General features: G+C 66.3%; 52 protein-coding genes and 2 pseudogenes (1 of these 54 cut by a window edge). 30 read left to right on the top strand and 24 right to left on the bottom strand.

Annotated features, from left to right (window positions below):
- Positions 1 to 287 carry the 3' end of a GntR family transcriptional regulator gene (locus AC1Q5S_RS14800; RefSeq protein WP_303833463.1) on the top strand. 391 nt of this gene lie to the left of the window's left edge, so the window shows 287 of its 678 coding nt (coding positions 392-678); the start codon falls outside the window, past its left edge; its stop codon occupies positions 285 to 287.
- A gap of 154 nt (positions 288 to 441) precedes the next feature.
- Here AC1Q5S_RS14800 and AC1Q5S_RS14795 read toward each other — a convergent pair whose 3' ends face one another.
- Positions 442 to 2,832, bottom strand: a complete 2,391-nt coding sequence (locus tag AC1Q5S_RS14795) for a YgiQ family radical SAM protein (protein WP_492239044.1) — start codon at positions 2,830 to 2,832, stop codon at positions 442 to 444.
- Between the two features lie 129 nt (positions 2,833 to 2,961).
- Here AC1Q5S_RS14795 and AC1Q5S_RS14790 point away from each other — a divergent pair, with 129 nt between their 5' ends.
- The 3 genes from AC1Q5S_RS14790 (at position 2,962) to AC1Q5S_RS14780 (ending at position 8,198) form a co-directional block, all read left to right on the top strand.
- On the top strand, positions 2,962 to 3,555 hold the full coding sequence (locus AC1Q5S_RS14790) for an IMPACT family protein (protein ID WP_303833461.1): 594 nt from the start codon (positions 2,962 to 2,964) through the stop codon (positions 3,553 to 3,555).
- A gap of 102 nt (positions 3,556 to 3,657) precedes the next feature.
- A complete protein-coding gene (locus AC1Q5S_RS14785; RefSeq protein WP_303833460.1) occupies positions 3,658 to 6,564 on the top strand; it encodes a bifunctional diguanylate cyclase/phosphodiesterase in 2,907 nt (968 codons plus the stop codon).
- Positions 6,565 to 6,782: 218 nt separating this feature from the next.
- On the top strand, positions 6,783 to 8,198 hold the full coding sequence (locus AC1Q5S_RS14780) for a dihydrolipoyl dehydrogenase (protein WP_422205033.1): 1,416 nt from the start codon (positions 6,783 to 6,785) through the stop codon (positions 8,196 to 8,198).
- Positions 8,199 to 8,337: 139 nt separating this feature from the next.
- On the opposite strand, the gene AC1Q5S_RS14775 is transcribed toward AC1Q5S_RS14780, so the two are convergent.
- From AC1Q5S_RS14775 to dsdA, 4 genes are all read right to left on the bottom strand, one after another.
- Positions 8,338 to 9,483, bottom strand: a complete 1,146-nt coding sequence (locus tag AC1Q5S_RS14775; RefSeq protein WP_303833458.1) for an NAD(P)/FAD-dependent oxidoreductase — start codon at positions 9,481 to 9,483, stop codon at positions 8,338 to 8,340.
- A gap of 16 nt (positions 9,484 to 9,499) precedes the next feature.
- Positions 9,500 to 11,059, bottom strand: a complete 1,560-nt coding sequence (locus tag AC1Q5S_RS14770) for an amidase (RefSeq protein ID WP_303833457.1) — start codon at positions 11,057 to 11,059, stop codon at positions 9,500 to 9,502.
- A gap of 30 nt (positions 11,060 to 11,089) precedes the next feature.
- Positions 11,090 to 12,076, bottom strand: a complete 987-nt coding sequence (locus AC1Q5S_RS14765) for a Bug family tripartite tricarboxylate transporter substrate binding protein (RefSeq protein WP_303833456.1) — start codon at positions 12,074 to 12,076, stop codon at positions 11,090 to 11,092.
- A 69-nt stretch (positions 12,077 to 12,145) separates the two neighbouring features.
- Positions 12,146 to 13,510, bottom strand: a complete 1,365-nt coding sequence (gene dsdA / locus AC1Q5S_RS14760) for a D-serine ammonia-lyase (protein ID WP_492239043.1) — start codon at positions 13,508 to 13,510, stop codon at positions 12,146 to 12,148.
- 93 nt (positions 13,511 to 13,603) lie between these two features.
- Here dsdA and AC1Q5S_RS14755 point away from each other — a divergent pair, with 93 nt between their 5' ends.
- From AC1Q5S_RS14755 to AC1Q5S_RS14735, 5 genes are all read left to right on the top strand, one after another.
- Entirely contained in the window at positions 13,604 to 14,563 is a 960-nt protein-coding gene (locus AC1Q5S_RS14755; protein WP_492239042.1) for a LysR substrate-binding domain-containing protein, read from the top strand.
- 72 nt (positions 14,564 to 14,635) lie between these two features.
- On the top strand, positions 14,636 to 14,938 hold the full coding sequence (locus tag AC1Q5S_RS14750) for a helix-turn-helix transcriptional regulator (protein WP_303833453.1): 303 nt from the start codon (positions 14,636 to 14,638) through the stop codon (positions 14,936 to 14,938).
- Between the two features lie 39 nt (positions 14,939 to 14,977).
- Positions 14,978 to 16,309, top strand: coding sequence for a type II toxin-antitoxin system HipA family toxin (locus tag AC1Q5S_RS14745; protein WP_492239041.1), 1,332 nt, complete (start codon positions 14,978 to 14,980; stop codon positions 16,307 to 16,309).
- Positions 16,310 to 16,331: 22 nt separating this feature from the next.
- On the top strand, positions 16,332 to 19,895 hold the full coding sequence (locus AC1Q5S_RS14740) for a class I SAM-dependent DNA methyltransferase (protein ID WP_492239040.1): 3,564 nt from the start codon (positions 16,332 to 16,334) through the stop codon (positions 19,893 to 19,895).
- Between the two features lie 250 nt (positions 19,896 to 20,145).
- Positions 20,146 to 21,234, top strand: coding sequence for a sensor domain-containing diguanylate cyclase (locus AC1Q5S_RS14735; RefSeq protein ID WP_492239039.1), 1,089 nt, complete (start codon positions 20,146 to 20,148; stop codon positions 21,232 to 21,234).
- Between the two features lie 36 nt (positions 21,235 to 21,270).
- Here AC1Q5S_RS14735 and AC1Q5S_RS14730 read toward each other — a convergent pair whose 3' ends face one another.
- The gene (locus AC1Q5S_RS14730) at positions 21,271 to 21,981 is read right to left on the bottom strand and encodes a VIT1/CCC1 transporter family protein (RefSeq protein ID WP_492239038.1); all 711 of its coding nucleotides are present in this window, start codon (positions 21,979 to 21,981) and stop codon (positions 21,271 to 21,273) included.
- Between the two features lie 492 nt (positions 21,982 to 22,473).
- Between AC1Q5S_RS14730 and AC1Q5S_RS14725 the strand changes: the two genes are divergently transcribed.
- Positions 22,474 to 22,758: a 7(1) septoil knot domain-containing protein gene (locus AC1Q5S_RS14725; RefSeq protein ID WP_492239037.1), complete on the top strand. Its 285-nt coding sequence runs from the start codon at positions 22,474 to 22,476 to the stop codon at positions 22,756 to 22,758.
- A 10-nt stretch (positions 22,759 to 22,768) separates the two neighbouring features.
- Here the strand turns inward: AC1Q5S_RS14725 and AC1Q5S_RS14720 are convergent, their stop codons facing one another.
- Entirely contained in the window at positions 22,769 to 23,614 is an 846-nt protein-coding gene (locus AC1Q5S_RS14720) for a fumarylacetoacetate hydrolase family protein (RefSeq protein ID WP_492239036.1), read from the bottom strand.
- A gap of 297 nt (positions 23,615 to 23,911) precedes the next feature.
- Between AC1Q5S_RS14720 and AC1Q5S_RS14715 the strand changes: the two genes are divergently transcribed.
- A complete protein-coding gene (locus AC1Q5S_RS14715) occupies positions 23,912 to 24,502 on the top strand; it encodes a chromate transporter (RefSeq protein ID WP_492239035.1) in 591 nt (196 codons plus the stop codon).
- Positions 24,499 to 25,092: a chromate transporter gene (locus tag AC1Q5S_RS14710; protein ID WP_492239034.1), complete on the top strand. Its 594-nt coding sequence runs from the start codon at positions 24,499 to 24,501 to the stop codon at positions 25,090 to 25,092. Before AC1Q5S_RS14715 ends, AC1Q5S_RS14710 begins: the two co-directional genes overlap by 4 nt.
- 39 nt (positions 25,093 to 25,131) lie before the next feature.
- On the opposite strand, the gene AC1Q5S_RS14705 is transcribed toward AC1Q5S_RS14710, so the two are convergent.
- Entirely contained in the window at positions 25,132 to 25,881 is a 750-nt protein-coding gene (locus tag AC1Q5S_RS14705; RefSeq protein WP_492239033.1) for an SIR2 family NAD-dependent protein deacylase, read from the bottom strand.
- Positions 25,882 to 26,053: 172 nt separating this feature from the next.
- Positions 26,054 to 26,713: a TetR/AcrR family transcriptional regulator gene (locus AC1Q5S_RS14700; protein WP_492239047.1), complete on the bottom strand. Its 660-nt coding sequence runs from the start codon at positions 26,711 to 26,713 to the stop codon at positions 26,054 to 26,056.
- A 150-nt stretch (positions 26,714 to 26,863) separates the two neighbouring features.
- Between AC1Q5S_RS14700 and AC1Q5S_RS14695 the strand changes: the two genes are divergently transcribed.
- The 6 genes and pseudogenes from AC1Q5S_RS14695 (at position 26,864) to AC1Q5S_RS14670 (ending at position 29,888) form a co-directional block, all read left to right on the top strand.
- The gene (locus AC1Q5S_RS14695) at positions 26,864 to 27,367 is read left to right on the top strand and encodes a VOC family protein (protein WP_303833442.1); all 504 of its coding nucleotides are present in this window, start codon (positions 26,864 to 26,866) and stop codon (positions 27,365 to 27,367) included.
- Between the two features lie 37 nt (positions 27,368 to 27,404).
- The gene (locus AC1Q5S_RS14690) at positions 27,405 to 27,842 is read left to right on the top strand and encodes a VOC family protein (RefSeq protein ID WP_422205009.1); all 438 of its coding nucleotides are present in this window, start codon (positions 27,405 to 27,407) and stop codon (positions 27,840 to 27,842) included.
- A gap of 16 nt (positions 27,843 to 27,858) precedes the next feature.
- Entirely contained in the window at positions 27,859 to 28,305 is a 447-nt protein-coding gene (locus AC1Q5S_RS14685) for an SRPBCC family protein (RefSeq protein WP_303833440.1), read from the top strand.
- 69 nt (positions 28,306 to 28,374) lie between these two features.
- Positions 28,375 to 29,025 (top strand): annotated as a pseudogene (locus AC1Q5S_RS14680) (dihydrofolate reductase family protein); the annotation flags it as partial.
- A 30-nt stretch (positions 29,026 to 29,055) separates the two neighbouring features.
- Positions 29,056 to 29,472, top strand: a complete 417-nt coding sequence (locus tag AC1Q5S_RS14675) for an SRPBCC family protein (RefSeq protein WP_369693242.1) — start codon at positions 29,056 to 29,058, stop codon at positions 29,470 to 29,472.
- 29 nt (positions 29,473 to 29,501) lie between these two features.
- Entirely contained in the window at positions 29,502 to 29,888 is a 387-nt protein-coding gene (locus tag AC1Q5S_RS14670; RefSeq protein WP_492239032.1) for a VOC family protein, read from the top strand.
- A 19-nt stretch (positions 29,889 to 29,907) separates the two neighbouring features.
- On the opposite strand, the gene rlmB is transcribed toward AC1Q5S_RS14670, so the two are convergent.
- Both rlmB and AC1Q5S_RS14660 read right to left on the bottom strand, forming a co-directional pair.
- Positions 29,908 to 30,657 (bottom strand): 23S rRNA (guanosine(2251)-2'-O)-methyltransferase RlmB, encoded by a 750-nt coding sequence (gene rlmB / locus AC1Q5S_RS14665; RefSeq protein WP_303833438.1) that lies wholly within the window; start codon positions 30,655 to 30,657, stop codon positions 29,908 to 29,910.
- Positions 30,658 to 30,684: 27 nt separating this feature from the next.
- Positions 30,685 to 30,954 carry a hypothetical protein gene (locus tag AC1Q5S_RS14660; protein ID WP_303833437.1) on the bottom strand — a complete coding sequence of 90 codons (270 nt, stop codon included), beginning with the start codon at positions 30,952 to 30,954 and terminating at the stop codon, positions 30,685 to 30,687.
- Here AC1Q5S_RS14660 and sstT point away from each other — a divergent pair.
- On the top strand, positions 30,953 to 32,179 hold the full coding sequence (sstT, locus tag AC1Q5S_RS14655; RefSeq protein ID WP_492239031.1) for a serine/threonine transporter SstT: 1,227 nt from the start codon (positions 30,953 to 30,955) through the stop codon (positions 32,177 to 32,179). The two genes, AC1Q5S_RS14660 and sstT, sit on opposite strands and share 2 nt — an antisense overlap.
- A gap of 13 nt (positions 32,180 to 32,192) precedes the next feature.
- Here sstT and AC1Q5S_RS14650 read toward each other — a convergent pair whose 3' ends face one another.
- Positions 32,193 to 32,885, bottom strand: a complete 693-nt coding sequence (locus AC1Q5S_RS14650) for an ABC transporter ATP-binding protein (RefSeq protein WP_492239030.1) — start codon at positions 32,883 to 32,885, stop codon at positions 32,193 to 32,195.
- Positions 32,886 to 32,900: 15 nt separating this feature from the next.
- Here AC1Q5S_RS14650 and AC1Q5S_RS14645 point away from each other — a divergent pair, with 15 nt between their 5' ends.
- A complete protein-coding gene (locus tag AC1Q5S_RS14645) occupies positions 32,901 to 33,581 on the top strand; it encodes an arylesterase (RefSeq protein WP_422205002.1) in 681 nt (226 codons plus the stop codon).
- A 15-nt stretch (positions 33,582 to 33,596) separates the two neighbouring features.
- Here AC1Q5S_RS14645 and AC1Q5S_RS14640 read toward each other — a convergent pair whose 3' ends face one another.
- The 4 genes from AC1Q5S_RS14640 to AC1Q5S_RS14625 form a co-directional block, all read right to left on the bottom strand.
- Positions 33,597 to 33,785: a hypothetical protein gene (locus tag AC1Q5S_RS14640; RefSeq protein ID WP_492239029.1), complete on the bottom strand. Its 189-nt coding sequence runs from the start codon at positions 33,783 to 33,785 to the stop codon at positions 33,597 to 33,599.
- A gap of 55 nt (positions 33,786 to 33,840) precedes the next feature.
- On the bottom strand, positions 33,841 to 34,638 hold the full coding sequence (locus AC1Q5S_RS14635) for a DUF2189 domain-containing protein (RefSeq protein WP_492239028.1): 798 nt from the start codon (positions 34,636 to 34,638) through the stop codon (positions 33,841 to 33,843).
- Positions 34,639 to 34,779: 141 nt separating this feature from the next.
- Positions 34,780 to 36,027, bottom strand: a complete 1,248-nt coding sequence (locus AC1Q5S_RS14630) for a PLP-dependent transferase (RefSeq protein WP_492239027.1) — start codon at positions 36,025 to 36,027, stop codon at positions 34,780 to 34,782.
- 81 nt (positions 36,028 to 36,108) lie between these two features.
- Positions 36,109 to 36,597, bottom strand: a complete 489-nt coding sequence (locus AC1Q5S_RS14625; RefSeq protein WP_492239026.1) for a BON domain-containing protein — start codon at positions 36,595 to 36,597, stop codon at positions 36,109 to 36,111.
- Positions 36,598 to 36,759: 162 nt separating this feature from the next.
- On the opposite strand from AC1Q5S_RS14625, the gene AC1Q5S_RS14620 reads away from it, so the two are divergent.
- From AC1Q5S_RS14620 to AC1Q5S_RS14605, 4 genes are read left to right on the top strand one after another with little or no spacing between them, the layout of a single operon-like run.
- Positions 36,760 to 38,484: a SulP family inorganic anion transporter gene (locus tag AC1Q5S_RS14620; protein WP_492239025.1), complete on the top strand. Its 1,725-nt coding sequence runs from the start codon at positions 36,760 to 36,762 to the stop codon at positions 38,482 to 38,484.
- A 34-nt stretch (positions 38,485 to 38,518) separates the two neighbouring features.
- The gene (locus AC1Q5S_RS14615; protein ID WP_492239024.1) at positions 38,519 to 39,283 is read left to right on the top strand and encodes a GGDEF domain-containing protein; all 765 of its coding nucleotides are present in this window, start codon (positions 38,519 to 38,521) and stop codon (positions 39,281 to 39,283) included.
- A gap of 10 nt (positions 39,284 to 39,293) precedes the next feature.
- Positions 39,294 to 40,148, top strand: coding sequence for a MinD/ParA family protein (locus tag AC1Q5S_RS14610; protein ID WP_492239023.1), 855 nt, complete (start codon positions 39,294 to 39,296; stop codon positions 40,146 to 40,148).
- Between the two features lie 57 nt (positions 40,149 to 40,205).
- Positions 40,206 to 40,973, top strand: coding sequence for a sulfurtransferase (locus tag AC1Q5S_RS14605; RefSeq protein WP_303836994.1), 768 nt, complete (start codon positions 40,206 to 40,208; stop codon positions 40,971 to 40,973).
- Between the two features lie 75 nt (positions 40,974 to 41,048).
- Here AC1Q5S_RS14605 and AC1Q5S_RS14600 read toward each other — a convergent pair whose 3' ends face one another.
- The 5 genes from AC1Q5S_RS14600 to AC1Q5S_RS14580 all read right to left on the bottom strand — a co-directional run bounded on the left by AC1Q5S_RS14600 (position 41,049) and on the right by AC1Q5S_RS14580 (position 44,200).
- Positions 41,049 to 41,978: a pirin family protein gene (locus AC1Q5S_RS14600; RefSeq protein ID WP_492239022.1), complete on the bottom strand. Its 930-nt coding sequence runs from the start codon at positions 41,976 to 41,978 to the stop codon at positions 41,049 to 41,051.
- The gene (locus AC1Q5S_RS14595; RefSeq protein WP_303836990.1) at positions 41,975 to 42,382 is read right to left on the bottom strand and encodes an OsmC family protein; all 408 of its coding nucleotides are present in this window, start codon (positions 42,380 to 42,382) and stop codon (positions 41,975 to 41,977) included. The genes AC1Q5S_RS14600 and AC1Q5S_RS14595 overlap by 4 nt, the downstream gene beginning before the upstream one ends.
- Before the next feature lie 26 nt (positions 42,383 to 42,408).
- Positions 42,409 to 42,963 (bottom strand): flavodoxin family protein, encoded by a 555-nt coding sequence (locus AC1Q5S_RS14590; protein WP_492239021.1) that lies wholly within the window; start codon positions 42,961 to 42,963, stop codon positions 42,409 to 42,411.
- 79 nt (positions 42,964 to 43,042) lie between these two features.
- Positions 43,043 to 43,456: a DoxX family protein gene (locus AC1Q5S_RS14585; RefSeq protein WP_303836986.1), complete on the bottom strand. Its 414-nt coding sequence runs from the start codon at positions 43,454 to 43,456 to the stop codon at positions 43,043 to 43,045.
- A 42-nt stretch (positions 43,457 to 43,498) separates the two neighbouring features.
- Positions 43,499 to 44,200: a pirin family protein gene (locus AC1Q5S_RS14580; protein WP_303836985.1), complete on the bottom strand. Its 702-nt coding sequence runs from the start codon at positions 44,198 to 44,200 to the stop codon at positions 43,499 to 43,501.
- A gap of 105 nt (positions 44,201 to 44,305) precedes the next feature.
- Between AC1Q5S_RS14580 and AC1Q5S_RS14575 the strand changes: the two genes are divergently transcribed.
- The 5 genes from AC1Q5S_RS14575 (at position 44,306) to AC1Q5S_RS14555 (ending at position 48,550) form a co-directional block, all read left to right on the top strand.
- Positions 44,306 to 45,244, top strand: coding sequence for a LysR family transcriptional regulator (locus AC1Q5S_RS14575; RefSeq protein WP_303836984.1), 939 nt, complete (start codon positions 44,306 to 44,308; stop codon positions 45,242 to 45,244).
- Between the two features lie 75 nt (positions 45,245 to 45,319).
- Positions 45,320 to 46,462 (top strand): NAD(P)/FAD-dependent oxidoreductase, encoded by a 1,143-nt coding sequence (locus tag AC1Q5S_RS14570; protein ID WP_303836982.1) that lies wholly within the window; start codon positions 45,320 to 45,322, stop codon positions 46,460 to 46,462.
- Positions 46,459 to 47,451, top strand: coding sequence for a tRNA glutamyl-Q(34) synthetase GluQRS (gene gluQRS, locus AC1Q5S_RS14565; RefSeq protein WP_303836980.1), 993 nt, complete (start codon positions 46,459 to 46,461; stop codon positions 47,449 to 47,451). The genes AC1Q5S_RS14570 and gluQRS overlap by 4 nt, the downstream gene beginning before the upstream one ends.
- Positions 47,448 to 48,206 (top strand): tRNA (guanosine(46)-N7)-methyltransferase TrmB, encoded by a 759-nt coding sequence (trmB, locus tag AC1Q5S_RS14560; protein WP_303836978.1) that lies wholly within the window; start codon positions 47,448 to 47,450, stop codon positions 48,204 to 48,206. Before gluQRS ends, trmB begins: the two co-directional genes overlap by 4 nt.
- A gap of 125 nt (positions 48,207 to 48,331) precedes the next feature.
- Positions 48,332 to 48,550 (top strand): hypothetical protein, encoded by a 219-nt coding sequence (locus tag AC1Q5S_RS14555; RefSeq protein ID WP_422204984.1) that lies wholly within the window; start codon positions 48,332 to 48,334, stop codon positions 48,548 to 48,550.
- Between the two features lie 107 nt (positions 48,551 to 48,657).
- On the opposite strand, the gene AC1Q5S_RS14550 is transcribed toward AC1Q5S_RS14555, so the two are convergent.
- The 3 genes from AC1Q5S_RS14550 to AC1Q5S_RS14540 all read right to left on the bottom strand — a co-directional run bounded on the left by AC1Q5S_RS14550 (position 48,658) and on the right by AC1Q5S_RS14540 (position 54,926).
- Entirely contained in the window at positions 48,658 to 51,579 is a 2,922-nt protein-coding gene (locus tag AC1Q5S_RS14550) for an HD domain-containing phosphohydrolase (RefSeq protein ID WP_492239020.1), read from the bottom strand.
- 139 nt (positions 51,580 to 51,718) lie between these two features.
- Complete coding sequence (gene alaS / locus AC1Q5S_RS14545; RefSeq protein WP_492239019.1) at positions 51,719 to 54,340, bottom strand: alanine--tRNA ligase; 2,622 nt, start codon at positions 54,338 to 54,340, stop codon at positions 51,719 to 51,721.
- A gap of 298 nt (positions 54,341 to 54,638) precedes the next feature.
- On the bottom strand, positions 54,639 to 54,926 hold the full coding sequence (locus AC1Q5S_RS14540; protein WP_492239018.1) for a PepSY domain-containing protein: 288 nt from the start codon (positions 54,924 to 54,926) through the stop codon (positions 54,639 to 54,641).
- A 152-nt stretch (positions 54,927 to 55,078) separates the two neighbouring features.
- Here AC1Q5S_RS14540 and AC1Q5S_RS14535 point away from each other — a divergent pair.
- Positions 55,079 to 55,246: pseudogene (locus AC1Q5S_RS14535) on the top strand (succinate-semialdehyde dehydrogenase (NADP(+))); the annotation flags it as partial.

Here is a 55,246-nt window from a genome sequence, read left to right as displayed (position 1 = left end):
CCAACATGGAGTTCCATATGGCGGTTGTCGAGCTGGCCGACAGCGAGCGCCTGAATGTGATGTTTTCACATGTGCTGGCAGAACTGCGGCTTGCCTTTGGCCTGCTCAACGACCCCGAATTTCTGCACATGCCCTATGTGGAGATGAACCTGGACATACTGGAATTGTTCGATGCCGGCAAGCTGCAACAAGCGGCCACGGCGCTCAACGAGTACCTGGTGCACTCAGAACGCATCGTGCTGGCGGTGTATGCGCGGCGCATTACCGACAGCGGCCTGTCCGGGTAAGCGCCGCTGCGCCATGCCGCCGACAAAGCGCAGAACCACAGCGCAGCCGGGCATGGCGGCTGGCGCACCCGCACGAAAACCCGGCCCCAACCGGCTTGGCCAGGCCTTGACCAGCGTCGGGCCTGAACGCCCCGTCAGAAACCAGGCGGCCTGATCAGGGCCGTGGCTTGCGCGCGCCGGGCTTGGCAGCGCCGGTCACACGCGGCGGCAGGCCGGTGTGCTGGGTCAGCAGCCGCCCTTTTTGCGGCATGCCTGGCGTAGCGCCGCCCCTGGCGGGGCCGGGTGTGGCCGCGGCCGCCCTGGTGGCGCCCGGCGTGGAATTGGTGCGCCGTGCGCTCTGGTAGCCCCCATCGGTGAGCGGCTGGAAGGTAGGAATCAGGTGGTGCTTGCCGTTGCCGATCAAATCGGCCCGGCCCATGGCCTTGAGCGCCTCGCGCAGCAGCGGCCAGTTGTTGGGGTCGTGGTAGCGCAAGAACGCCTTGTGCAGGCGGCGGCGCTTTTCGCCGCGCACGATGGGCACCTCCTCGCTGTCGCGCGTGACCTTGCGCAGCGGGTTCTTGCCCGTGTGGTACATCGCCGTGGCACTGGCCATGGGGCTGGGGTAGAAGGCCTGCACCTGGTCGGCACGAAAGCCGTTTTTCTTCAGCCAGATGGCGAGGTTCATCATGTCCTCGTCGCTGGTGCCGGGGTGGGCGGCAATGAAGTAGGGAATCAGGAACTGCTTCTTGCCCGCCTCGGCGGTGTACTTCTCGAACAGCGTCTTGAACTTGTCGTAGTTGCCGATGCCCGGCTTCATCATCTTGGTGAGCGGGCCGGATTCGGTGTGCTCGGGGGCGATCTTCAGGTAGCCGCCCACATGGTGCTGCACCAGCTCTTTCACATACTCGGGCGACTGGATGGCCAGGTCGTAGCGCAGGCCCGAGCCGATCAGGATCTTCTTGATGCCCTTGAGCGCGCGGCCCCGGCGGTAGATCTGGATGAGCGGATCGTGGTTGGTGGTGAGGTTCTGGCAGATGCCGGGGTAGACGCAGCTCGGCTTGCGGCAGGCGGCCTCGATCTCGGGCGTGCGGCAGCCCAGGCGGTACATGTTGGCCGTGGGGCCGCCCAGGTCGGAGATGGTGCCGGTGAAGCCCTGCACCTTGTCGCGGATGTCCTCGATCTCGCGAATCACCGAATCCTCGCTGCGGCTCTGGATGATGCGCCCCTCGTGCTCGGTGATCGAGCAGAAGGTGCAGCCGCCAAAGCAGCCGCGCATGATGTTGATCGAGAAACGGATCATCTCCCACGCCGGGATCTTGGTGGCGCCATCGTGGCGGCCACGCTCGTCGGCATAGCGCGGGTGCGGGTTGCGCGCGTAGGGCAGGTCGAAGATGTGGTCCATCTCGGCCGTGGTCAGCGGAATGGGCGGCGGGTTCAGCCACACATCGCGCGCCGTGGCGCCTTCGCCGTGCGCCTGCACCATGGCGCGGGCATTGCCGGGGTTGGTTTCGAGGTGCATCACGCGGTTGGCGTGGGCATACAGCACCGGGTCGCTCTTGACCTGTTCATAGCTGGGCAGGCGGATCACGCTGCGCTCGCGCGGCGGGCCCTTGTGCTTGCCCTGCACGGCCGGGTTGGGCACGAAGGTGAGCGCATGGGTGGTGCCAGCGGTTTTGGCATCTTTTTGGTCTGCAGCGCTTTCTGCGCCTGCGCCAGCAGCGACTGAAACCGCAGCATCTTCCTTGCTGCAGCTGCCGCCCTGCCCCGCTGCCTGTTCGCTGGTGGTCTGGTAGGGGTTGATGTGTTCGTCCACGCGGCCCGGCAGATCGACGCTGCTGGAGTCGATCTCGAACCAACCCTCGGGCGTGGTGCGGCGCACAAAGGCCGTGCCACGCACGTCGGTGATGTTTTCGACCGGCTCGCGTGCTGCAATGCGGTGCGCGACCTCGACCAGGGCGCGCTCGGCGTTGCCGTACAGCAGCAGATCGCACTTGGAATCGACCACGATGGAGCGGCGCACCTTGTCGCTCCAGTAGTCGTAGTGGGCAATGCGGCGCAGGCTGCCTTCGATGCCGCCCAGCACGATGGGCACGTCCTTGTAGGCCTCGCGGCAGCGCTGGCTGTACACGATGGCGGCGCGGTCGGGGCGCTTGCCGGCCACGTCGCCGGGGGTGTAGGCATCGTCGCTGCGGATCTTGCGATCGGCCGTATAGCGGTTGATCATCGAGTCCATGTTCCCGGCCGTGATGCCCCAGAACAGGTTGGGCTTGCCCAGCGCCTTGAAGGGCTCGGCGCTCTGCCAGTCGGGCTGGGCGATGATGCCCACGCGAAAGCCCTGCGCTTCCAGCGTGCGCCCGATCACCGCCATGCCAAAGCTCGGGTGGTCGATGTAGGCATCACCCGTCACCAGCACCACGTCGCAGCTGTCCCAGCCCAGCTGCTCCATCTCGGCGCGGCTCATCGGCAAAAACGGGGCCGTGCCAAAGCGCTTGGCCCAGTACGGCCGGTAGCTGGTCAAGGGCTTGGCGGCGCGCGCAAAAAAGGAGACGTCAACGGGGGCGTTCATGCGGGGGGTGCGGGCGCCCAGGGTCGTGGCGGGACGCGGTCTTGGTGGGTAACCCACAATTTTACGGCGCCATGCCATTTTTGTCGCCGTACGGGGGACATACCCCTGCCGGGTTTAAGCTCGCACCCTATGCCCCAGACCCTGGCTGCGCCCGCGCACAGCGACATCACCATCAAGAAAAGCCGCTTCATCGGCTGCGTGCAGCCCATGGCCGACCGTGCCAGTGCCCAGGCCCATGTCGATGCGCTCTGGAAGCAACACCCCGGTGCGGCCCACATCTGCTGGGCGCTGCTGGCGGGCGGGCAATCGGCAGCGGTGGACGACGGCGAGCCCAGCGGCACCGCCGGGCGCCCCATGCTGGACGTGCTGCGCCACCAGGACCTCGAAGGCGTGCTGGCCACGGTGGTGCGCTACTTTGGCGGCGTCAAGCTGGGCGCCGGCGGCCTGGTGCGTGCCTACACCGACTGCGTGGCCCAGGCTCTGCTCACGGCGCCCAAGGTGCAGCTTCAGCGCATGGCCACGCTGCAATGCCTGGTGCCCTATGCGCTCGAAGGCCTGCTGCGCCGCGAGATCGAGGCCGCAGGCGCCAAACTGCTGGATGTGCAACACGGCGCGCTCGTCACCCTGCAGCTGCGCCTGCCCGAAACCCAGGCCAGCGCCTTTGTGCAGCGCATGAACGACCAAGGCCAGGGACGCGTCGGCTGGCCCGGTCCAGTGGACTGACCACCTGGTCTTCAAACACGCCATTACAAACACTACACTCGCATACAAATCGACTCCACCCGGCACTCTTGCCACTCCGGGCAAGAAGCAACCCATCCGCCCATGCTGATACACACCAGCCACCAGCCCGCGGCCCGCCAGGCCATTCGCGCCGTGGGTGCCCTTTTGCTGGTGCTGGTGCTGGTCATGGCTCTGCCCTCCCTGCCCGGCATGCGGGGCGTGGCGCACTACCTGCCGCTGCACATGGCGCTGGAGACGCTGGCGATCGTGGTGGCGGCGCTCACGTTTGGCGTGGTCTGGAGCGCAAAGCATGAGCAGTTGCCACGCAACGCGCTGGTGCTGGGTTGCGCCTTCCTGGGCGTGGGCCTCCTCGACTTCGGCCACATGCTGTCGTACAGCGGCATGCCCGACTTCATCACCCCCAACTCCACCGAAAAGGGCATTCATTTCTGGCTGGCCGCACGGCTGCTGAGCGCGCTGACCTTTCTCGCCGTGGCCTGGCTGCCCTGGAGCACCAGCGCCTCGCGGTCCCGCGCATGGTCGCTGCTGGCCATGGTGCTGCTGCTGGTAGCCGCCTTTTACGGACTGTTTTTTCTGGCCCCGCACCTGTTGCCAGAAACCTTTGTCGCCGGCCAGGGGCTCACCACGTTCAAGATCGGCTTCGAATATGCATTGATGGCCCTGTACCTGGCCGCCGCCGCGCTGCTGCTCAGGCACATGCGCCGGCAGCGCAGCTTCAACACCAGCGGCCTGTTTGCCGTGGCGTGCACCATGGCGCTGAGCGAGTTTTTCTTCACGCGCTACACCGGCGTCACCGACATCTACAACACGGTGGGCCACCTCTACAAGGCGCTCGCCTACGTCTTTTTGTACCGCGCTGTGTTTGTCGAAACCGTGCAGCAGCCTTACACCCTGCTGCGCGCATCGCAGCAGCAGCTGCAGGCCACGCTCAACGCCCTGCCCGACACGATGCTGGAGCTCGACGACGAAGGGCGCTACATGGATGTGCGCACAGGCCATGCGGGCAACCTGGCCGCCTCCGCCAGCCTACTGCTGGGCAAGACCCTGCAGGAAGTGCTGCCCGCCGAAGCGGCCGGCATCACCCTGGCCGCCCTGGAAGAAGCACGCCAGCAGGGCTTCTCGCGCGGCCGGATGGTGGCCTTGCAGGTGCCCGATGGCCAACGCTGGTTTGAGCTCTCGGTGGCGCGCAAGGCCCCCCAGCCGGGCCATGGCCAGCGCTTCGTGGTCATCTCGCGCGACATCACCCAGCGCCTGCAGAGCGAAGAGGCCATGCGCAAGCTCTCTCAGGCCGTTGCGCAAAACCCTCTACCCATCGTCATCACCGACTTGCAAGGCCGCATCGAATACGTGAACGACGCCTTCACCCGCTCCAGCGAATACACTGCCGCCGAAGTGCTGGGGAAAAACCCGAGCATCCTGCAATCGGGCAAAATGCCCGCCGCCACCTACCAGGACATGTGGGCCCGGCTCCAGCAAGGCAAATCGTGGCAGGGAGACCTCATCAACCGCAGCAAAAGCGGCCGCGAATACACCGAATCGGTGCTCATCTATCCGGTGCGCAATGCAGAAGGCGAGGTCACCCACTACCTCGCCCACAAAGAAGACGTGACCGAGCGCAAACGGGCCACCGCGCGCATCCAGCAGCTCTCGCACCAAGACCAGCTCACCGGCCTGCCCAACCGCACCATGCTGGGCAAGCACTTTGATTACGCCATCCGCCAAAGCACCGCCCTGGCCGTGCTGTGGATCGACCTGGATCGTTTCAAGGACATCAACGACTCGCTGGGCCACAACGTGGGCGACCTGCTGCTGCTGGAAATCTCCCAGCGCCTGCGCTCCGATCTGCCCGACGACGCCACGCTGTCGCGCCACTCGGGCGATGATTTTGTCGTCCTGCTGCCCCACACCAGCCAGGACGAAGCCGCCAAGCTCTGCACCGGCTTGCTGGACTTGCTGGCGCAGCCGATGCAGGTGGCCGGGCAAGAGATGTTCGTGACCGCATCCATCGGCATCGCCATCTCACCCGATGACGGCCAGCAGCTCGATTCCCTGCTGAAAAACGCCGAAACAGCCATGTACCGCGTCAAGGAAGAAGGGCGCAACAGCTACCGCTTCTTCACGCCCGAGATGCAGGCACATTCCTCCCGCGCGCTGGCCCTGGGCAACGCCCTCAAGCAGGCCCTGCCGCGCGGCGAGCTGCACCTCGTCTACCAGCCGCAGGTGTCGCTGCATGACGGCTGCATCGTCGGCGCCGAAGCCCTGCTGCGCTGGAACCACCCGCAATGGGGCGTGGTGTCGCCGGCCGAATTCATTCCGCTGGCCGAGGCCAACGGTCTCATCGTGCCGATTGGCGAATGGGTGCTGCAGACCGCGCTGCGCCAGCTGCGCACCTGGCTCGACAGTGGCCTGCCGATGATGACCATGGCGGTCAACCTCTCGGCGGTGCAGTTTGGCCAACCCGGGCTGACCGACATGGTGAGCCAGCTGCTGCAGCAAACCGGCGTTCCCCCCGAAGGCCTCGAACTTGAACTGACCGAAGCCGTGGCCATGAAAACCCCCGAAGTCGCCGCCCAGAAGATGCAGGAGCTGAGCCAGCGCGGCATCCGCCTGTCGATCGACGACTTCGGCACCGGCTACTCGTCGCTCAGCTACCTCAAGCGCTTTCACATCAACCAGCTCAAGATCGACCAGTCCTTCGTGCGCGACATCGGCACCGACCCGGACGACCAGGCCATTGCCACCGCCATCGTCCAGATGGCCCACAGCCTGGGCATGACCACCATCGCCGAAGGCGTGGAAACCGCCGAGCAACTGGACTATCTGCGCGCACAGGGCTGCGACCAGGTGCAGGGCTACCACTTCAGCCGCCCGCTGCTGCCCGGGCATTTCGAGGCTTTTGTGCGCACCAACCTGCAGGCACGCCAGCAGACACCCGCGCACGCGGCGCAGGCCGAGGTTCAGGCCCGGCCGGCGGGAACCGCTGCATAAAACACAGCTGCAAGCGATTTTCCAGCCAGCGGCAAAGCCAAAAAACTCCAATCTTCATCGATGCCGGGTGGTTTCGCCCCCCGAACTTCTGTGGCTCCGGCTCGTGCCAGGCGCCGGCTTTTCGGCCCCCACCGCCAGGCGCAATGCCTGTTCGCCTACAAGCCGCCGGCAACTGCGCCCGCACACTTCAGGTTTCCTGGCCCTTTGGGAGACCTCACATGAGCCCATCGCTCGACACCCTCATCATCGGCGCAGGCACGGCGGGCCTGGCCGCCCTGCGTGAAGTGCGCAAGCACACCGACCGCTACCTCATCGTCAACGAAGGCCCCTGGGGCACCACCTGCGCACGGGTGGGCTGCATGCCGTCCAAGGCGCTGATCGAGGCAGCCAACGCCTTCCACCGCCGCCACACCTTCGAAGAATTTGGCCTGCGGGGCGCCAGCGCCTTGACCGCCGACCTGCCCGCCGTGCTGCAACGCGTACGCGCACTGCGCGACGACTTGGTGGCGGGCGCCCTCCAAGCCACCAGCGGACTGGGCAGTGCCCAAATATCGGGACGCGCCACCCTGCTGGGACCGCAGTCGGTGGACATCGACGGCACGGCCTACGCCACGCGCAGCATCATCATCGCCACCGGGTCACGTCCCCGCGTGCCAGAAGAATGGCTGGCGTTTGGCGACCGCATGCTCACCACCGACACGCTGTTCGAGCAGCCCAGCCTCGGCCCCCGCATTGCCGTGATCGGCATGGGCCCGATGGGTGTGGAGATTTCACAAGCCCTTGCCCGGCTGGGCTTGCAAGTGGCTGCATTCACCACCGGCCACACGCTGGCAGGCCTGGGCGACCCGGCACTCAACGCCGAACTGACAGCGCTGCTCAAGCAAGACATGGTGCTGCACATGGGGGCCGAAGCACAACTGCGCGAAGTGCCCGGGGGCATTGAAGTCGCCAGCGGCAGCAACCGCGTGGTGGTGGACCAGGTCATCGCTGCCCTGGGCCGGGTGCCCAATGTCGAGGACCTGGGCCTGGAGACACTGGGCGTGCCCCTGGACCGGCGTGGCTTGCCGACGGTAGACCCGCAAACCCAGCAAATTGGCGACTTGCCGGTGTTTCTGGCCGGCGACGCCAATACCCACATCCCGCTGCTGCACGAGGCTGCCGACGAAGGCCATATCGCGGGCATGAACGCCCTGGCCACGGCACCCACCCGCTTCAGGCGCCGCACCTTGCTGTCCATCGTTTTTGCCGACCCCAACGTCGCCATCGTGGGGCCGCGCATGGTGGACATGGACCCGCACCGCACCATCACCGGCACCGCCAGCTACGCAACGCAAGGCCGCGCCCGCACCGCCCAACGCAACCACGGGCGCCTGTGCATCTACGCAGACCGTGCCACCGGTCGCCTGCTGGGTGCCGAGCTCTGCGCCCCCGATGGAGAGCACCTGGCCCATCTCCTGGCCCTGGCCGTGCAGCAGCAACTGACGGTGCACGACCTGCTGGGCATGCCGTTCTACCACCCCACCCTGGAAGAAGGCCTGCGCACCGCCTTGCGCGATGCGGCCCACCAACTGCCACACACCCGCGCCTCCGACCTGGCCGCCTGCGCGGCCCTGGATGTGCCCGCGCTGGAGTAGCCGACGCCAAGGCCAGGGACCGCTGAACGTGCAACAGCGCTCAAACCGCGCGCAGGCATGCCGATAACCCACCATTGCCCCAAGGAGTCACCAGGGACCTTCGCCTGGGCATCCACGGCTGCTTGCCACGCAAACCAGGTCAGCGCAAACGCGCAGGCGACAGCCCTTCCACCACCACGCCCTCGCGCACCAGTTCTTCGGCCAGCGGCTCGCTGCGCAACAGCTGCCGCGCCAGCAACGAGGCCCCCGCAGCACTCTGGATGCCGTAACCACCCTGCCCGGCCAGCCAGAAGAAGCCGGGCACATGGTTGTCCCAGCCGATCACCATGTCGCCATCGGGCACAAACGAGCGCAGACCCGCCCAGGTGTGCGACGGGCGGCGGATCTGGAAGCGGGTCATTTCCTCGATGTGATAGATGCCGGTGGCCACGTCCAGCTCTTCGGGCACCACGTCGTGCGGATGCGTGGGATCGGCATTGGCGGGTGAACCCAGCAACTGGCCCGCATCGGGCTTGAAGTAGAAGCTCTCGTCGATGCCCACCACGGCGGGCCAGTGGGTGGCGTCCATGCCCTCGGGCACAGGAAAGGTAAACGCCGTGCGCCGGCGCGGCTCCAGTCCGATGGGTGGAACGCCCGCCAGGCCCGCCACCGCATCGACCCAGGCGCCTGCAGCGTTGACGATGGTGGGGGCTGCAAACACGCGCCCGTCGGCCAGCGTCACCTGCCACCCTTCGTCCGCGCGGTGCACGGCCGTCACCTCGGCATGCGTCAGCACCTGGCCGCCACGCTGGCGCAGCCCGCGCAGGTAGCCCTGGTGCAGGGCATTCACGTCAATATCGGCGGCCTCGGGCTCGCTCATTCCTGCAGCCACGGCTTCGGGGTTGAGGCAAGGCAGCATCGCCAGCAAATCGGCCTGCTCCACCCATTTCACATTGGGTGAGGTGGCATGTGCCTCGTCGTAAGTCTGCTTCAGCAGGTCCAGTTGGTCCGGCCCGGCGACATAGACCACGCCCCGGGGCGAGAGGATGGGGTCGGCACCGAACTCGGGTGGCGGCGCATCATAAAAAGCGCGGCTGGCCCGCGTCAGCGCCTGGATATTGGGCGTGCCATAGGTTGCCATGTACAGGGCGGCCGATCGGCCCGTGGTGTGGTAGCCGGGCTGCGATTCGCGTTCCAGCAGCAGCACACGGGCGCCCTGACCTGCGCCGCCGGGCTGCACCAATTGCCAGGCCACGGAGGCCCCGGCAATGCCCGCACCGATCACGATGGTGTCCACGGTTTGCATGGTCAGAGTCTCCTTTTCAAACCGCCGACACCTGCGCCGCCGACGCCGCCCGGTCGTCACGCGGCAGGCTGCGGGCGTCGCGGGGGTCGGGCGCGCTGGTCACGATGGAGGTCAGTGCGGGCTCGGCGCGCGTTTGCATCAGTTGGGCCAGGTCGGGCCGGGGCCGCGCCAGCCCGGCAATGCCCTTGAACGCCCGCTCCAGCGCGTGCCCCGCACCCAGCGTGTGGCGGTCGGCGCGAAAACGGCCCACGATCTGCAGGCCGAACGGCATGCCCACATCGTCCAGCCCGCAGGGCAGGCTCAGCGCCGGGTGGGTGGTGAGCGTGGTCACATAGGTCAGCGCCAGCCAGCGGTAGTAGTTGGCCTGCGGCTCGCCGTTGATGTGGCTGGCGAACAGCTCGGTCCAGGCAAACGGCGACAAGGGCGTGGTCGGCGCCAGGATGATGTCGTAGTCCTCGTACAGCTTCTGGAACCGCGCCAGGATGCGCGTCTGCTCGGCCTGCGCCCAGGCGCTGTCCAGCAGCGTCATGGCGGCGCCCATCTCGTAGTTGGCGCGGGTGTTGGGGCCCAGGCTGGCAGGGTCGCGCTCGTAGGCCTCGCGCGTGCTGGCCACAAAGGCCTCGGCGCGCAGCACGTCAAAGCAGCGGTGCACATCGCCCAGGTCGATGTCGATGGCGTCGCAACGCGCAAACAGGTGCTTCATGGCCTGCACCTTGCGGCGGAACACGGCACGGATGCCGTTGTCCACGGCGCAGGCGCCAAAGTCTTCCGTGCAGGCCACGCGCAGGCGGCTCAAATCGACGGTTTCGGGCAACAGGAAGCCCATCGGGTCCAGCGGGTAGCTCAGCGGGTCGCCGGCCGACATGCCGGCCGATGCGGCCAGCTGCAGGCAGGCTTCCTCCACCGTGCGGCCCATGGGGCCGACCACCGAAATCGGCGTCCAGCCCAGCAGCTTGCGTGAACTGGGCACCACGCCGGGCGACGGCCTGAAACCCACCACCCCGCAGATGGATGCCGGAATGCGCAGCGACCCGCCCGTGTCCGAGCCCGTGCACACCGGCAGCATGTCGCATGCCAGCGCGGCGGCCGAGCCGCCCGACGAGCCCCCGGCGTTCAGGTGGGGGTTGAACGGGTTGCCCGTGGCGCCCCACACCGTGTTGCGCGAGTTCGCGCCCGCACCCATTTCCGGGATATTGGTCTTGCCGGTGACGATGGCGCCCGCCGCGCGCAGCCGCGCCACCAGCACGTTGTCCTCGGCGGGGATGTGCTCGCGGTAGATCTGCGAACCATAGGTGGTCAGCAACCCCGCCGTGGCCTCCAGGTCCTTCACGCCCATGGGCAGGCCATGCAGCAGGCCCAGCGGCTCACCGCGCAGCACCGCCTGCTCGGCGGCCTGGGCCTCGGTGCGGGCGCGGTCGTAGCAGGTGGCGGTAACGGCATTCACATACGGGTTCACGGCCTCGATGCGCGCGATGCAGGCGTCGAGCAGTTCCACCGGAGAAATCTCGCGCGTGCCGATGCGATGGCGCAGTTCATTGGCCGTCATCTCGACCAGGGCTTGGGGGCTGGTTGTCATCTCGGTTTTGTCTCCTGGTTCACAAGACGCTCAGTCTGCGGTGATGCCGGCGCGCTGCGCGATGGCGCGCATCAGCGGCAGTTCCTTGTCGATCAGCTCGGCCAGTGCCTTGGATGGAGCATAGGACGGTTCAAACCCCACGGCGACCATCTTGCCACGCGTTTCGGGGTCTGACACCACCTGGGCCAGGGCCTGCTCCAGCCGCGCCTTCACGGCCGGTGGCAGGCCGCGCGGGGCCACCATGGCCAACCAGGTGTCCATCTCCAGGCCCGGGTAGCCGCTTTCCGCCAGCGTAGGCACCTTGGGCAGCAGGGCCGAGCGCTTGCCGGAAGTCACCGCAATGGCCTTGATCTTGCCGTCCTTGAGCTGCGGCAGCGCGGCCGACACGGTGTCCACCGTGAACGGGATCTGCCCACCGAGCAGGTCGGTCATCGCAGGTGCACTGCCCTTGTAGGGCACATGCTGGATCTTGAGGCCCGCCGCATGGAAGAACATCTCACCCGCAAACTGCGAGGTGGTGCCCGCACCGAACGAGCCATACGAATACTTGTCGGGCGCAGCCTTCACCAGGGCCGCGAACTGCTGCAGATCACTGGCCGGCACATCCTTGTTGGCCAGCAGGATCAGGCCCGTGCGGCCCGTGATGCCGATGGGCTCGAAGCTCTTGACCGGGTCGTAAGACAGCTTGGCGCGCACAGCGGGGTTCACCGTGAACGTGGTGCCAGAGCTCAGGAGCAGCGTATAGCCGTCAGGCGCCGCCCGGGCCACCGACGTGGCCCCAATCACCGTGCCCGCCCCCGCGCGGTTGTCGATCACCACGCTCTGGCCCAGCTTGTCGCCGAGCTTTTTGCCGATCAGGCGGCCCAGTACGTCCGTCGCACCGCCGGGCGGGAACGGAATCACCAGCGTGATGGGCTTGGTGGGAAAAGCCCCTTCCTGCGCCATGGCCGGAGCCCCTGCGGTGGCCCCCAGGGCGGCACAGAGGACGGCAGACAAAAGCAGTTGCTTGCGGTTCATGGCGTGGTTCCAGACAAAAATGACAAGTGGAAAGATAGGGGAAGAAAGAGGAAAGAAGGTGAGCAGCGCTCAGGCCTGCGCCGCCCGCACGGTCCGCCCGCGCTGCACAAAACCCTGGTACTGCACATCAGGCACCAACAGGCCGCCCGTGGTCCACACCAGGTGGGTCGCCTGGTGCAACACGGCGTCGATGCCCGCGCTGCGCAGCCAGGCCTGCCCGGCCGTGGTGCCCATCAGCATGGCCGGGCCACTGAAGCCTGCGGCAGCCGAGGGCTCGATGCGCTCGCCCAGCGTGTCGAGCACCTGCACGAGGTGCGCGAACAAGGTGTCGTCGGCCACAGTGCACACACCCGACAGCAGCGGCTGCATCAGCTCGGCCGCCAGCAGCGAGGCACGCGGCACGGCCAGGCCATCGGCCTCGGTGCGGTTGGTCAGGCCCCAGTCGTATACCGAGGGGTGACCGCCCCCGCCCTGCGTTGAATCGGCCAGCATCTGCACCAGGAAGCACGGCGACTGCACCGGCTCCGCAAAAAAACAGTGCACATGCGGCCCCAGCACCTGCCGCAGGCCAAAGGTGATGCCCGCTGGCGCACCGCCCACGCCACAGGGCAGGTAGACGATGAGCGGGTGCTCGGCATCCACCAACACGCCCTGCTCCACCAGCTGCTTTTGCAGATGCAGCGCCGCAGCACTGTAGCCCAGCAGCAGCGAAAACGATTGCTCGTCGTCCACAAAGTGGCACATCGGGTTGCGGGACGCCTCGGCACGGCCTGCTGCCACAGCACGCTCGTAGTCGCCCGTGTGTTCCACCACCTGCACACCGCGCTGGCGCAGGCGGTCTTTTTTCCATGCTTTCGCGTCGGCTGACATGTGCACCGTGGCCTGAAAACCCAGGGCCGAGGCCACCACGCCAATGCTCAGGCCCAGGTTGCCCGTGGAGCCCACCGCCACCTGGTAGCGGCCCAGCACCTCGCGCGCCGCCGGGGTGGCCAGCGCACGGTAGTCACCGCCGGGCTGTACCAACCCATGCTGCAGTGCCAGCCCCTCGGCCAACTCCAGCACCTCGTGCATGCCGCCCCGGGCCTTGATGGAGCCCGCCACGGGCAGGCTGTGGTCGGCCTTGATGAATAGACGGCCCTGCCCTTCGGCCCAACCCAGCGCGGGTTGCAGCGCGGCGGCAGGCAGGAGCGGTGACTCCACCACGCCCCCGGTGGCCGCCAGCTCGGGAAACACGTCCGCCAGCAGCCCGGCGAAACGGGCGAGGCGCGCAGCGGCCGCATGCGTATCATCCAGACTAATGGTTCTCCCTAATGCGGGCAGCGCGGCGGCGGGCTGCGCCTGCCGTGCCGGGTTGGTCCACAGGGCAGGCAGGGCATTGTGCAGGCGGCTGGCCAGCAGGGCATCCACAGCAATGGAGGGGTCGGCAAATGTCATGGCCAATTTATCTCGATCAGTCTTGCCCACATTCTTCTTCCGTCACGCGCCCGTCACAAACCATTTATATTGAGCGTAGCATTAGTTTTAATAATGGATATTCGCCTCACCCCCTCCCTGCTCGCCTGGCTGCGCAGTTTTGATGCAGCCGCCCGCCACGGCAGCTTTACCAAGGCGGCGGCCGAGCTGTGCATCACCCAGGGCGCCGTGAGCCAGCAGGTCAAGCAGCTCGAAGACTGGCTGCGCCGCCCCCTGTTCCTGCGCACGCCGCGCGCGCTGGTGCCTACGCCCGAGGGCAAATGGCTGGCTGTGGTGCTGCGCGAGAGCTTCGAAGCCATCGAAAGCACCCTGGCCCAGATGCGCCAGCCGCCCGAAGCCGCCACCGCCACCCTGAGCTGCTCGCCCTCGTTTGCCATGAGCTGGCTCACCCCCCGGCTGGGCGACTTCTTTCGCCAACACCCACACACCGGGCTGCGCGTGTTTGGCGAGTTCCACACGCTGGACCGCACCCGCATGGTGCAGGGTGGCATCGAAGCCGCAGTGCGGTTTGACCTGGGCGGCTACCGTGACCTGAACGCCACCGTATTCCTGGACGAATGGCTCATCCCCGTGGCCAGCCCCGAGTTCCTGGCCCGCCACCCACCCATACATGCGCCCCAAGACCTGCACGGCGACTGGCTGCTGCACGATGGCAGCGCCTGGGACGGCGCGGACACGTATGAGGAATGGCAGCACTGGTTTGCCCAGATGAACACCCCGCCGCCGCCCTGGGCCTGTGGCCAACAGTTCAACCTGTCGCAACTGGCCTTGGGCGCCGCGCTGGCCGGCCAGGGCATTGCCATGGGCCGCGCAGCGCTGGTGCTGCAGGACGTGAAGGCCGGGCGCCTGGTGCCGCTGCTGGGGCGCAGCGTGCTGTCGCGCGCGGCGTATTCATTTGTGACCACCGCCCATCCCAGCCCATCAATGGAGCTGGTAAGGGAGTGGCTGGCAGAGGAGGCTCGGCGGTTTTGCGGCGAGCGCAGCGAGGTGTTGCCTGCAGTGGTGCCACCTTGATTCAGATCTTTGTTGGCGAATGATTTGATTATTTAAATACTCTTTTATTAAAAAAAGAGTATAAACATCATCATGTCAACCGATCTCATCCCCACCCTCGCCGCCGCCCGCAAGGCCCACCAGATGACGCAGGCCCAGCTCGCCGAAAGTGCGGGCCTGAGCCGCATGACGGTGCAGCGCACCGAAGGCGGCGACCTCGACCCCCGCTATTCCACCCTGGCCGAGATGGCGCGCGTGCTGGGCATGGACATCATTGCCGTGCCCAGCAGCCTGCGGCCCAGCCTGCAAGCGTTCATCCAGTCGGGTGGCAAGTTTCTGGGCCAGCCCGAGGGCGTGGATGCCCCGCCCTCTGTCGTAGACGGCCTGCGGCGTTGACCCTGGCGGCACCCCACCCACCTGCCAGGCCACCGCCCCATGTCCACCGCCATCCGCTACCTGCGCCTGTACCTGCACCGACCCGCCCGGGCAGACGGTACGCCGGGCGGGCGCGAGGCGATTGGCTACCTCTCGCAGTACGGCGACATCCTGCGGGTCTCGTTTGATGAAAGCTACATCCGCAACCCGCAGCGGCCCACCCTGTCCCTCAGCTACCAGGGCGCGGACGAGGCGGCCACGCAGCAGATCCTGGCGTCAGCGCGCGATGCGCGGCTGGTGCGCACCGACGGGCGCTGGCCCGTGTACTTTCAAAACCTGCTGCCCGAGGGCCACAACCGAGACCGGCTGGCACGCGAGCGCGGCTGCAGCCCCGATGACGAGTTCGAGCTGCTGGCCGCCGCCGGCCATGACCTGATGGGCGCGCTGGAGGTGGAGCCCGTGCCCGCGCAAGACGGCATCCCCGACGTGGTGCGCCACTGGCACACCACCCAGGGCCTCGACGTACTGGAACCCGGCTTTGTCGAATACCCCGTGGAAGACGCCGCATCGCTGCCCGGCGTGGTCACCAAGTTCAGCGCCGTGCAGGACGGCCACCGCTACACCGTGCACCGCCGGGGCGCGGCGGGCAGCGTGATCTTGAAGCTGCCCACCACCGCCCACCCCGACCTGGTGGCCAACGAATACACCGGCTACCAGCTGTGCCAGGCCCTGGGCCTGAACGTGGCCCATGCCCGCGTCATCACCCGCGCCGAGGCCGATTTGCCCGACACCGTGCCTTTCAACACCATTTTGGCCGTGCAACGCTTTGACCACCTGCCCGGCGGTGCCCGCGTGCACATGGAAGAGTTCAACCAGGTGCTGGGCTACACCCCGCGCCAGAAATACGGCAAAACCCATGGCAAAGGGGTGCTGCAGGACTGGGCCACCATGCTGCGCGTGCTCAACCGCCTGAGCCGCCAGCCCGTGCAGGACACGCGCGAGTTCCTGGCCCGCATGGTGGCCTTCATCCTCCTGGGCAACACCGACGCGCATCTGAAAAACTGGGCCCTCATCTACCCCGACGGCCGCACGCCCCAGCTCGCCCCCGTGTACGACCCCGTTTGCGTGGCCGCCTTTTTTGACGGCGTGCCCGAAACCCAATACGCCATCAACCGCGCCATCGACCGCACCCTGCGCGCATTCACCTGGCACGACATGGAGGCCCTGCTCAAGGCCGCCGGCCTGCTGCGCGTGCCACGGCACCTGGCCTTGTTGCGGAATGTCGTTAGACTGGCCCGGGCCGACTGGCCGCAGCTGCTGCACACCGCCCCGCCCGCCATGCGACACACCGTGCTGCAACGCCTGCAAGGCGCCACCGCCCTGGGCCTCTGATCTTTGCCGACACCCCGATTGCATGACCTTTAAAGCCACCGCCCCCGCAGCCATCGACACCGCAGCCACACACGCCTTCATCCAGCGCTGGCAGCACAACACCGCCAGCGAGCTGGCCACCGCGCAAAGCTTTGTGATGGACCTGTGCGCGCTGCTGGGCGTAGAGCGCCCCCACCCCACGCCCGAGCAAAACTACATGTTCGAGCGCCCGGTGACGTTTGCGCATGGCGACGGCAGCACCAGCGCCGGGCGCATCGACTGCTACCGGCGCGGCCACTTTGTGCTGGAGGCCAAAAAGCTCAAAGCCGGCAGCCACACCAAAGGCTTTGACGACGGCCTGCTGCGCGCCCGCAGCCAGGGCGAGGCCTACGCCCGCGCCCTGCCCGGCGCCGAAGGCCGCCCGCCCTTTGTGCTGGTGGTGGATGTGGGCACCGTCATCGAGGTGTACGCCGAATTCAGCCAGACCGGCGGCACCTACACCCCCTTCCCCGACCCGCGCAGCCACCGCCTGCAGCTGGCCGACCTGGCCCGGCCCGAGGTGCAAGACCGCCTGCGCCGCATCTGGACAGAGCCCGACAGCCTGAACCCCGCCCGCATCAGCGCCCAGGTCACCCGCGACGTGGCCGCGCTGCTGGCGCAACTGGCCAAGTCGCTCGAAGGCAATGGCGCAGCCCACCACAGCGCCAACGCAAACTTCAAGCCAAATCAGCCTCTAGCCCAATCGCAGCAAGCGCAAGTAGCTCCTGAAACCGTAGCGGCCTACCTCACCCGCTGCCTGTTCAGCATGTTTGCCGAAGACGTGGAGCTGCTGCCCAAAGGCGCCTTTCTGGGCCTGCTGCAAACCCACCGCAACGACCCCGCCACGCTGCAGCAAATGCTGCGCATCCTGTGGGCCGACATGGACCGGGGCGGCTTTTCTGCCGCGCTGGCCAAGCCGGTGCTGCACTTCAACGGCAAGCTGTTCAAAGGCGCGGGCGAAGACGGCTACAGCCTGCTGCTCACCCCGGCGCAGATTGATCTGCTCATAAAGGCCGCCCAATCCAACTGGCGCGAGGTGGAGCCCGCCATCTTCGGCACCCTGCTCGAACGCGCCCTCGACCCCACCGAGCGCCACGCCCTGGGCGCCCACTACACGCCCCGCGCCTACGTAGAGCGCCTGGTGCTGCCCACCGTCATCGAGCCCCTGCGCGCCGACTGGGCCAACGCCCAGGCCGCCGCGCTGGTGCTGGCGCACGAAGCCGCCGCGCTGCAAGGCAAGGCCATGGAAGCCAAACTGGCCGAGGCCCGCGCCGAGGTCAAAAAATTCCACCACCAGCTGTGCACCACCCGCGTGCTCGACCCCGCCTGCGGCAGCGCCAACTTCTTGTACGTGACGCTGGAACACTTGAAGCGCCTGGAGGGCGAAGTCGTCAACCAGCTCGAAGCGCTCGGCCACACGCAAGACCAGCTCGGCTTTGAAGGCGAAACCGTCACCCTGCAGCAACTGCGCGGCATCGAGCTGAACGAACGCGCCGCCGCCCTGGCCGAGCTGGTGCTGTGGATTGGCTACCTGCAATGGCACATCCGCACCCGCGGAAACGCCGCCGTGGCCGAGCCCGTGGTGCACAACTACGGCAACATCGAATGCCGCGACGCCGTGCTGGCCTGGGACGCGCAAGAGCTGGCCTATGACGATGCGGGCCAGCTGCTCAGCCGCTGGGATGGCCGCACGTTCAAGACCCACCCCGTGACGGGCGAGCAGGTGCCCGACGAAGCCGCCCAGGTGCCGCAATGGCGCTACGTGGGCGCCCGGCAGGCACAGTGGCCGCAGGTTGATTTCATTGTGGGGAACCCGCCGTTCATTGGAAACAAGCGGATGCGCGACGCGCTGGGCGACGGCTACGTGCAAGCCCTGCGCGGCGCCTGGCCCGAGGTGCCCGAGAGCGCCGACTTTGTGATGTTCTGGTGGCACCACGCCGCCGCGCAAGTGGCCGCAGGCCACACCCGGCGCATGGGGTTGATCACCACCAACAGCCTGACCATGGTATTCAACCGCCGCGTGGTGCAAGCCGCTTTGGACAAGGGCACGCACCTGGAAATGGCGATTGCCGACCACCCTTGGGTGGACAGCGCGAACGGCGCAGCCGTGCGGATTGCCATGACCGTTTTGGCCGCAGGGAGCGGTGAAGGGAAACTGCTCACCGTGACAAACGAGCAGCCGGGCGAACACGGCGAGGTGATGGTGACGTTGACCACGCAAACCGGACTTGTCCATGCGGATTTGGCTGTGGGGGCGAATGTGGCGGCGGCCCAGAAGCTCCAAGCCATGGCTGGCCTGTCGGTCAACGGCATGATGCGTGCCGGAGAAGGATTTCTCGTCACGCCGGAGCAGGCACAGAGTCTGGGGTTGGGGCGCACACCTGGGCTGGAAAAGCACATCTTCGATTTCCGCAACGGCCGTGACCTGACCGACAACCCGCGAGGCATCAAAGTCATCGACGCTTTTGGCCTGACCGCCGAACAGTTGCGCGACAACTTTCCCACCATGTACCAGTGGCTGCTGGAGCGGGTGAAACCCGAGCGCGACCAAAACAACCGTGCCCGGCTGCGCGAACAGTGGTGGATATTTGCCGAGCCACGCAAAACACTGCGCGCGGCGCTCCGGGGCTTACCCCGGTATATCGCCACCGTAGAAACAACCAAGCACCGCGTGTTCCAGTTCCTGCCAATTTCGGTTCTGCCAGAGCACAAGCTGGTCGCCATCGCGCTCGACGACGCGTTCTCGCTGGGCGTGTTTTCGAGCCAGTTGCACATCGAATGGGCGCTGGCAACTGGCGGCACATTGGAAGATCGCCCGGTCTACAGCAAATCCACCTGCTTCGACACCTTCCCCTTCCCCGACGAAGACACCGGCCTGACCCCGCCGCTGCGCGAGCGCATCGCCCACCTGGCCGAGCAGATCGACGCCCACCGCAAACGCGTGCTGGCGCCCGAAGCGGGCCACACCGGCCTCACGCTCACCGGCATCTACAACGTGCTGGCGGCGCTGCGCGAAGGCCGCGCGCTCACCGCCAAAGAGAAAACCCAGCACGCCCAGGGCCTGGTGGGCGTGCTGCGCGAGCTGCACGACGAGCTGGACGCAGCGGTGCTGGCGGCGTACGGCCTGCCCGCTGCGGCCAGCACCGACGACATCCTGGCCCACTTGGTGCAGCTCAACACCCAGCGCGCCGCCGAGGAAGCCCAGGGCCGCGTGCGCTGGCTGCGCCCCGCGTTCCAGAATCCGCATATTTCACTGCAAAAACAAGAGCTGCTACCGCAAGAGGATCAAGCGCCAGAGGCTGATTTGGATAGTGAAAAATCGCTATCAAAACCAGAGCAAACCAAACCCGCCCAACTCCCCTGGCCCCCCACCCTGCCCGAACAGGTGCGCGCCGTGGCCGCCGCGCTGGCCGCCAGCCCCGTGCCGCTCGCCCTGCCCGCCCTCGAAGCCCGCTTCAAAGGCCGTGGCCCGTGGAAGAAGGGCCTGCCCACGCTGCTGCAAACGCTGGAAGCCCTGGGCCGCGCCCATGCACAGCCTACCGAGGGCGGAACGGCCTGGCGCGGGTGATGCAATCGCTCATAATTCCATAGCTATCAGCGCTTACCCCTAGGGGGCTGTCTGCATTTTTCGTGACAATTGACATGCCTGAGTGAAATGCCGTTGGCGCCGGTCTTGCCGAGGGGGCTGTTTGCAAGGAGTGCCCTGGCTCCGACAGGCTCAGCCCGAGCGGCGGCATGCGAGGAGCCCACGGAGCCATAGCCCTCTGTTCGTCAGGCAATTTTGTAACAAGCAAAAGCCTTCATTGCTACCATGCGCCATGGAATTACCACCCTCATTGCCTGCTGATGCAGCCCAGATCCAGGCGGCCTTGGCCGACCCCAGGCGCCTGGCTGCGGTGCGTGACACCGGCCTGCTGGACACCCCACCTGAAGAGATTTTTGACCGGCTGACCCGCCTGGCGGCCAAGCTGACGGGGGCGCCCGTCACCTTTGTGTCGCTGGTGGACGCAGACCGCGACTTCTACAAAAGCGCTTATGGGCTGGGCGAGCCCCTGAACACCACCCGCCAGCTGAGCGGGCGCACGTTTTGCCACTATCCGCTGGTGTCCGGTGAGGCGCTCATTTTGGAAGACGTCACGCAACTGGCTGTTTTTCGTGACGTGCCCACGGTGAATTCGCTGGGCATCAGGGCCTATGCGGGGATTCCGCTGCGCACGGATGACGGCGAGGTGCTGGGCAGTTTTTGTGCGGTGGATTTCAAGCCCAAGCAGTGGACCGAGCTGGATGTGGAGGTCATGGTCGAGCTGGCGCAATCGGCCATGCGCGAAATCCGGCTGCGCATGGCGCTGAAAAAAGCGGATGCACTCAACCAGCAGTTGCTGGCGCAGATTGAAAAAGTCGATGAACTCAACCGCGCGCTCACCGAGCTGGCCACCACCGACGTTTTGACGGGCCTGAGCAATCGGCGGGCCTTTGATCACCACCTGAAGCTGGAGCTGGGCATCGTGGACCGCAGGGACACGCCCCTGAGCCTGCTCGTGCTGGACGTAGACCATTTCAAGCGCATCAACGACACCCACGGCCACGAAACGGGCGACAAGGTGTTGCAGGCCATTGCCCAGGTGTTGACCGGCTGCGCCCGGGTGATTGACATGGTCGCCCGCGTGGGTGGCGAGGAGTTTGCGGTGATCCTGCCCAACACCGACGCCCGTGGAGCCCTCGAAGTGGCCCAGCGCATGCGCATCGCCGTGGCGCAGGCCCAATGCGCCGGGCATCAAATAACCATCAGCATTGGCTGTGCAACGCTGCAAAGCCACGAAGATGCCACCCGCCTGTTTTCGCGGGCAGACACTGCGCTGTATGCGGCCAAGGCAGCCGGGCGAAACCGGGTGGTCAGCGCTTCATAAACAGGTGGTTGTGGGTGCGGCGCTCTTCGATCCGCATCAACCCACCGGCGCCCCGAGCAGCGCCCCCACGCCCGCCGTGATGGCCATGGCCAGCGCCCCCCAGAAGGTGACGCGCCAGGCGCCCACCAGCACGCCCGCGCCACCCGTGCGCGCGGCCACGCCGCCCAGCAGGGCCAAAAACACCAGCGCGGTGCCGGCCACCCAGTAAAGCAGGCTGCTGGCGGGCGCCACGGCGGCCACCAGCAGCGGCAAGGCGGCGCCAGCGGCAAAGGCGGCGGCCGATGTGAGCGCGGCCTGCACCGGCCGGGCTGCCATGGTGCTGGAGATTTCGAGCTCGTCGCGCGCATGGGCGCCCAGCGCGTCGTGCGCCGTGAGCTGCTGCGCCACCTGTTGCGCCAGTGCGGCGTCCAGACCCCGGCCCACGTAAATGCCGGCCAGCTCGCGCACTTCGGCGGCGGGGTCGGTGGCCAGCTCGCGGCGCTCGCGTTCAAGGTCGGCTTTTTCGGTGTCGGCCTGCGAGTGCACCGACACATATTCGCCCGCCGCCATCGACATGGCCCCCGCTACCAGCCCGGCCACTGCCGTCATCAAAATGGTGGACTGGCTGGCCTGCGCCGCCGCCACACCCACCACCAGGCTGGCGGTGGACACAATGCCGTCGTTGGCGCCCAGCACGGCGGCGCGCAACCAGCCAATGCGGGTGGTGCGGTGGCGCTCAGGGTGCAGGCGGCGTGTGGCGGAGCTCATGGCGGTTTCTTTCTTTGTGCAGGTGGTGAAGCTGGCAGGGTATGGGGCAAGGGGCTGTGGAGTCAAATGCGTCCAGCAACCTGCGTATAAACTCATTTGCCAGTTGCACCACCCACAACAAAGGACTCCCAATGAGAGCACTCATCGCACTGTTTATTTTGGCTGCCGCTACCACGGGCTGCGCTGTTTACACACCATCCGGCTCCGTGGTGGTGGACCCTGCGGGGCCGCACGATGGGGGCAGAGGCAAGTTCTGCCCGCCTGGCCAAGCGAAGAAGGGCAATTGCTGAGGCTCCTTTTTCTCACCTGCGCAGGCGCACCATCGTGCGGCTCAAGACTCCGAGCCACGCGCCGATCTGACGGGTGCAGCCACATGCCACGGCGCGGGTAACCACCGCTGCGCGGCGCGCTACGGTTGCGCACCATGTATCCAGCGGTGCGGTTCAATGACGTGCCCCCGTTGGTTTTTCATCGTTTCGCAGGAGGTTGCGCATGGCAAAAATTCTGGTGGCAGCGCTGGCAAGCAAGGCCGACGCGAGCGTGTTCGAAGTGCCCTACGAAACCCAGGCCGACCTGTGCTGGTATGAGCTGCCCCACCACCAGCAGGCCGAGGGCGACACGGAGTGGTGCTTTGTGAACTACGAGGCCGATGCCACGTTCAGGATCTTCCGCGTGAAATACGCGAGCCAGGCCGACATCAAGACCTTCAAGGTCAAATACCGCGACCAGGCGGGCTGGCGCAATGCCGGCCACAAGCTGCGCGGGCAGATAGGCTGATGAGGGTGGGCTAACCGCCCATGCAGGTCTGGGTTTGCTCGCCCAGGCCCGTGGCCCCCAGCCGCATCACGTCGCCGGGCTTCAGAAACCACGGCGTGGGCTTCTGGCCCAGGCCCACGCCGGCGGGGGTTCCGGTCAGCACGATGTCGCCCGGCTCCAGCGCCATGAACTGGCTGATGTACGACACCACGGTGGGCACGCCAAAGATGAAGTTGCGCGTGCTGCCGTTTTGCACGCGCCGGCCGTTCACCTCCAGCCACAGGTCGATGGCGTGCGGATCGGGCACCTCATCGGCGGTCACCAGCCAGGGGCCGATGGGGGCAAAGCTATCGTAGCTCTTGCCTTTGTCCCACTGGCCGCCGCGCTCGGTCTGCCAGGCGCGCTCGGACACGTCGTTGGCCAGCACGTAGCCCGCCACATGTCGCAGCGCGGCGGCTTCGCTGACATGACTGGCGCGGGTGCCGATAACGATGCCCAGCTCGACCTCCCAGTCGGTCTTGCGCGCGCCAGGGGGAATGCGCACCGCGTCGTTCGGGCCGCTCAGGGCGGTGATGGCCTTCATGAACAGCACGGGCTCGGTGGGCGTCTGCATGCCGGCTTCGAGGGCGTGGTCGGCATAGTTCAGCCCCACGCAGACGATCTTGCCCACGCCCGCCACCGGGCAGCCCAGGCGGGGTGCACCATACACGGCGGGCAGGCGCGCCACATCGAGCGCGGCCAGTGCCGACAGGGTGCGCGGGCCAAGCTGGCCGGGGCCCAGTTCGGGCAGCAGCATCGACAGATCGCGCAACACGCCCTGCGCATCCACCACGCCGGGGCGCTCTGCGCCGGGTTGACCATAACGAACCAGTTTCATGGGGGTGTCCTTGTGTGTCTGGGGTTGCCGTGCCGTCGCAGGCGGTCGGCGTGCAACGCATCCTAATGCGCCAGCAGCTCGGCCCGTGGCGGCCCACTGCTGCCCGCGCCCCACCCATCAGCAATCATGATGCCCCTGTCGCCGTTGACGATGCCGCAGCCGCCCGGCCACCCGGGCTTGCGGCTTACCATGGGGTGCCTTGCCGAGCGTCCGCCCAGGCCCTCGGATTACTCCTAATTTAATAGCTGTTAGCGCTTATGGTTATTGCGCTAGAGCCCAATTTATTTCTAATTCACGATGCCCGCGCCCTTGCCTCCTGTTGATGACCCCGCAGCGCGGCCGCGGCCACGCAACCCGGCCGACCTGTTTTGGTCGTTCACCTGGCTGGCGCTGCAGGGCTTTGGCGGCGTGCTGGCGGTGGTGCAGCGCGAGCTGGTGGAAAAAAAGCGCTGGATGACGAACGAGGAGTTCGTCGAAGACTGGGCCGTGGCCCAGATCATGCCGGGACCGAACGTGGTCAATCTGTCGGTGATGATTGGCGACCGCTATTTCGGGCTGCGCGGTGCCATGGCGGCGCTGGCGGGCATGCTCACGTTTCCGCTGCTGCTGGTGCTGGCGGTGGCCTTGGTGTATGCGCAGTTTGCCAGCCACCCGGCCGTGGCAGGCGCGCTGCGGGGCATGGGCGCCGTGGCCGCCGGGCTGATTGCGGGCACGGGCCTGAAGCTGGCGGCGGCGCTGCGCAATCACCCGCTGGGCCCCTGGCTGTGCACCGCGCTGGCGGCCCTCACCTTTGCCGGTATGGCGCTGCTGCGCTGGCCGCTGGCCTGGGTGCTGCCCGCACTGGGCGGCGTGGCCTGCGTGCTGACGTGGCGAAAGGTTGCGCCATGAACCACGCCATTGCGCTGCAGCCGCTGGACTGGCTGAATCTGTTTTTCTATTACATCTCGATCTCGCTGCTGGCCGTGGGCGGCGCCATTGCCACCGCGCCCGACATGCACCGCTTTCTGGTGGAGCGCCAGGGCTGGCTGACCGAGCTGCAGTTCAACGCCTCCATTGCCATCGCCCAGGCGGCGCCCGGCCCCAATGTGCTGTTCATTGCGCTGCTGGGCTGGAACGTGGGCATCAACGCGGGTGGCGCCGGCCCGGCGGGCTGGGCCACCGGCGCCTTGGGCATGGCATTGAGCATGGTCGGGATCATGCTGCCCAGCACCACGCTGACCTGGCTGGCCACGCGCTGGGGCCACCGCAATCGCGAGCGGCGCAGCGTGCGCGCCTTCAAGCAAGGCATGGCGCCGGTGGTGATCGGCCTGCTGCTGGCCACCGCCTGGCTGCTGGGCAGCGCCCATGGCAACCCCGCCGCCGACTGGGCCCTGTGGTTGCTGACGGCGGTGTGTGCGCTGCTGGTGTGGCGCACCCGGCTGCATCTGCTGTGGCTGCTGGGCGCCGGGGCGCTGCTGGGGGCGCTGGGGCTGGTGTGATGCGGGCGGGTGCGATAGCGCCTGGATGGCAAACCCGCATCAGGCAGCCGCCAGCAAGACCGGCAACACGCTGGCGGCCGCGCCACGCAGTAGCACATGGGCCACATCGTCGAGGGCGCTGGCGGCCGGGTTGATGATGACCACGCGAGCACCCGCCTGGCGCGCCACTTGCGCCAACCCCGCCGCCGGGTACACGGCCCCCGCCGTGCCCACCACCAGCATCAGGTCGCAGGCACGGGCGGCCTGCTGAGCCGCCTCCAGCGTGGCGTACGGCAGAGCCTCGCCAAACCACACCACACCCGGGCGCAGCAGGTTGCCGCAGCGGCTGCAATACGGCGGGTGGCCGGTGGCAGCGTGGTCGATATGGCAGCAGTTGCGCGGGGTGTCGAGCCAGCGGTTGGCAAAAATTTCGCCATGCAGGCACAGCACGCCGGTGCTGCCCGCGCGCTGGTGCAGGCCGTCCACGTTCTGGGTGATGAGCGTCAGCCGGCCGGGGTAGTGGCGCTGAAAATCCGCCAGCGCCACATGCCCTGCATGGGGTTGCACACCCGCCAGCAGGTTGCGCCGGTGCTGGTACCAGTCCCACACGCGCCCCGGGTGGGCACGAAAGCCGGCCTCGGTTGCCATGTCTTCGGCGCGAAACTGCGCCCAGTAGCCGGTGGGTGTATCGCGAAAGGTGGGTACACCCGATTCGGCACTGATGCCGGCACCGGTCAGCACGGCAATGTGGTCTGCGTCCTGCAGCCATTGCCGCACCGCGCCAGCATCTGCAGGAAAAACGATGTTCATGCGCGCAGCTTATCAAGCCGGGGCGGGCTGCGACGATGGCCTCTGGCGTTGTGGGAGGGTGCCATGCGCAAACCGGTCCTTCGGCACCCTGCTCCCACGCACCGCCGGCCATGGCTGAGGGCGGCAACGCTGTTGCGCACCCGGTTGTTTTTCTGTCGCGGCCTGGACGCGCTCAGCCCGCCAGCCCCTGCTCCACCATCGCCACGGCGCGCTGGGCCATGGCTTCGGTCTGCGCGGCGCTCAGCGCGCGCAGCGGGCCGTCGAGCGCCAGCATGGCCAGGCCGTGCACTGCCGACCAGGCCAGGAACTCGGCGCCCGGGCGTTGTGCCACGCCCAATACGCCGGCAGCCACCATGTCGTCGAGGGTGCCGCAGAGGATCTCGAACGGATCGCGCCCGCTGTCGCCGCGGAAGTCGTCGCGGCTGCCATTGGCCACGTCGAAGGGCTGCGCCACGAACGCAGTGCGAAACAGCCCCGGTTCGGCCAGTGCAAAGCGCACGTAGCCTGTGCCGACGGCCTTGAAGGCGGCGCGCGCCCGCGCCACCGGCGCGCTCAGGTGGCGCGTGGCGTAGTCGATCTCGGCCTCCATGGCGCGTGCCATCAAGCCCAGTGCGACGCCGCGCACGGCGTCGAGCAGCGCCGCGTGGCCGGCGAAGTGGCGGTAGGCGGCGTTGGGCACGACCCCGGCGCGGCGTGTGGCCTCGCGCAATACCAGCGCCGCTGGACCGCCCTCGCGCACCAGCGCAATGCCTGCGTCAAGCAGCGCGCGGCGCAGGTCGCCATGGCGGTAGGTGGGCCGCCGCGCGGTCTGGCCTGTGGATGCGGCAGGGATGGGGGGAGTGAAAGGAACGGAAAGTGAAGCGCTCAAGATGGCATCCCTGTTCTGGGAAGGGTTAAATGTGGACACTGTTCATTTTACGGCAGAATGAAGTGGACGTCATACACATATTGCTCCATTGGCCGTTTCACAAAGGAGATTCGCATGGATTCCAACCGCAGGATGACTCCACCCAAGAACACCATCTGCCTCTGGTACGACAAGGACGCGGAAGAAGCCGCGCGGTTCTACGCCAGCACCTTTCCCGATTCGGCCGTCGGCGCCATCCACCGCGCGCCGGGTGACTATCCCGCAGGCAAGGCGGGCGACGTGCTGGTGGTCGAATTCACCGTGCTGGGCCTGCCCTGCATGGGCCTCAACGGTGGGCCGGGCGTCCAGCACAGCGAGGCGTTCTCGTTCCAGGTTTCCACCGCCGACCAGGCCGAAACCGACCGCTACTGGAACGCCATCGTTGGCCACGGCGGCCAGGAAGTGGAATGCGGCTGGTGCCGCGACAAGTGGGGCATCTCCTGGCAGATCACCCCGGTGGTACTGGCCCAGGCCTGGACCCACCCCGACCGCGCAGCCGCCAAGCGCGCCTTCGACGCCATGATGACCATGAAGAAGATCGACGTCGCCACCATCGAGGCCGCGGTGGCAGGCCGCTGACCCGCCGCACCCCACCCCTGTTCAACCCGGAGGCAGCATGCAATTCACCCCCTACCTCAATTTCGACGGCAACTGCCGCGAGGCCTTTGCCTTCTACAAGGATCTGTTCAAGGGCACCGTGGTGCACCAGAGCAGCTTCGGCGAGATGCCGCCGGACCCGCAGAACCCGCCGATCCCGCCCGAGGCGAAAGACCGCCTGATGCACGTGCACCTGCAAGTCGGCGCGCAAGCGCTGATGGGCTCCGACGCCATGCCCGGCGCCAGCGACGCGTGCGCTGGCGGCTATGCCAGACCGCAAGGCCTGTGGGTGGCGATCCAGGTCGCCGATGCGGACGAGGGCCGGCGCGTGTTCGATGCGCTGGCGCAGGGCGGCCAGGTGACCATGCCGTTCGGCAAGACCTTCTGGTCGGCCGGCTTCGGCATGGTGACCGACCGCTTCGGCACGCCGTGGATGGTCAACGTGAACGCCACTTGAAACGGGAGAACCGATCATGTCCACCGGAACCATCCGCCTGCACCGCGTGCTGCGCACCACACCCGACAAGGTCTACCGCGCCTTCACCTACGGCGCGGCACTCGCCAAATGGCTGCCGCCCTACGGCTTCGTCTGCCACGTCCATCAGTTAGATGGCCAAGTGGGTGGCAGCTTCAGGATGTCGTTCGAGAACTTCTCCAGCGGCCACCGCCATTCGTTCGGTGGCGAATACCTGAAGCTGGTCCCCGGCGAACTGGTGGAGTACACCGACCGCTTCGACGACCCCAACCTGCCCGGCCAGATGCACGTGACCGTGAAGCTGCGCGCCGTGTCGTGCGGCACCGAGCTGGACATCGAGCAGGCCGGCATCCCCGAGGCGATCCCGGTCGAGATGTGCTACCTGGGCTGGCAGGAATCGCTGCTGCAGCTGGCGGCGCTGGTCGAACCGGACCTTCCGGGCTGATGGCTGCCGCGCACCAGACCGAGGCTGTGTGCCCGACGCCAATCAGGTGCCGAAACCGAGGAAAAAACGATGACAAGTGTTCGCGTGGAAAGCTTCACCCTCTCGCTCGACGGCTACGGCGCGGGTCCGGACCAGAGCCTCGATGATCCGCTCGGCGTCGGGGGGACGGAACTGCACCAGTGGCTGCTGCCGACCCGCACGCTCCAGCGCGCGCTGTTCGGCCAGGACGGCGGCACCACGGGGGTTGACGATGATTTCGCCGCGCGCGGCTTTCAGAACGTCGGCGCCTGGATTCTGGGGCGCAACATGTTCACCCCCTTCCGCGGCGACTGGCAGGACAAGACCTGGAAAGGCTGGTGGGGCGACGATCCGCCCTACCACGTGCCGGTCTTCATCCTGACCCACCATGCGCGGCCGCCGATCGAGATGGAAGGCGGCACGACGTTCCACTTCGTTACCGGCGGCATCCATGCGGCACTCGACCGCGCGCGCGATGCCGCCGCAGGCAAGGACGTGCGGATCGGCGGCGGTGCCAACACCATCCGGCAGTACCTGCGTGAAGGCCTCATCGACGAACTGCACATCGCCATTGTGCCGGTCCTGCTCGGCCGGGGAGAGCCGCTGTTCCAGGGGCTCGACCTGCGGGCGCTGGGCTACGAATGCGTTCGGTTCGTGGCGTCGGACAAGGCCACGCATGTCGTCCTGCGGCGCCACGCGCACCCGGCGCCAGAGCAGGCATCATCGAAAGACATGACCATGAAGATCACCATCGAAACCAGTGTCCACGCACCCATCGACCGCGTATGGGCCGCCTGGAATGACCCGCGCGCCATCGAGCAGTGGAACGCCGCCTCGCCCGACTGGCACACACCGCGCGCCAGCGTCGATCTGCGCGAAGGTGGCAAGTTCTGCACGCGCATGGAGGCGCGGGACGGCAGCGTCGGTTTCGACTTCGAGGGCACGTACACCCTGGTCGCACCGCAGCGCCTGATCGAATACACCCTGGGCGACGGGCGCAAGGTGCGGGTCGAGTTCATTCCAGTGGCCAATGGCATCACGGTGCGCGAGTCCTTCGACGCCGAGGACAGCCACAGCGCCGAACAGCAGCGCCAGGGCTGGCAGGCCATCCTGGACAACTTCGCGCGGCACGTCGAGCACCGCGCCTGATTCACCCTCAGCAACGCAAGGAGCACCCCATGAAACCCAATCCCGTCGCCTGGTTCGAGATCCACGTGCAGGACATGGCCCGCGCGCGCAAGTTCTACGAAACGGTGTTCCAGTGCCCGCTGGAGACGCTGAAATCACCCGCGGGCGAAGCCAACGGCATGCAGATGCTGTCCTTCCCCGGCGACATGACCACCATGGGCGCCAGCGGCACGCTGGTCAAGATGGAAGGCGTGCCCTCCGGTGGCGGCGGCACGCTGGTCTACTTTGCCTGCGAGGATTGCGCGGTCGAACAAGGCCGGGGCAAGGAAGCCGGTGGCAAGGTGTTCAAGCCCAAATTTTCGATCGGTGAGTATGGCCACTGCGCCCTGGTGAACGATACCGAGGGCAACATGATTGGCCTGCATTCGATGCAATGACGCAGGCCGTACGAGCCTGCTAGCCGCCCCGCTGCCGCAGCGCTTCGTACAGGCACACGCCGCTGGCCACCGACACGTTGAGGCTCTCCACCGCGCCCTTCATGGGGATGCTGACCAGTTCGTCGCAGGTTTTGCGCGTGAGCTGGCGCATGCCGTCGCCCTCGGCGCCCAGCACCAGGGCCACGGGGCCTTTCAGATCGACCTGGTACACGGTCTTGGGCGCATCGTCGCTGGTGCCGATGCACCAGATGTTGCGCTCCTTGAGCTCATTGAGGGTGCGTGAGAGGTTGGTGACCATGAAGTACGGCATGGTCTCGGCCGCGCCGCTGGCCACCTTGGCCACAGTGGCATTGATGCCCACGGCGTGGTCCTTGGGGGCAATGACAGCATGCGCGCCGGCACCGTCCGCCACGCGCAGGCAGGCGCCCAGGTTGTGCGGGTCGGTCACACCGTCGAGCACCAGCAGCAGGGGCTGCTCGATGCCGGCGGCTTCAAGGTTTTCGAGCAGCTCATCGAGCGAGGTGACCTGCGCCACGGGCTCCACCCGCGCGGCCACGCCCTGGTGGCCGTGGCTGCCGGCCAGCTTGGCAATGCGCACGCTGTCGGCCTCGATCAGGCGCGCACCGGCCTCGCGAGCGCGGTCGAGAAACTGGCGCATGCGGGCGTCGCGCCGCGTGGCTTCGTAGTAAATCTCGACGATGGATTGCGGCGCGGTCTTCAGACGCACGCCCACGGCGTGAAAGCCGAAGAGAACTTTGGGGCTGGACATGGGGGGATTATCCGGGCATTGCCAGACTCACAGATTGACGCACACCCGGTAACCCGCCGAACCACGGCATCGTGCACTCCAAGGTCTTGCGCCAAGGGTTTGCCCTGATGCGCCTAAAATCGCGCCTTTCCATTGCTCTATCCGCAGGGAGACGTTGCTATTTTTGCGCCGATTCCTGTGTGCCAGTGTGGCCTTGCGGGCTGGCATCGCGCCAGCCCTTTCGGTTGGGGCCAGCAGCTGTTTTTTGCATTTGTTGCCGCATCCACTGGCCTGTTTTACCTTTTTTTTCAACACCATGATTCTTCACCCGCTTCGCTGGATGCAGCGCACGAGCCTGGTCACCCAAATTGTGATGGCCATGTTTGCCGGCATCGCGCTGGCCGTGTTCTTTCCGGCCGCCACGCCCAAGGTGGCCATTCTGGGCACGCTGTTCATTTCTGCCCTCAAGGCCGTGGCGCCCGTGCTGGTGTTCATTTTGGTGATTGCCGCCATCGGCAACCACAAGCCCGGCGAAGCCACCCACATGCGCCCGGTGCTCTTTTTGTACCTGGTGGGCACGCTGGCGGCGTCTGTCGTGGGCGTCACGGCCAGCCTGTGGTTTCCGTCCACCCTGGTGCTGCAAGCGCCTGCGGATGCGGCCAATGGCCCAACGAACATCCAGGATGTGCTGCTGACGCTGCTGATGAACGTGGTGGACAACCCCGTGCGGGCGCTGATGAATGCCAACTACATCGGCATCCTCGCCTGGGCGGTGGGCCTTGGCATGGCCATGCGCCACGCCAGCGCAGGCACGCGCGCCGTCATGCACGACTTGTCGGCCAGCATCTCCACCATCATCCAGGCCGTGATCCGCTTTGCGCCCCTGGGCATTCTGGGCCTGGTCGCCAGCACCTTCGCGGAAGCCGGCACGCAGGCGCTGTGGGGCTATGCGCACCTGCTGGGCGTGTTGCTGGGTTGCATGGTGTTTGTGGCGCTGGTGGTCAATCCGCTCATCGTCTTTCTGGCGCTGCGCGTCAATCCCTATCCGCTGGTATTCACCTGCCTGCGCGAGAGCGGCGTGACGGCGTTCTTCACGCGCAGCTCGGCGGCCAACATCCCCATCAACCTCGCGCTTGCCAAACGCCTGAACCTGAACGAAGACACCTACAGCATCGCCATTCCACTGGGCGCAACCATCAACATGGCCGGTGCGGCCATCACCATCAGCGTGCTGTCGCTGGCGGCAGCGCACACCCTGGGCATTGCGGTGGACGCGCCGACTGCCCTGCTGCTGTGCGTGGTGGCGGCCGTTTCCGCCTGTGGCGCCTCGGGCGTGGCCGGCGGCTCGCTGCTGCTGATTCCGCTGGCATGCAGCCTGTTCGGCATCAGCAACGATGTGGCCATGCAGGTCGTGGCCATCGGTTTCATCATCGGCATCCTGCAGGACTCGGCCGAGACGGCGCTCAATTCATCCACCGATGTGCTGTTCACGGCCGTGGCCTGCCGCTGGGCAGATCCAGCGCACAAACACCCGGCCCCCTGAAGCGTCGGCGGGGTCAGGGACTGACCTGGCCGGCCACGATGCTGATGAGGCGGTCGCAGCGCTGGGCAATGGCACGATCGTGCGTGACCAGCACCAGCGTGGTGCCTTGCTCGCGGTTGAGGTCAAACATCAGCTGCATGATGGTCTCGCCGGTGGCGAAATCGAGGCTTCCGGTGGGCTCGTCGGCCAGCAGCACGGCCGGCCGCATCACAAAAGCGCGCGCCAGCGCCACGCGCTGTTGCTCCCCCCCGCTGAGCACCTTGGGGTAATGCCCCAGGCGCTGGCCCAGCCCGACATGCCTGAGCATCTCGGTGGCGGCCGCGCGGGTATCGCTGCGATTGGCCAACTCCAGTGGCAGCATGACGTTTTCGAGCGCCGTGAGGTTGCCCATGAGCTGGAAGCTCTGGAAAACGAAGCCCACTTTTTGCGCGCGCAGCGCGGCGCGGCCGTCTTCGCTCAGCGCAAACAGATCCTGGCCATCGAGCCGCACAGTGCCGCGCGTGGGGGTGTCAAGGCCCGCAATGATCGACAGCAGGGTGCTTTTGCCCGAGCCTGACGCGCCGACAATCGCCACGGTTTCCCCAGGCGCCAGGCGGAAATCGATATCACGCAGAATGTCCAGCGTGCCGGTGGAGTCGGTCACCGACTTGAATACATGCTCGACCGCAATAATGGGTGTGGCTGGCGTGGGGGAGGTTTCGGACATGAAAGGTTTTTTATTGTGATTTGCGATCTGCATCGACGCCACTTTATCCTGACCGCCGCAGGCGGCGCACTGGTGGGCCTTTGCACCCCTGTGGCCATGGCACAACCGGGCAGCAAGGTACCGGCAGCCTCGGCGCGGCCCAAGGTCATCCTGGTACTCGGTGACTCGCTCAGCGCCGAGTACGGCCTGGCGCGCGGCACCGGCTGGGTGGCGTTGCTGGAAAAGCGCCTGGCGCAGGAAAAGATCGCAGCCACCGTGGTGAATGCCAGCGTGAGCGGAGAAACCACCTCCGGCGGGCGTTCGCGCCTGGCGGCATTGCTGGCACAGCACCAGCCCAGCCAGGTGGTGATTGAGCTCGGCGGCAATGACGCCCTGCGGGGCCTGCCACTGAAAAATACCGAGGAAAACCTGTCGTGGATGGTGCAGACAGCACAGAAATCGGGTGCCAAGGTACTGCTGGTGGGAATGCAGGTGCCGCCTAACTACGGTACCGACTACGCCAACCGTTTTGCGTCCACCTTTGCGGCGGTAGCCAAGACGCACAAGGCGGGTGTGGTGCCGTTTTTCCTCAAGGATGTGGCCGATGGCCCCGATCCTACCCGGCTGTTCCAGCCAGACCGCATCCACCCGCGCGCCGAGGCGCATCCACAGATGCTGGCCAACGTGTGGCCGGAACTCCAGAAGCTCTTGCGTTAAGAGCCCTGGACAAAATCAATGGCCGGCAGGCTCCGGAGGTTCGGCGGGTGCGGGAGAGGCCAACGCTGCAGGCCCGCCGACCGGCTGGTCGTATTGCGGCTCATCGGGCCTGCGCTGGGTTTTGGCTTTGAGCTTCTCTTCCTTTTTTTGTTTTTTGGCGAGCTCGCGCTGGCGCTTTTCGTATCCGTAGTTGGGTGTTGCCAAGGTATTTGCTTCCTGAAGTAGGAGTCCACTTTAACAGCTTGCCCTCAGGGTGCCCTCAACCCGCCACGCGTGGCACAGAAGACACCGCCGCGCGGTAGGCATGCCAGCTGGCATGGCCCAGCACCGGGCCAGCGAGCAGCAGGCCTGCTCCCCACCACCACAGCGACACGGCCACGATCAGCGTGATCAACAGCCCCCACAGCAGCATGACGGCGGAATTCTCCAGCACCACCCGCATGCTGGTGATGCCCGCGGTCAGCGCATCGGTGTCACGGTCCAGGATCATCGGAATGGAAACCACCGAAGTCGAAAAAACGAGCACGGCAAAGGCACCGCCCACCGCCAGATAGACACCGACAAAGCCCCAGTTCTGGGGGTTGAAAATGGCCGCCATCACCCCGGTGGTGGACGGCATGCCGGTGTTGAAGAACACGGCAAACACCACCAGCGACGCCCTGCCCCACAGCAACTCCAGCATCACCAGCACCAGCACCAGCATGCCCATGCTGCCCATGTGACTGTCCCAGCAGGTGATGGATTGCCCCAGATCGGGCGATTGGCCGGCCTCGCGGCGCCGGCTGGTGTCATACAGGCCCATCGCCAGAAACGGTCCCAGCAGCAGGCACCCGCTGGCCAGCGACATGGTGTATTCGGGCCGCGTGCGAAACACCCAGCCCAGCACCAGCGCCATGCCCCAGAAAAATGCGCCATAAAAAAGGGCAATGCCCGGGGCGGCGGCGGCGTCCTGCATGCCCTTGCGCAACCAGCGAAAAGGATCGGTCAGGTGCAGGGGATTGAGCGTGATCGCCACGGCTGTGGCAGGCGAAACCTGGACGGAGGGATGTGCGGACATGGCGGTAATGGCAACAAGTTGCGAGGGCGGACTGGGTCGACGGGCGCAACGCCCGTTGACATAGGTCAATACCCTAATCCACCTGCCCGCCATGCGCCACTGAGGAAACTACCACCCCAGCGCCCCCGTGCCATCAGGCCATCAGACCGCGCCGAAAGCCCGGGCCATGGCCTGCTGCACATCCTGGCGAAGGTCATCAACATCCTCCAGCCCCACGGAAAAGCGCACCAGCGTGCCAGGCTGCAGGTGCGGCACAGGGCGGCTGCGCATGGACGCCAGCTGGTAGGGCACCACCAGGCTCATGGGGCCGCCCCAGCTGTAACCCAGCTTGAACAGGTGCAGGCCATCGCAGAACGCATCGACCTGGGCCTGGCTGTAACGCGCATCGATCACCACGCTGAACAAGCCAGCCGCCGCGCCGTCGCCATGGTTGGCAGCACCGCACAGGGCCCGCCAGTGGGCGTGGCCCGGGGCGCCGGGCAGTGCCGGGTGCAGCACCTGGGCCACGGCGCTCTGCTGCTGCATCCACAGCGCCAGCTGGCGTGCCGCCGCATCGTGCGCACGGTAGCGCAAGCCCATGCTGGGCAGGGCACGCAGCACGGCTTCGGCGTCGTTGGCGGCAATGCCCAGGCCCAGTCGCATGTGCGTGAGCTTGATTTTCATGTGCAGGGCCAGGTCGCGCGTGATGACACTGCCCATCAGCACATCGCCACCGCCGCTGGGATATTTGGTGAGCGCGTGGACCGATACATCGACCGCCAGGCTGCCGCTGCCATCCCCGTCCAGATCAAAGGGCGCAAATGCCAGGCCGGCACCCCAGGTATTGTCCAGTGCCGACGTCACACCCCGGGCACGGCAGATACGCACCTGTTCGCAAAGATCGGGAAACTCCATGGTCACCGACCCGGGTGCTTCCAGCCACACCAGCCGGGTTGCGGAAGTGATGCGCGCAGCCAGATCCGCGGGATCAAGGGGGTCATACAGTACGTGGCGAATGCCGAAACGGACCAGCTCCCCGTTGGCCAGGTCCTTGCTGGGGCCGTAGGCATTGTCTGGAATCAAGACTTCATCCCCGGGCTGGAGCAAGGCCAGCGCCACGTTGGCAATCGCCGCCAGGCCGCTGGGAACCAGCACGCACTGCCGCCCGCCCTCCAGCGCGCACAGGCGCTCTTCCAGGATGAAGGTGGTGGGCGTGCCGTGCAGGCCATAGGTGTAGCCGCTCTTGTCTTTCCATTCGCGCGACCGCATCGCCGCCACGTTGGGAAAAATGACGGTGGAGGCCTTGAAAACGCCAGGCTGGGGTGCGACAAACCCGGCGGGAGGTGTGTAGGCGTGGTGGACGATGCGGGTGGCGGGGCCGAAAGCGGTGTCTTCATTCATGCCTGGCATGGTAGCGCGCGACAGCACCATCCGACTGCCACACGTCTGCGCCAAAGCGCATCCCCAGCGGCACCCCCAGGATGCCGGGTATCAGCTGGCGACCTTGAGGTTGTTGGTCACCGACATCACACCCTTGACGCCTTTGGCGATGGTTTCAGCACGCTCGCGGGCGCTTGCATTGGGTGCGGAGCCGGTAAGCGTGACGGCACCGGCACGGGTGTCCACATCGATCTTGAACGCGCTCAGGTCCGGGTCCTTGGCCAGGCCGGCGGACACTTGCACCGTGATGGTGGCGTCATCCACGGCGCCCATGGCGGCACTGCCCATTTCCTGGGCGTCCGACTGCACCTTGGCGGCGCCTTCCTCCACCTTGGTTTCCGCGTTCTTGAGCGCGCTTTCTGCCTTGATCTGCGCCTCTGCGGCGGCCTGTTCGGTTTTTTGCACTGCGGAATCGAGCTTTTGCCCCACGGTGGATTCCTCCTGCTTGCTGCAGGCAGCCAGCCCAAACGCCAGGGCACTGACGCCGAGAATGGTCCAGATGCGTTGCGAGCTGCTGTGCGGGAAATGGCGAATATTCATGTGCGACTCCTTCCAGGTAAAGATGGTGTGAATGTAGGCAAGCCACACACCCGCCAGGGTCGGAAAGCGCCGAATGGGCTGTAGGACAACACCGCCAGCCACCTTCCTCCCGCAGCGCGGCAGGCAAGGCGCCGAGCCCGCGCAACGGCGACAATAGTGGGGATGTCGCTTCACCCCTTGTCCCGCTGGCTACCTTTTCTGGCCTGGCCGCGCCCTGACCGCGCCTTCCTCCGGGGGGAGTTCTGGGCCGGCATGACCGTGGGCCTGATGCTGGTGCCGCAGGGCGTTGCCTACGCCGCCCTGGCGGGCATGCCGCTGGTGACAGGCATCTATGCATCCCTCGTGCCGGCGCTGGTGGCCGTGCTGTTCAGTGCCTCCACGCGCCTGGGCGTGGGGCCCACGGCCCTCACCAGCCTGTTGATCGGTGCATCGCTCTCGGGTCTGGCCGAGCCCGGCAGCGCGCAGTGGGTGGCCATGGCCGCCTGGATGGCGATCCTGTCGGGCCTGCTGCAGCTGGTCATGGGACTGGCGCGCTTTGGCTGGCTGCTCAACCTCGTGACCTCGCCGGTGCTCAGCGGCTTCACCCAGGCGGCGGCGCTGCTGATTCTGTCGTCCCAGCTCGGCGCGCTGACAGGTCTGCGCTCCGATCTGGGGGCCTTGTGGACGACACCCTCGCTGGGCCACTTCGACCTGATCGCAGCAGCCTTCGGGCTAGGCAGCCTGGTGTTACTGATGCTGGCGCGCAGGCTGCGTCCGGGCTTTCCGGCCGCGATCGTGGTGCTGGGGGCTGCCGGGGCCATCAGCTGGGCCCTGGGCTACGCCGAGGCCGACGGCGCGGTAGTCGGCGCCTTGCCTGCCGGTCTGCCCAGCCTTTACTGGCCGGGCACCCTGCCCTGGTCCAGCTTTGCGGCCCTGGTGATGCCGGTGCTGGTGGTCACGCTGGTGAGCTTTCTGGAGACGGCGTCCAGTGCCAAGGTGGACAGCCAGCGCTCGGGCGAGCGCTGGAACGAGAACCAGGACCTTATCGGCCAAGGCCTGGCCAAGATCAGCAGCGGGCTGTGCGGCAGTTTCGCCACCAGCGCCTCGTTCTCGCGCTCAGCCATCAACCTGTATGCCGGGGCCCGCAGCGGCTGGGCCACCGTGTTTGCCATCGCGCTGGTGCTGGTGGTGCTGCTGTGGCTGACCCCGGCGCTCTACCATGTGCCGCAATCGGTGCTGGCAGCCGTGGTGGTGACCGCCGTCACCAGCCTGATCAAACCCGCCAGCTTCCTGCGGTTGTGGCGCATTTCCCGCGTCGAGGCGGTCATCTCCGGCATCACCTTTGGCCTGACGCTGGCCACGGCCCCCCGCATGTACGGGGGTGTGCTGGTGGGCCTGCTGATGAACCTGAGCCATTTCCTCTACCAGCGCCTGCACCCGCGCATCATCGAAGTGGGGCTGCACCCCGACGGCAGCCTGCGCGACCGGCACCTGTGGCAGCTGCCGGCACTGGCGCCGCACCTGCTGGCCCTGCGCATGGATGCCGAACTCGACTTTGCCTCCGCCAGCGCACTCGAACGCCGGGTGATGGACCACCTGGCCGCGCACCCCGATGTGGTGCATGTCTGCCTGCTGGCCCAGCCCATCAACCGCATCGACGTGACCGGTGTGGAAACCTTCGCCAACCTGCTGGCCACCTTGCACACCCGAACAGGCACGCTGCACCTGAGCGGCCTCAAGCTTCCGGTGGAGCAGGTGCTGCGCCGCGCAGGGGTGCTGGCACCCGGCGCGGGGCTGGCCATGTACCGCACCGACGCCGAGGCCCTGCATGCGCTGCGGCAACTGCCAGGTGCGCTGCAAAACACCCATGGCGCGGCCTCTGACGGCCCAATGGCGCGGTCCGGCTGATACACTCGGCCACTCTTCCTGGTTCTCAAAATTGGTGTCTGATCCGGCTTCCCACATCGTAGACCTGCGCGACCTGCGCCTGGACACTGCGCACGCTCTGGTAGCCCGGGCCACCGGGAACGAGGTCGCCCTGCGAAGCGACCAGTCCTCGCGCTACCTGCAAGGCCTGATCGATGGACTGTGCGAGCTCTCCTTGAAAGACTCCCTCACCGGACTGGCGAATCGTCGCCAGTTCCGTGCGGTGCTGGAACGCGAGATCGACCGCGTGACGCGCTCGGGCGAGACCGCGTTGCTGCTGATGCTGGACATCGACCATTTCAAACAGATCAACGACATCCACGGTCATCTGGCCGGAGACGTGGTGCTGCAATCGGTGGCGCGCACGCTGAGCACCTGCGTGCGCCCCATGGACACACTGGCCCGCTATGGGGGCGAAGAATTTGTCGTGGTGCTGCCGGCCTGCCAGGCCGGCTTTGGCAAGGTGGTGGCCGAGCGCATTCGCCGTGCGGTGGCCAACATGCCCGTGCGCATTTCACCCTCGGTGGAAGTGAACGTCACGCTCAGCATTGGCGGAGCCTTCGCCATGCAGTGGATCCGCTCCACCACCCTGCTCTGGACCGACCGCGCAGACCAGCAGCTGTACAAAGCAAAATCGATGGGTCGCAACTGCGTGAGCATCGAGGAGCAACCTGACAGCACGGTCAGTGCCGAAGAAAAGAGCCTGTTGTTCGGCCCCCTCTACACGCCGTCAGGCTGGGGCGATCTGCCCCCGCTGGACCCCACCGGCAGCGTCAACTGAAATTTATGCGATGAGCGACGCGCTGCCCACCCTCTCCAACAACCCGACCGCCTCCGGGGCGCCCACTGCACCCGTTTCTGCGGCAGGCAGCGGTGCGCGCATCATTGCCGTCACCAGCGGCAAGGGCGGCGTGGGCAAGACCTTTGTCTCTGCCAATCTGGCCGCAGCCCTGACCCGACGCGGCCAGCGTGTGCTGGTGCTTGATGCCGACCTGGGTCTGGCCAACCTGGATGTGGTGCTCAACCTGCACCCCAAGATCACGCTGCACGATGTGTTCACGGGCGAGGCATCCCTGCAGGACGCCATCATCCAGGCACCGGGCGGCTTCTCGGTGCTGCTGGCGGGCTTGGGCATGGTCGAGCATTCGTGCCTGGCCTCCGAGGTGCGCAACCAATTCCTCCACGTGATCCAGGCGATCACACCCAATTACGACGTGGTGCTGCTGGACACCGGTGCCGGCATCTCCGATGTGGTACTTTTTTCGGTGTCGCTGGCCTCCGAGGTGCTGATCGTGGCCACCCCCGAGCCCACCTCGCTCACCGACGCCTATGCCGCCATCAAGGCGCTGGCCATGCAGCAAAAGCGCCAGCATGTTGGCATGGTCATCAACCAGGCTGCCCGGCCCGGCGATGGCCGCGCCATCACCAGCCAGCTGCAGCAGGTGCTGGACCGCTTTGTCAGCACCGATTCGGGGCGCGCCATGCGTTTGATGCACATGGGCGACATACCGGCCGACCCCGCAGTGCGCGATGCCGTCATGCGCCGCCAGCTGCTGCTGCTGCAAACGCCGGGCTGTGCCGCGTCACTGGCCATTGCCCAGCTGGCCAACAAGATCGAATCCACGCTGCTGCTACCCAACGCCTGAGAGTGGCCCCGGCGCAGCGCCCGGCTGCGGGCCTGGTGCCATCCCGAAATTTCTGCCGTGAATACTGTCCTGAACATCTCCTGCTACAAGTTCGTGCCCCTGCCTGATGCGGCGGCATTGCGCGACCTGCTGCACGAGCGCGCCCTGGCCGCTGCGCTCAAGGGCACCATCTTGCTGGCCCACGAAGGCATCAACATGTTTCTGGCGGGCCCGGCAGCGGCGGTGCACGGCTTTGTCGATGCTCTGCGCACCGACCCGCGCTTTGCCGACCTCGTCCCCAAGGAGAGCTGGTCGGACACCGTGCCGTTTCGCAAGATGCTCGTCAAGGTCAAGCGCGAGATCATCCGCATGGACCACCCCGCGATCCAGCCGTCCGAGGGCCGGGCGCCTGCCGTCACGCCGGCCACCCTGCGCCGCTGGCTGGAGCAGGGCCATGATGACGCAGGCCGCCCCGTGGTGACGCTGGACACGCGCAATGCCTTCGAGGTGGATGAAGGCACATTCGACAACGCCATCGACTGGCGCATCGACAAATTCACCGAGTTCCCCCCGGCCCTGCGGGCCCGCAAGAGTGATCTGGCGGACAAGACGGTGGTGAGCTTTTGCACGGGCGGCATCCGCTGCGAAAAGGCCGCCATCCTGATGCGCGAAGAGGGCCTCACCCACGTGTACCAGCTCGAAGGCGGCATCCTGAAATATTTCGAGGAAACGGATGGCGCGCATTACCACGGCGGCTGTTTCGTGTTCGACGAGCGCCGCACGCTGGCCGCCGACCTGTCCACAGGCACCCTGCGCGCCGGGCCTGAAAACGCTATCGATAAATGAGCTACCAGCGTTTACTGCATAAGCGCTAAAGCCTTATTCCATCAAAATTCGCTCGCGCATGGCCAGGCCACCGCATCACGGTTTGAAACGGCGCTCGGGCAACGGAATCCATTCCACCTCGCCCGGCACCTTGCCCATGGACTGGTCTTCCCAGTCCTGCGCCGCCTGCACGATGCGCTCCTTGCGGCTGGAGACAAAATTCCACCACATGTGGCGTGGCCCATCCAGCGGTGCACCACCGATCACCACGATGCGCGCACCAGCACCTGCGTGGTTGGGCGGGCTGGTCACGGTGTCTGCCGGGCAGCGCACCGTGGTGCCCTGCCCCTGGGGCAGCACGCCCAGGGTGAGCGCCGGCAGGGGTGCGGCCTCGCCGTCGAGCAACAGGTCGGCGTTCACGCAGTAGATCGCCATTTCGGGGGCCAGCGCGGGCAGATCCAGAGCGGCGCCGGCGGGCAATTGCACGTCCAGGTACAGCGTGGGGGCGAAGGTGGCCACGGGGGAGGTCTGCCCAAAAGCAGTGCCAATGAGCACACGCACCACGGCATCGCCCACGCGCACCTCGGGGATGGCCTCGGCGGGCGTGTGCACAAAGGCGGGCGCCGCCTCCTCGTGCTCACGCGGCAGCGCGGCCCACAGCTGCACGCCATGGTTCACGTAGTCGCGACCGGCCAGGGTTTCGGGGCGGCGCTCGGAATGCACGATGCCACGCCCCGAGGTCATCCAGTTGATGGCGCCGGGCTCGATCTGCTGCAGGGAACCCAGGCTGTCGCGGTGCACCATCGCGCCCTCGAACAGATACGTCACCGTGGCCAGGCCGATGTGCGGATGCGGGCGCACGTCGTACTCGTCCCGCGGGTGTACCGTAACGGGACCAAAGTGGTCAAAGAACAGAAAAGGCCCTACGGCCCTGCGCTGCAGCGAAGGCAGCAGGCGGCGCACGGTGAAGCCGCCGCCCAGATCCTTGTCGTGCCCCTTCAGGCGCAAGAAGGGCTCGCCGCTCATTCCAAGCGCTCCACGGTGGTGGTGATTTCGGTGGTGACGGCCGTCATGAGCTTGTGCACCGGGCATTTGTGCGCCACGGCCTGCAACTCCTGCAACTGGGCGTCGCTGAGATCCCCGCTGATCTGCAGGCGGGCGGCAAGGCGGTAGGTGCCCGCGCGTTCGGCCGACGCGTCGCGCTCGATCACCGTGCGCACGTCGGTCACTGGGATGCCCTTGCGGCGCGCATACCAGAGCACGGTAAGGGCCTTGCACGAACCCAGCGCCGCGTCATACAGGTCGTGCGGATTGGGGCCGGTGTCGTTTCCGCCCTCTTCGGCAGTGCCATCGACCACCAGCGCGTGGCTGCGGATGGTGAGTGTCTGCGCCATGGGCGTGGATGTGATGCGATTGAGCTCAATAGCCATTTCGGACTCCAAAGGGGTTCAGTGAATCAGGAACCAAGCTGCGCCGCAACCGCTGCCACGCGCTGGCCCAGCAGCCGGCCGGTTTCCAGGTCGCCGGCAAACATCTCGGCCGCAGAGGCATCGGAGGGCGACTGCGCCATGGCTCCGCTGAACGCACCCAGCCAGTTCACGTTGCTGCGCGTGGCCGCTTTCGCGTTGGCGGGCAGGGTCCCCGCGCCCACCCACAGGCCACCGTGCTGCATGGCCAGATGGAACAGATAGTCCAGCGTGATCTGCTTGTCGCCACTGGGGCTGGCGCTGTTGGTGAAGCCCGCAAACAGCTTGTCTTTCCATGCCTGGTTGTACCAGGGCCTGGACGAGGCATCCGCAAACTTCTTGAACTGCCAGCTGGGGCCCGCCATGTAGGTCGGCGAACCCAGGATGATGGCCTGGGCGGCCAGCAGGGTGTCCCAGCCGCCCTCGGGCAGGTTGCCGTCGGCATCAATCGCGATGAGCTGGGCATCGGCGCCGTCGGCCACGGCCTGCGCCAGGCGCTGGGTGTGGCCATAGCCCGAGTGATAAACCACTGCAATCAGGGACATGGAGGGTGGCACTTTCTGCATGGAAACAAGAACGCTGGCCCCCGCCCGCCCAACGGGACGGGAGCCAGCTCATCCAGGTTCAGCGGGCTTCGCGCTGGCCGTCAACACTCCAGGCGCCAGCCCCAAAGGCCGTCAGCGCCAGCAAACCACCCACCACGGCGATGTTCTTGAAGAACAGCAATTGCGTGATCATCAGCTGATCGGCCGGCACCGACCAGTAGGGGTGAAAGAAGAAGCTGGCCACCAGCGTGAAGAAGGCCAGCACCAGCGCGGCAAAGCGTGTGCCAAAGCCCACAATCAGCGCCAGGCTGCCCACCACCTCGACCGCAGCAGCAACAGCCGCCGCCACGGTGGGCATGGGCAGCCCCACCGAAGAGATATAGCCCACCGTGCCGGCAAAACCGGTGAGCTTGCCAATGCCTGCGGGAAGAAACAGCACGGCGAACAGCAGGCGAGACACAAGGGCCAGGGGATTTTGCAGAGAAGAAAGCATGGTGGACTCCTGAAAAAATGAAAGAAAAAAGACCCAAAAAACTCAAGCGACCAGATCAAATACCAACACCTCGGCGCCGTGGCCATCGGTCAACGCCAAGGAGGACTCGTTTTCAAGCAGCGCGGCATCGCCGCCGGCCAATGGCTGGCCATTGACACGCAGCGCACCGCGCACCAGGTGCACATAGGTCTTGCGCGCCGGGTTCAGGGGCTGGGTGACGGCCTCCGTGCCATCCAGCAGTCCGGCATACAGCGCGGCATCCGCATGCACCACGACCGAATCCTGCGCACCATCGGGAGATGCCACCAGCCGCAGCACACCCCGCTTTTCAGTTTCGGCAAAAGTCTTTTGCTCGTAGCTGGGTGCAATGCCCCGCACGTTGGGCAGGATCCAGATCTGCAGGAAATGCGTGGTCTGGCCGGCAGCATGGTTGAACTCGCTGTGCGTCACGCCGGTGCCGGCGCTCATGCGTTGGACATCGCCCGGGGGGATACCCTTCACGTTGCCCATGCTGTCCTTGTGGGCCAGTTCGCCCGACAGCACATAGCTGATGATTTCCATGTCACGGTGGCTGTGGGTACCAAAGCCGGTGCCGGGCGCAATGCGGTCTTCATTGATGACGCGCAGATTGCCAAAGCCCATGTGGCGGGGATCGTGGTAACCCGCAAACGAGAAACTGTGGAAGGAATGGAGCCAGCCATGGTCGGCGTGGCCCCGGTCTTGCGATTTACGAACAGTCAGCATGGTGATTGCTCCTTTCAAGACTCCACTGTATTGGGCGGGCCGCCATCGCAGGGCCTGCAGGATTGTCGGAATCATTCAAAATATCTGAACTAACATTTCCACACCATGCCCCACCCCTACGATGTTCTCACGCCGGACAGCCTCGCGATGCTACAGGTGATTTCGGAAACCGGCAGCTTTGCTGCAGCGGCCCGGCACCTGGGCCTGGTCCCCAGCGCGCTGACCTACCGGGTGCGCCAGATCGAGGACGCCCTGGATGTACTGCTCTTTGACCGGACGGCCCGCCAGGCGCGGCCCACCGAGGCCGGCGCCGAACTGCTGCGCGAGGGCGCACGGCTGCTGCGCGAGATCGATGCCGTGGCCAACCGCGTGCGCCGCGTGGCCACGGGCTGGGAACCCCAGTTCACGATTGCCGTGGACGGCGTGGTCTCGCCCCACACCCTGCTGGAGCTCGTGGATGCGTTCTACGCCATGGCCCCGCCCACGCACCTGAAGCTGCGCGACGGCATCATGACCGGCACCCTGGAAGCACTGACATCGGGCCATGCCGACCTGGCCATCGGCGTCTCGGTTGAGGGCTCCAACGTGGCCGGCCTGCAGCAGGGGCTGCTGGGCGAGCTTTTGTTCATTTACGTGGTGGCGCCCCACCACCCGCTGGCCTCGGTGCCCGAACCCATCACCGACGCCACCTTGCTGCAGCACCGTGCCGTGGCCGTGGCTGACTCTGCGCGGCGCGGTGGTGCCACCATGGGCCTGCTGGGCGGGCAGGACGTGCTCACGGTGGACACCATGCAGGCCAAGGTGCAGGCGCAGTTGCGCGGCCTGGGCGGCGGTTTTTTGCCCGAACCCATGGTGCGCCCCTACCTGGAAGCCGGCCACCTGGTGGTGCGCCGCGTGGCCCGCCCGGAGCGCAACATGCGCATCCACTATGCATGGGGTGGGCCTGGCTTCACGGCGCCCGGGCGGGCACTGCAGTGGTGGCTGAACCAGCTGCAAAGCCCGGCCACGCGCAGGGCCCTGCTGGAAAACCACCACCATTTCTGATGCCCGACCCCGCGCCGGGCGTGTAGAGTGGCCCTTGTCATATTTCTGTAGCCGACCGTCTTCGAAAGGCCTTCCATGACTTCACCCGTTTCCCGCCCCGCCAAACGGCCCCGACGCCCCGGCACCCTGGCATCAGCACCCGCACAACGCCCATCCGGCAAGGCCGTGAAGGCGGCAAAGGCGCCGCGCCATTTCGCCATCATTGGCGCCGGCATGGCGGGCGTGGCCTGCGCGCGCACGCTGGTGCAAGCGGGCCACCAGGTCACCATTTTCGAAAAATCGCCCCGGGCCGGCGGGCGCACCACCACCATCGATTCACCGTTCGGCAGCTTCGATGCGGGCGCGCAATATTTCACCGTGCGGGACCCGCGCTTCGCCCAGGCGATCGACACCGTGCCCGGCCTGTGCCGCCCCTGGAGCGCCAACGCCGTGCGCGTGCTCGACGCGGCAGGCCGCGTGGCAGCTGCGGGCCTGCCCACCCGCGAACCGCACTGGGTGGCCAGCCCGGGCATGAACGCCCTCGTCACCACCTGGGCTGCCCCGCTAGTGCAGGCCGGCCAGCTCGTCACCGACACCCGCGTGAGCAGCATCGAACGCGACCCCCTCAACAACGCCCACTGGCAGCTGCGCACCGAAGGATCCGGCGGCGCACAGCATGTCTACGCCGGCTTCGATGCGGTGCTGCTGGCCCAGCCCGCCACGCCCGCCCAGGCGCTGCTGGCGGCTTCAGCTCTGGACACCCCTCTGACGGCCGCCCTTTCCAGCGTGCACACCGCCCCCTGCTGGACATTGATGCTCGCCTACCCACAGGCCGTGCGCCCGGGCCTGACCACCCTGGGCCCGCAGTGGAACGCCGCGCGCAGCACCCACCACCGCATTTCTTGGCTGGCACGCGAGTCGTCCAAACCCGGCCGCACCACCGTCGAGCGCTGGACGGTGCAAGCCAGTCCGGCCTGGTCGGCAGAACACCTTGAAGACGATGCGGAGCGCGTGCAATCGAAGCTGCTCAAGGCGTTTGCCGAGGTGACCGGCATCCGTGCACAACCCACCCATGCCGACACGCGCCGCTGGCGCTATGCGCAAACCACCCAGCCCCTGGGCCAGAGCCACCTGTGGGATACCCGCCTGGCCCTGGGTGCCTGCGGCGACTGGTGCCTGGGCCACCGCCTGGAAGATGCCTTTGTGTCCGGTCTGGAGCTGGCACTCGCCGTGGCATGACGCACGGCGAAGGGGCCCAGCGGCAGACCAGCACCTACCAGGGCCGCTTTGCCCCCTCGCCCACCGGCCCGCTGCATGCGGGCTCCTTGGTGGCTGCGCTGGCCAGCTGGCTGGATGCGCGCGCCTGGAATGGCGGCAAAGGCGGGCGCTGGCTGGTGCGCATCGAGGACGTGGACGCACCGCGCTGCATTCCTGGCGCCGCAGAGCTCATTCTGCAGCAGCTGGCCACCTGCGGGCTGATCCCCGATGAACCGCCGGTGTGGCAATCGGCCCGCAGCGCGCTGTACCAGCAGGCGCTGGACCAGCTCATCGTGCAAGGCCATGCCTACCCCTGCGCCTGCTCGCGCAAGGACATCGAAGACGCCCACGCGGCGCAAGGCCATGGCCGCGCGCGCCATGCCGCCTTGCCCTACCCCGGCACCTGCCGCCATGGCCTGCGCGGGCGGCCCGCGCGATCCTGGCGTTTCAACGCCACGGATTTCCTGAAAAATCAGCCGCTCGAACCCGTAGATAAAGCACACACAGCTCTATTTTCAATAGCAAATGACACGGTGCATTGGACGGACCGCCGCCTCGGCCCGCAGTCACAACAGGTGGCCAGGGCGGTCGGCGACTTGGTGCTGCGCCGCGCCGACGGTCTGTGGGCCTACCAGCTGGCCGTGGTGGTGGACGATGCGGCCCAGCACATCACCCATGTGGTGCGCGGTGAAGACCTGGCCGACAACACGCCGCGCCAGATCCTGCTGCAGCAGGCGCTGGGTGTTGCCACGCCGCGCTACCTGCACACCCCGCTGGTCTGCGGCGCCAACGGAGAAAAGCTTTCCAAGCAAAACGGCGCTGCAGCGCTCGATCTTCGCGACCCCTTGCAGGCCCTGGGCGAAGCCGCCGAGGTGCTGGGTCTGCCGGCGCTGTCGCAGCAAAAATCACTGCCGCAGGCCCTGGAGATGTGGGTCAACGCCTGGGCGCGAAACTACAATCGACCACCGTGACCGATCCCACCCTTGCCCCAGCCCCCGCGCACCCTGCAGCCACTGCAGCCGATGCGACCGTCGGCACACCGCCTGCCGGCGTGGCCTACCCCAAAACCATCAAGAGCTTTGTACGCCGTGCGGGCCGCACCACCACGGGCCAGGCCAAGGCCTTTGAAGACCTGGGGCCGCGCTTTGTACTGCCCTACACCGCGGCGCCGCTCGACGCCGATGCCGCTTTTGGCCGCAGCGCCCCGCTGGTGCTCGAAATCGGCTTTGGCATGGGCGAGGCCACGGCCCATATCGCCCGCGTGCGCCCGAACGACAATTTCCTGTGCTGCGAAGTGCACGAGCCCGGTGTTGGCGCCCTGCTCAAGCGCATCGGCGAACAGGGCCTGACCAACATCCGCATCCTGCAGCATGACGCCGTCGAGGTGATCGACCACATGCTCGCGCCCGCGTGCCTGGACGGCATCCATATCTTCTTTCCCGATCCCTGGCACAAGAAAAAGCACAACAAGCGCCGCCTGATCCAGGCACCGCTGGTTGCCAAGCTGGCCGCGCGCCTCAAGCCCGGCGGCTACCTGCACTGCGCCACCGACTGGCAACCCTATGCCGAGCAGATGCTGCAGGTCCTGGGCGCAGAGCCGCTGCTCGCCAACACCGCCCAGGGCTTCGCACCGCAACCCGAATACCGCCCCCTGACCAAGTTCGAAAACCGTGGCCTGCGGCTGGGGCACGGCGTCTGGGACGTGGTCTTCGTGCGACGCCACTGAGTGCCTGCCCCCACCCGCACCACGAGCCCCTGCAACACTCCCGGGCCCGGTTCCAGTGGGTCAAAAAACACCAGATCCGCCGGGCCACGGCCAGCTTGCAAAAAGGACACTACACGCTGTTGTGTATGCACGACAAGGCCAGCACCTGCCTGGAGATCACCCGGTCGCGGCCTTTTTCTGCGCACAAGCGGGGTGTGATCCAGAGCATCTTTCATGCCTGCCAGAACGACCAGAGCCTGCTGGACTACAGAGGGCGCGATGCGCTCACGGGGCTGCTCAACCGCAAGACCGTTGACGAGCAGTTCTCCCGCAACCCTGGCACCTGCATGCCCCGCCGCGTGTGACTGGACGCAACCAGATCTGCTTTCATGACGACCTCGTGGCCAGTGGCCCGCTGACGCCCAAGGTGGCCAACGACGACGTCGAGCAGTTCTGATCAGCGGCAGCTCAGCTATCCGTCGGACGGCTCCACCGTCAAAAGGCGCTCGATGGCATCCAGGTCCACCGCATCGCGCTGGGCCACCGGCAAGAATCGCTCGGCATAGTCCCGCCACACGCCGCCGCGCAGAAAAATGCTGAACACCTGCGCGTCGATATGCTGGTTGCGCACCATGCCGGCCATGATGGCCAAAGACTCAGAAAGCGTCTTGGGTGGCTTGTAAGGCCGGTCGGAAGCAGTCAGGGCCTCAAAGATATCGGCCAGGGTCATGACCCGGTCGGCCAGCGTGAGCTCATCGCCTTTGAGGCGACGCGGATAGCCCGTGCCATCGAGCTTTTCGTGGTGAGAACCCGCAATGGCCGGCACGCGCGCCAGGTGCGGCGGAAACGGCAGGCCGCGGAGCATGATGATGGTCTGCACAATGTGGTCGTTGATCTTGAAGCGGTCTTCGGCCGTGAGCGTGCCGCGCCGAATTGCAAGATTGTGCAGCTCTCCCAGGTGCACTTCCTGGGGTGGCAGCACCATGTCAAAGCCCCATTGGTTGGCCGGATTGCCGGCTTCCACCGGTGGGCGGCGCGCGCCCCAGGGCACGATGTGTTCGGGCCGGTCGGCCAGCAGAAATTCGGTGGCGGGCAGGGTGCGCTGTGGCACATGGGAGAGCCGGGCGGCTTCTGCCTGAGACAACCCTGTGCGGTCATCAAAATGCCTTTGCCACATTTGGCTGCCTATGGCTTGCAGGCGCTGCACATCGGCATCGGCCATAAACTCGCCACCGACATTGCTGCGCGCCACAAAGGCAAAATCCTCCTGCAACTGCGCGTGCTTGCGCAGCAGTTCGGCCTGCAGCTGCACCGTGTCCGCACCAGCCGCACACTGCTGCCAATAGTCCAGCTCGGCATCCCTCCACAACACCTCGAAGCGCATGCGCACTTCGTGGATGCGGTTGTAGATCGTCTCCAGCTTGGTGGCCTTGTCGATGATGTGCTCTGGGCTGGTGACCTTGCCAACATCGTGCAACCATGCCCCCAGGCGGAACTCGTACAACTCGGCCTCGGTCATCGAGAATTCTGCAAAAGGCCCTTCCTGGGCATCGCAAATGCGCTGCATCAAGGCCTCGGCCAACTGGGGCACCCGCTCACAGTGGCCACCGGTGTAGTGACTCTTGGTGTCGATCGTATGGGCCAGCACCAGGATGATGGCATCAAACAGCTCACGCTGGCCCTCGATGAGGTGGCGCGTTTCAATGGCCACCGACAAGGTGCCCGAGAGTTTTTCCACAAACGCACGAAAGTTGCCACCATCCCTGCGCTGGTCCTGCGCATGGCGCAGCACCAGCAGTCCCAGGGGTTTGCGGTCCCGCGTGTGCAGTTGCACGCGCAGCACCTGCTGCGCCGGCACATCAGGTTCGTCCGGCGCCGCATCATCATCTTCCGCCTGCCGGTCCGCGTAATGGATGAAATGAACCATGCCAAGCTCGTGCGGATAGCGCGCCTGGTCCTGCGGGTCTTCGCAATAGCGCGCTGTGCGCACCAGGCGGTTGCGCTCGGTGTCCACCATGTACACCGCCCCGCCGCTGCAACCGGTCGCCTGCACCAGCTTATACAGCACGCTCGACAGCATCACGTCCAGGCGCGACTCGGCACTGATGTGGTGGGTGATGTGCAAAAAATCCTGGATGGTGTCGGACATGCGGTCCATGACCAACCCGAGATCGCGCACCTCGCGCACCGGGGAAGCCGGGCGCTGCGGTCGCTGGAAATCAAACCGGGCCAGCGAATGCGCCTGGGCCGTCAGGCCGCTGATGTAGCGCCCCACGCGCCGCCCCGCCATCCATCCCAGGGGAAGCAGCAGTGCCAACAGCCCAAGTGACCACAGCACCTGGTGGCGCAAATCCCGGTTCAGGTCTGAGTGCAACTCCGCGGTGGGGATGCTCATCAGCAGCTGCAAGTCGTTCCAGCGCGTGGATTGCAGCGGCTGTACCTGGCCTAGCCATTCTTCGCCCTGCGCCACAAAGCGGCGAGACTCGCCGTGTCGCACATCCAGCTCTTGCAAGGCCATCAGGCTGGGCACGCCCAGTTCGTTCAGGGGGCGCAAGCGGGTCTTGTCGCCATCGCGCTGCAATACGCGGGACATGTCGGGATAGGCCAGCACGCGATGGTCTTTGTTGACCACCGCAATTTCGGTGCGTGGCATGGGCCGCAATCCACCGATCTCCCGGCCCAGATCGGTCAGCGCCACATCCAGCCCCAGCACAGCACGGCCTTCTTCGCTGGGCTGGCTCAGGGTCACGCCGACTTCCTGCGTCGTGAAAAAGATATAGGGAGCGGTGAGGATCTGGGTTTTCGTCTGCACCGCCTCGGTATACCAAGGGCGCGTGCGCGGGTCGTAGTGATACTCCGGGCGGATGGACGTAGCCAGCAGCTTCAGCTCGGTGTCATAAAAGCTCCAGCGGCCCACCAGGGGCTCGCCGCCCTGCTCTTTCGCCATCGACTGCAATAGAAACGCGGCATGGTGTGGCGCGCCCAGCTTCTCGCGCAGGCCCGCATCGCGCAGCGGCCGCACCAGCAGAAACTGCCCATCGGAATAGCCCACGTATACCGCCGATAACAGCGGATTCTGCTCCAGCAAACGCACCAGCACGGGCAGGCGGTGCACGCGTGCAGCAAGCCTGGGTGCCGTGGTGACAGGGTCAAACGCCAGCAGCCGCAAGGTGGCATCGGCAGGGCCCACGATGCGGTGCACCCGCTCACCGATGAGCTGACTGATGCGCTGTGCGCTTTCCACCGAGGCAGCCATGATGACATGGCTGGCAGTGGTGCTGAGCTGGTAGGCCATCAGCGCCGTCAGCAGCAGCATGGCCAGCACCACCACCGAGGCAATCAGCACCTCAAACCGCACCGTGATGCGTCTCCACCAGGGTAGCGACGCCTTCATCCCATCAGAGGCAGGCGGTTGGTGGCGTAAATCGTGCCTGGACGTGCTTTCACGATAAAAGTCCATGCACCTGATATTACGCGCAAATAGTTACACATTCTCCCCTGCGGCGTGGGTCAGCGGGCGCCGCCGCTGGCCATCACACCTGTTGCACCACCCAGCCCGTCACCGAGGCCAGCGCTGCTGGCAGCTTCGACGCATCGGTGCCACCGGCCATGGCCATGTCGGGCTTGCCGCCGCCCTTGCCGCCCACCTGCTGGGCCACAAAGTTCACCAGCTCGCCCGCCTTGACCTTGCCCACGCTGTCGGCCGTCACGCCCGCGGCGATCTGCACCTTGTCGCCGTCGACGGCCGCCAGCACGATGGCGGCGGTCTTGAGCTTGTCCTTGAGCTTGTCCATGGTGTCGCGCAAGGTCTTGGCGTCGGCACCCGGCAATACGGCGGCCAGCACCTTGAGGCCCTTGACATCGACAGCCTGCGTCACCAGCTCGTCGCCCTGGCTGGAAGCGAGCTTGCCCTTCAGTGCCGCCACTTCTTTTTCGAGCGCACGCGCATGGTCGAGCGCCTGGCCGATGCGGCCATTGAGCTCGGCCACGGGAGCCTTCAGGGTGCTGGCGGCCTGGTTCACCGTGTCTTCCAGGTTCTGCAGGTAAGCCAGCGCATTCGCGCCCGTCACGGCCTCGATGCGGCGCACGCCTGCGGCCACGCCGCCCTCGCCCACCACCTTGAACAGGCCGATGTCGCCCGTGCGCTGCACATGGGTGCCGCCGCACAGTTCGCGGCTGGTGCCGATGTCGAGCACGCGCACGGTCTCGCCGTACTTCTCGCCAAACAGCATCATGGCGCCGGTCTTCTGGGCGGACTCGATGTCCATCACGCGGGCCTGCGTGGGCTGGTTGGCCAGGATTTCCTCGTTCACGCGGCGCTCGATCTCGCGGATCTCGGCATCGGTCACGGCGGCGTTGTGGGCAAAGTCGAAACGGGTGCGGTCGGCATTGACCAGGCTGCCCTTTTGCTGCACATGGCTGCCCAGCACTTCGCGCAGGGCCTTGTGCATGAGGTGCGTGACCGAGTGGTTGCGCATGGTGGCGGCGCGCACGGCGGTGTTGACCTGCGCCTGCACCGTGTCGCCCACGTTCAGCGTGCCCTCTTCGAGCATGCCGTGGTGGCCAAACACGTCGGCCTTGATCTTGAGGGTGTCGCCCACGGCAAAGCGGGCCGAGCCGCTGGTGATGACGCCTTCGTCGCCCACCTGGCCGCCGCTTTCGGCGTAGAACGGGGTGGTGTCGAGCACCACCACACCGTTTTGACCGGCTTTCAGGGCTGCAGCGCTGGTGCCATCGACGTAGATAGCTACGATTTTCGCAGTCTCCGCCAGGTGCTCGTAGCCGGTGAACTGGTTGGCGGCACCCGCGTATTCCAGCGCCTTGTCCATCTTGAACTTGCCGGCGGCGCGGGCCTGGGCCTTCTGCTTTTCCATGGCGCTCTTGAAGCCAGCCTCGTCCACTTCCACATCGCGCTCGCGGCACACGTCGTTGGTCAGGTCGAGCGGGAAACCATAGGTGTCGTGCAGCTTGAAGGCCACGTCGCCGGGCAGCACCTTGGCGCCGCCGTCCAGCGCTGCATCGAGGATTTCCATGCCATTGGCCAGCGTTTCAAAGAAGCGCTCTTCCTCGGCCTTGAGCACGTCGGTGATGCGCTGCTCCTGCGCACGCAGCGTGGGGTAGGCATCGCCCATCACGCGCACCAGGTCGGCCACCAGCTTGTGGAAGAACGGCGTCTTCTGGCCCAGCTTGTAGCCGTGGCGGATGGCGCGGCGCACGATGCGGCGCTGCACGTAGCCACGGCCTTCGTTGCTGGGGATCACGCCGTCGCTCACCAGGAACGCGGTGGCGCGGATGTGGTCGGCGATCACGCGCAGGCTCTTGTGGTTCAGGTCGGCCACGCCGGTTTCGCGGCCGGCGGCCTTGATCAGCGCGTCGAACAGGTCGATCTCGTAGTTGCTGTGCACATGCTGCAGGATGGCGGCCAGGCGCTCCAGGCCCATGCCAGTGTCCACGCAGGGGGCGGGCAGCGGGGTGACGGCGCCGGTCTCGTCCATGTTGAACTGCATGAACACGTTGTTCCAGATTTCGATGAAACGGTCGCCATCTTCATCGGGGCTGCCCGGAGGGCCGCCGGGGATGTGGTCACCATGGTCGTAGAAGATTTCGCTGCACGGGCCGCAGGGGCCGGTGTCGGCCATCATCCAGAAGTTGTCGCTCTTGTAGCGGCCGCCCTTGTTGTCGCCGATGCGGATCACGCGCTCGGGTGGCAGGCCAATTTCCTTGGTCCAGATGTCGTAGGCCTCGTCGTCCTCCTGGTACACCGTGGCCAGCAGGCGGTCGGCGGGCAGCTTGTAGACCTCGGTCAGCAGTTCCCAGGCCCACTTGAGCGACTCGCGCTTGAAGTAGTCGCCAAACGACCAGTTGCCCAGCATCTCGAAAAACGTGTGGTGGCGCGCGGTGTAGCCCACGTTTTCCAGGTCGTTGTGCTTGCCGCCCGCACGCAGACAGGCCTGCACGGACACCGCCCGGTTGTAGGGCCGCTTGTCGGTGCCCAGAAACACGTCCTTGAACTGCACCATGCCCGAGTTGGTGAACATCAGCGTGGGGTCGTTGCCGGGCACCAGCGGGCTCGATGCCACGACGGTGTGGCCCTTGGAGGCAAAAAAGTCCAAAAAGGTCTTGCGGATGTCGGCAACGGTGAAAGTGGGGGTCATGGGCTTTTTCTTCACGAACAGAGATGCTGCGGCAGGCCTGCGCTGCCAGGGATGGCCTGCATAACTCCCTGAGGTCTGTGATAGCGCGGTCTCGGGCGGTCCACTGCGTTGCTTTTCTTCCCAATAGCTGAGCTATTGGCAAGAAAAGACGCCTTGTGGCCCATCCCGATCCGCACTACCACCGACTCGCGAGGGTTATGCAGGCCATCCCTAGCGGCAGGCGAACAGGGGATTTTAGGGGGTTTCACGCACGCCCATCCCCACCCCTTCTGCCCAACCCCCACCCCGAAACACGGCGTCAACCCTGCCGGGAGGTCATTTCGAGTTTCACGATGCGGCCGTCCACGGGATGGTGGACGATCTCGACGCGGTTGCCGTCCTTGTCCCAGCCGTGCATCTTGTAGCAGTTGGCTTTGGTGGTGGCGAAACGCTCGATCGAGTAGCCGGCATCCACCAGCTTTTGCAGCATTTGCGCCTGCGTCAGCCGGGTGTCTTTCTGGGTCACGGTGCACGATGGCGAATCGGCAAAGGCCGATGTGCCAAGCAGCAGTGCAGCGGCTGCGGCGCAAAGGGTACGGGTCTTCATGATGATCTCCTGTTGGCATGCCGGATTGGCATGGAGGCCATTGTGAAAACGCCCCCTGAAGATCGCCTGAACACACCACGCCCTGACCCTGCGCTGCGCCCGCTGTTGCCGGGTGCTACGCTCTGTCCTTTACCCACCCACACGAGACAACCATGGACACCAAAGCCTCTCCCCTTGCCCAGCTCAACGACCCCAGCCTGCTCAAGACCGACGCACTGATCGATGGCCAGTGGGTGGCGGGCGCCAGCCGCTTTGCCGTGCACGACCCGGCCACGGGCGCCAAGCTCGCCGACGTGGCCAACCTGGGCCCGCAGGATGCC

This window comes from Acidovorax sp. GW835-FHT14B10 (assembly GCF_058793725.1).
The sequence above is the reverse complement of the archived record's forward strand: the minus strand, read 5'-3'. Positions and strand labels throughout refer to the sequence as shown.

What these genes read in the sequence shown, in the direction of transcription:
- AC1Q5S_RS14795 (WP_492239044.1), bottom strand. Translation starts at nt 2,832, where the DNA reads ATGAACGCCCCCGTTGACGTCTCCTTTTTTGCGCGCGCCGCCAAGCCC.
- AC1Q5S_RS14790 (WP_303833461.1), top strand. Translation starts at nt 2,962, where the DNA reads ATGCCCCAGACCCTGGCTGCGCCCGCGCACAGCGACATCACCATCAAG.
- AC1Q5S_RS14785 (WP_303833460.1), top strand. Translation starts at nt 3,658, where the DNA reads ATGCTGATACACACCAGCCACCAGCCCGCGGCCCGCCAGGCCATTCGC.
- AC1Q5S_RS14780 (WP_422205033.1), top strand. Translation starts at nt 6,783, where the DNA reads ATGAGCCCATCGCTCGACACCCTCATCATCGGCGCAGGCACGGCGGGC.
- AC1Q5S_RS14775 (WP_303833458.1), bottom strand. Translation starts at nt 9,483, where the DNA reads ATGCAAACCGTGGACACCATCGTGATCGGTGCGGGCATTGCCGGGGCC.
- AC1Q5S_RS14770 (WP_303833457.1), bottom strand. Translation starts at nt 11,059, where the DNA reads ATGACAACCAGCCCCCAAGCCCTGGTCGAGATGACGGCCAATGAACTG.
- AC1Q5S_RS14765 (WP_303833456.1), bottom strand. Translation starts at nt 12,076, where the DNA reads ATGAACCGCAAGCAACTGCTTTTGTCTGCCGTCCTCTGTGCCGCCCTG.
- dsdA (WP_492239043.1), bottom strand. Translation starts at nt 13,510, where the DNA reads ATGACATTTGCCGACCCCTCCATTGCTGTGGATGCCCTGCTGGCCAGC.
- AC1Q5S_RS14755 (WP_492239042.1), top strand. Translation starts at nt 13,604, where the DNA reads ATGGATATTCGCCTCACCCCCTCCCTGCTCGCCTGGCTGCGCAGTTTT.
- AC1Q5S_RS14750 (WP_303833453.1), top strand. Translation starts at nt 14,636, where the DNA reads ATGTCAACCGATCTCATCCCCACCCTCGCCGCCGCCCGCAAGGCCCAC.
- AC1Q5S_RS14745 (WP_492239041.1), top strand. Translation starts at nt 14,978, where the DNA reads ATGTCCACCGCCATCCGCTACCTGCGCCTGTACCTGCACCGACCCGCC.
- AC1Q5S_RS14740 (WP_492239040.1), top strand. Translation starts at nt 16,332, where the DNA reads ATGACCTTTAAAGCCACCGCCCCCGCAGCCATCGACACCGCAGCCACA.
- AC1Q5S_RS14735 (WP_492239039.1), top strand. Translation starts at nt 20,146, where the DNA reads ATGGAATTACCACCCTCATTGCCTGCTGATGCAGCCCAGATCCAGGCG.
- AC1Q5S_RS14730 (WP_492239038.1), bottom strand. Translation starts at nt 21,981, where the DNA reads ATGAGCTCCGCCACACGCCGCCTGCACCCTGAGCGCCACCGCACCACC.
- AC1Q5S_RS14725 (WP_492239037.1), top strand. Translation starts at nt 22,474, where the DNA reads ATGGCAAAAATTCTGGTGGCAGCGCTGGCAAGCAAGGCCGACGCGAGC.
- AC1Q5S_RS14720 (WP_492239036.1), bottom strand. Translation starts at nt 23,614, where the DNA reads ATGAAACTGGTTCGTTATGGTCAACCCGGCGCAGAGCGCCCCGGCGTG.
- AC1Q5S_RS14715 (WP_492239035.1), top strand. Translation starts at nt 23,912, where the DNA reads ATGCCCGCGCCCTTGCCTCCTGTTGATGACCCCGCAGCGCGGCCGCGG.
- AC1Q5S_RS14710 (WP_492239034.1), top strand. Translation starts at nt 24,499, where the DNA reads ATGAACCACGCCATTGCGCTGCAGCCGCTGGACTGGCTGAATCTGTTT.
- AC1Q5S_RS14705 (WP_492239033.1), bottom strand. Translation starts at nt 25,881, where the DNA reads ATGAACATCGTTTTTCCTGCAGATGCTGGCGCGGTGCGGCAATGGCTG.
- AC1Q5S_RS14695 (WP_303833442.1), top strand. Translation starts at nt 26,864, where the DNA reads ATGGATTCCAACCGCAGGATGACTCCACCCAAGAACACCATCTGCCTC.
- AC1Q5S_RS14690 (WP_422205009.1), top strand. Translation starts at nt 27,405, where the DNA reads ATGCAATTCACCCCCTACCTCAATTTCGACGGCAACTGCCGCGAGGCC.
- AC1Q5S_RS14685 (WP_303833440.1), top strand. Translation starts at nt 27,859, where the DNA reads ATGTCCACCGGAACCATCCGCCTGCACCGCGTGCTGCGCACCACACCC.
- AC1Q5S_RS14675 (WP_369693242.1), top strand. Translation starts at nt 29,056, where the DNA reads ATGACCATGAAGATCACCATCGAAACCAGTGTCCACGCACCCATCGAC.
- AC1Q5S_RS14670 (WP_492239032.1), top strand. Translation starts at nt 29,502, where the DNA reads ATGAAACCCAATCCCGTCGCCTGGTTCGAGATCCACGTGCAGGACATG.
- rlmB (WP_303833438.1), bottom strand. Translation starts at nt 30,657, where the DNA reads ATGTCCAGCCCCAAAGTTCTCTTCGGCTTTCACGCCGTGGGCGTGCGT.
- sstT (WP_492239031.1), top strand. Translation starts at nt 30,953, where the DNA reads ATGATTCTTCACCCGCTTCGCTGGATGCAGCGCACGAGCCTGGTCACC.
- AC1Q5S_RS14660 (WP_303833437.1), bottom strand. Translation starts at nt 30,954, where the DNA reads ATGGTGTTGAAAAAAAAGGTAAAACAGGCCAGTGGATGCGGCAACAAA.
- AC1Q5S_RS14650 (WP_492239030.1), bottom strand. Translation starts at nt 32,885, where the DNA reads ATGTCCGAAACCTCCCCCACGCCAGCCACACCCATTATTGCGGTCGAG.
- AC1Q5S_RS14635 (WP_492239028.1), bottom strand. Translation starts at nt 34,638, where the DNA reads ATGTCCGCACATCCCTCCGTCCAGGTTTCGCCTGCCACAGCCGTGGCG.
- AC1Q5S_RS14630 (WP_492239027.1), bottom strand. Translation starts at nt 36,027, where the DNA reads ATGCCAGGCATGAATGAAGACACCGCTTTCGGCCCCGCCACCCGCATC.
- AC1Q5S_RS14625 (WP_492239026.1), bottom strand. Translation starts at nt 36,597, where the DNA reads ATGAATATTCGCCATTTCCCGCACAGCAGCTCGCAACGCATCTGGACC.
- AC1Q5S_RS14620 (WP_492239025.1), top strand. Translation starts at nt 36,760, where the DNA reads ATGTCGCTTCACCCCTTGTCCCGCTGGCTACCTTTTCTGGCCTGGCCG.
- AC1Q5S_RS14610 (WP_492239023.1), top strand. Translation starts at nt 39,294, where the DNA reads ATGAGCGACGCGCTGCCCACCCTCTCCAACAACCCGACCGCCTCCGGG.
- AC1Q5S_RS14600 (WP_492239022.1), bottom strand. Translation starts at nt 41,978, where the DNA reads ATGAGCGGCGAGCCCTTCTTGCGCCTGAAGGGGCACGACAAGGATCTG.
- AC1Q5S_RS14595 (WP_303836990.1), bottom strand. Translation starts at nt 42,382, where the DNA reads ATGGCTATTGAGCTCAATCGCATCACATCCACGCCCATGGCGCAGACA.
- AC1Q5S_RS14590 (WP_492239021.1), bottom strand. Translation starts at nt 42,963, where the DNA reads ATGTCCCTGATTGCAGTGGTTTATCACTCGGGCTATGGCCACACCCAG.
- AC1Q5S_RS14585 (WP_303836986.1), bottom strand. Translation starts at nt 43,456, where the DNA reads ATGCTTTCTTCTCTGCAAAATCCCCTGGCCCTTGTGTCTCGCCTGCTG.
- AC1Q5S_RS14580 (WP_303836985.1), bottom strand. Translation starts at nt 44,200, where the DNA reads ATGCTGACTGTTCGTAAATCGCAAGACCGGGGCCACGCCGACCATGGC.
- AC1Q5S_RS14575 (WP_303836984.1), top strand. Translation starts at nt 44,306, where the DNA reads ATGCCCCACCCCTACGATGTTCTCACGCCGGACAGCCTCGCGATGCTA.
- AC1Q5S_RS14570 (WP_303836982.1), top strand. Translation starts at nt 45,320, where the DNA reads ATGACTTCACCCGTTTCCCGCCCCGCCAAACGGCCCCGACGCCCCGGC.
- gluQRS (WP_303836980.1), top strand. Translation starts at nt 46,459, where the DNA reads ATGACGCACGGCGAAGGGGCCCAGCGGCAGACCAGCACCTACCAGGGC.
- AC1Q5S_RS14555 (WP_422204984.1), top strand. Translation starts at nt 48,332, where the DNA reads ATGCACGACAAGGCCAGCACCTGCCTGGAGATCACCCGGTCGCGGCCT.
- AC1Q5S_RS14550 (WP_492239020.1), bottom strand. Translation starts at nt 51,579, where the DNA reads ATGAAGGCGTCGCTACCCTGGTGGAGACGCATCACGGTGCGGTTTGAG.
- alaS (WP_492239019.1), bottom strand. Translation starts at nt 54,340, where the DNA reads ATGACCCCCACTTTCACCGTTGCCGACATCCGCAAGACCTTTTTGGAC.
- AC1Q5S_RS14540 (WP_492239018.1), bottom strand. Translation starts at nt 54,926, where the DNA reads ATGAAGACCCGTACCCTTTGCGCCGCAGCCGCTGCACTGCTGCTTGGC.